Raw genomic sequence first — 55,130 nt, forward strand, 5'->3', positions numbered from 1 at the left:
AAGGAGGTGGAGGCATGAGCCCGTACCTCGCCGCTGAAGACCTCTCGATGTTCGGCCGCGACCCGTGGTGGCTGGTCGTCGTCAAGGCGGTCTTCTGCTTCGCCTTCCTGATGGTGACCGTGCTGATCTCCATCGTGATGGAGCGCAAGGTCGTCGCCTGGATGCAGCTGCGCATCGGCCCCAACCGGCACGGCCCCTGGGGCCTGCTCCAGTCGCTCGCCGACGGCATCAAGCTGATGCTGAAGGAGGACATCGTCGTCAAGCGCGCGGACAAGGTGGTCTACGTCCTCGCGCCGATCGTCGCCGCCATCCCGGCGTTCATGGCGATCGCGGTGATCCCCTTCGGCCCGGCCGGCAACGAGGTCTCGATCTTCGGCCAGCGGACCACGATGCAGCTCACCGACCTGCCGATCGCGATGCTCTACATCCTCGCGGTCGCCTCGGTCGGCATCTACGGCATCGTGCTGGCGGGCTGGAGCTCCGGATCGACGTATCCGCTGCTCGGCGGCCTGCGCTCGTGCGCGCAGATGATCTCGTACGAGATCGCCATGGGCGCCGCGTTCGCCTCGGTGTTCCTCTACTCCGGGTCGATGTCGACCTCGGCGATCGTCGAGGCCCAGCAGGACCGCTGGTTCGTGGTGCTGCTGCCGGTGTCCTTCCTGATCTACATCGTGACGATGGTCGGCGAGACCAACCGCGCCCCCTTCGACATGCCGGAGTCCGAGGGCGACCTGGTCGGCGGCTTCAACACCGAGTACTCGTCGATCAAGTTCGCGATGTTCATGCTCGCCGAGTACGTCAACATGGTGACCGTCTCGGCCGTGTCCGTGACGCTCTTCCTCGGCGGCTGGCGCGCCCCGTGGCCCGTCAGCACCTTCTGGGAGGGCGCCAACCACGGCTGGTGGCCGCTGCTCTGGTTCACGGTCAAGGTGCAGCTGCTGCTGTTCTTCTTCGTCTGGCTGCGCGGCACGCTCCCGCGGGTCCGCTACGACCAGCTGATGAAGCTCGGCTGGAAGGTCCTCATCCCGGTCTCGGTGGTCTGGCTGATGCTGGTCGCCACCGTGCGGACGCTGCGCAACGAGAACTACGACTTCGCCGACATCGCCCTGTACGTGGGCGGCGGCGTCCTCGCCCTGCTGCTGCTCTCCTTCGTCGCGGACTTCTTCCGCGAGCGCGGCAAACCGGCCCAGGCCCCGGCCGAGCCGGCCGCCTTCGACCCGATGGCGGGCGGATTCCCCGTGCCGCCGCTGCCGGGCCAGGAGCTGCCGCCGGTGCCCCGGCGCCGCTCGCGCCGCGAGCGAGAGCTGATTGTCAGTGGTGGGCCCGATACTCACAGTGACGGATCGCGTGACGGAAAGGAGGCGTCCGATGGCTGAGGAGCCCCAGGAGGGCGGGCACACGTCGCCCGGTTTCCAGAACCCCGTGGCCGGCTTCGGCGTGACCTTCAAGGCCATGTTCAAGAAGCGGCTCACGGAGCAGTACCCGGAGCAGAAGAAGACCACCGCTCCGCGTTTCCACGGACGGCACCAGCTCAACCGCCATCCGGACGGCCTGGAGAAGTGCGTCGGCTGCGAGCTGTGCGCCTGGGCCTGTCCCGCCGACGCGATCTACGTCGAGGGCGCGGACAACACCGACGAGGAGCGCTACTCACCGGGCGAGCGGTACGGGCGGGTGTACCAGATCAACTACGCCCGCTGCATCCTGTGCGGCCTGTGCATCGAGGCGTGCCCCACGCGGGCGCTGACGATGACCAACGAGTTCGAACTGGCCGACTCCAGCCGCGCCAACCTCATCTACACCAAGGAACAGCTGCTGGCCGGTCTCGACGAGGGCATGGTCGACACCCCGCACGCCATCTACCCGGGCATGGACGAGCAGGATTACTACCGGGGCCTGGTGACGGAGGCCGCGCCCGGCACCGAGCGCCAGGTCGCCCACTCCAAGGGCGAGGTCGTGCAGGAGGCCGACTCCACCTTCGGCGGGACCGAACCGGCGTCGGAGAAGGTGATCGGCCGATGACCGCGCAGCTCGCCGCCTACACCACCTCCACCGGAGAGGCCGTCCAGTTCTGGATCCTCGGCACGGTCGCGGTGATCGGCGCCCTGTGCACCGTCTTCATGAAGAGGGCCGTGCACAGCGCGCTCTGCCTGGCCGGCACCATGATCGTCCTGGCGGTGTTCTACCTCGCCAACGGCGCCTACTTCCTGGGCGTCGTGCAGATCGTCGTCTACACCGGCGCGATCATGATGCTGTTCCTGTTCGTGGTGATGCTCGTCGGCGTCACCGCCGCGGACTCCCTGAAGGAGACCATCAAGGGCCAGCGCTGGCTGGCCCTGCTGTGCGGGCTCGGCTTCGGCATCCTGCTCGTCGCCGGCATCGGCAACGCCTCGCTGAACGAGTGGGGCGGCATCGGCACGGCCAACGCGGGCGGCAACGTCGAGGGCCTGGCGGCCCTGATCTTCACCAAGTACGTCTTCGCCTTCGAACTCACCGGCGCCCTGCTGATCACGGCCGCCGTCGGCGCCATGGTGCTCACCCACCGCGAGCGCACCGAGCGCGCCAAGACCCAGCGGGAGCTGGCCGAGCAGCGCGTCCGCGAGGGCAAGCACCTCCCGCCGCTGCCCGCACCGGGTGTCTACGCCCGGCACAACGCCGTGGACATCGCGGGCCTGCTGCCCGACGGCACCCCGTCGGAGCTGACCGTCAACAAGACGCTGCGCGCACGCGGCCAGATCAGGGACGTCTCCGCGCAGGCGCTGAACGACCTGCGGGCGCTGGAACAGCGCGCCGAGGAGCGCCTGGAGCGGACCGGGACCGTGCCGGCGACCTTCAAGCGGACCGAGGAGGCGTCGAAGTGAACCCCGTCTACTACCTGTATCTCGCGGCGCTGCTGTTCGCGATCGGCGCCACCGGCGTGCTGATCCGGCGGAACGCGATCGTGCTGTTCATGTGCGTCGAGCTGATGCTCAACGCCTGCAACCTCGCGTTCGTCGCCTTCTCCCGGATGCACGGCAACCTCGACGGCCAGATCATCGCCTTCTTCACGATGGTCGTCGCCGCCGCGGAGGTCGTGGTCGGGCTCGCGATCATCGTGTCGCTGTTCCGCGCCCGCCACTCGGCCTCGGTCGACGACGCCAGCCTGATGAAGCTCTAAGGGGTCGCTGAAGTGGAGAACCTGATTGCGCTGCTGATCGCGGCGCCCCTGCTCGGAGCGGCCGTCCAGCTGTGCGGCGGCCGGCGGCTGGACGCCGTCGGCCACTGGCTCGGCACCCTGCTGGCGTTCGTCTCCTTCGCCCTCGGCGTCGTGCTCTTCGCCGACCTGCTGGGCAAGGACGCCGAGCACCGCACGCTCACCTCGCACCTGTTCAGCTGGATCCCGGTCGAGGGCTTCCAGGCGGACATCGCCTTCCGGCTCGACCAGCTGTCGATGACGTTCGTCCTGCTGATCACCGGCGTCGGCTCGCTGATCCACCTCTACTCGGTCGGGTACATGGAGCACGACGAGCGGCGCCGCCGCTTCTTCGGCTACCTGAACCTGTTCCTCGCGGCGATGCTGCTGCTCGTCCTCGCCGACAACTACCTGCTGCTGTACGTCGGCTGGGAGGGCGTCGGTCTCGCCTCCTACCTGCTGATCGGCTTCTGGCAGCACAAGCCCAGCGCCGCCACGGCCGCCAAGAAGGCCTTCCTGGTGAACCGGGTCGGCGACATGGGCCTGTCGATCGCGATCATGCTGATGTTCACCACGTTCGGCACCTTCGCCTTCGGTCCGGTGCTCGGCAGTGTGGGGGACACCTCCGAGGGCACCCTCACCGCGATCGGCCTGATGCTGCTGCTCGCCGCCTGCGGCAAGTCCGCCCAGGTGCCGCTCCAGTCCTGGCTCGGGGACGCGATGGAGGGCCCGACCCCGGTCTCCGCCCTCATCCACGCCGCGACCATGGTCACCGCGGGCGTCTACCTGATCGTCCGCTCCGGAGCGATTTTCAACGCCGCTCCCGACGCCCAGCTCGTCGTCACCATCGTCGGCGCGGTCACGCTCCTGTTCGGTGCGATCGTCGGTTGCGCCAAGGACGACATCAAGAAGGCGCTGGCCGGCTCGACCATGTCGCAGATCGGCTACATGGTGCTGGCGGCCGGCCTCGGCCCGATCGGCTACGTCTTCGCGATCATGCACCTGGTCACGCACGGCTTCTTCAAGGCCGGGCTGTTCCTGGGGGCCGGCTCCGTCATGCACGGCATGAACGACGAGGTCGACATGCGCCGCTACGGCGGCCTCAGGAAGTACATGCCGGTCACCTTCGTCACCTTCGGCCTCGGCTACCTCGCGATCATCGGCTTCCCCGGCCTGTCCGGCTTCTTCTCCAAGGACAAGATCATCGAGGCGGCGTTCGCCAAGGGCGGCACCGAGGGCTGGATCCTCGGCGGCTGCGCCCTGCTCGGCGCGGCCATCACCGCCTTCTACATGACGCGCGTGATGCTGATGACGTTCTTCGGCGAGGAGCGCTGGCGCAACGCGCCGACGCCGTCCCCGGCCGAGCCGGACGTGGAGCCCGCCGCCGAGACCCGCGGCGACCACACCGAGCCGCACCCGCACGAGTCGCCGAAGATCATGACGATCCCGATGATCGTGCTGGCCGTCGGATCGGTCGCGGGCGGCGCGTTCTTCAGCATCGGCGACCGGTTCATCCACTGGCTGGAGCCCGTCACCGGGCACGCCCACGGCCACCCGCCGATCAGCGCCGGTACGGTCACGGCGGCGACCGTGGCGTGCATGGTGATCGGCGTCGCCCTCGCCTGGGCGCAGTACGGCCGCCGCCCGGTCCCGGCGGTCGCCCCGCGCGGGTCCCTGCTCACCCGGGCCGCCCGCCGCGACCTGCTCCAGGACGACTTCAACCACGTCGTCCTGGTCCGCGGCGGCGAGCACCTGACCCGGTCCCTGGTGTACGTCGACCACACCCTGGTCGACGGAGTCGTCAACGGCACGGCGGCCTCGGTCGGCGGCCTCTCCGGACGGCTGCGCCGCCTCCAGAACGGCTTCGCGCGGTCGTACGCGGTCTCGATGTTCGGCGGTGCGGCGGTCCTGGTCGCCGCCACCCTGCTGATGAGGGCGGTCTGATACCGATGTCCTTTCCCCTGCTGACAGCGACGGCGGCGCTCCCGGCGCTCGGGGCGGTCGCCACGGCCGCCGTCCCGGCCGCGCGGCGCACCGCCGCCAAGTGGCTGGCGCTGCTCGTCTCGCTCGCCACCCTCGCCCTCGCGATCGCCGTCGTGGTCCGCTTCGACCCGGGCGGCGACCGCTACCAGCTCACCGAGTCCCACTCCTGGATCAAGGACTTCGGAGTTCGCTACGAGCTGGGCGTGGACGGCATCGCGGTCGCGCTGATCGCGCTGACCGCCCTGCTGATCCCGTTCATCATCCTCGCGGGCTGGCACGACGCCGACCCGCTGGAGACCGGCAGCAAGCGGTGGCGGCCCACCCAGGGCTTCTTCGCCCTGATCCTGGCCGTCGAGGCGATGGTGATCCTCTCCTTCGAGGCCACCGACGTCTTCCTCTTCTACATCTTCTTCGAAGCCATGCTCATCCCGATGTACTTCCTCATCGGCGGCTTCGGGGACCGTGCCCACGAGCACGGTGAGCAGGCGGCGGCGACCCAGCGGTCGTACGCGGCGGTGAAGTTCCTGCTCTACAACCTGGTCGGCGGCCTGATCATGCTGGCCGCGGTGATCGGGCTGTACGTGGTCGCCGGGAACTTCTCGCTCACGGAGATCGCCGAGGCCCGCGCCAACGGCACGCTCGACATGGCGACGAGCACCGAACGCTGGCTGTTCCTCGGCTTCTTCTTCGCCTTCGCGGTGAAGGCGCCGCTGTGGCCGCTGCACACCTGGCTGCCGAACGCGATGCAGGAGTCCACCGCCCCGGTCGCGGTCCTCATCACCGCGGTCGTCGACAAGGTGGGCACCTTCGCGATGCTCCGCTTCTGCCTCCAGCTGTTCCCGGAGGCCAGCAAGTGGGCCACGCCCGCGATCCTGGTGCTGGCGCTGATCAGCATCATCTACGGGGCGCTGCTCGCGGTCGGCCAGCGCGACATCAAGCGGCTGATCGCCTACGCGTCGATCTCCCACTTCGGCTTCATCATCATGGGCATCTTCGCGATGACCAGCCAGGGCCAGTCCGGCGCGACCCTCTACATGGTCAACCACGGCATCTCGACGGCCGCGCTGATGCTGGTCGCCGGCTTCCTGATCTCCCGGCGCGGCTCGCGGCTCATCGCCGACTACGGCGGGGTGCAGAAGGTCGCCCCGGTGCTCGCCGGCACCTTCCTGATTGGTGGCCTCGCGACCCTGTCGCTGCCCGGACTCGCCCCGTTCGTCAGCGAGTTCCTGGTCCTGGTCGGCACCTTCGCCCGCTACCCGGTGATCGGGATCATCGCCACCTTCGGCATCGTGCTCGCCGCGCTCTACACCCTCGTCCTCTACCAGCGGACGATGACGGGCCCGGTGAAGCCGGAGGTCTCCGCGATGCCGGACCTCAGGGTGCGTGAGCTGGTGGTCGTGGCGCCGCTGGTCGCGCTGCTGATCGTGCTCGGCGTCTACCCGAAGCCGGTCACGGACATCGTCAACCCGGCGGTCGAGCAGACCATGTCGGACGTACAGAAGAAGGACCCCCGGCCCGAGGTGGAGGCGGCCAAGTGAGCGCATCAGCCGTCCACAGCCTGTGGACAACGGCGGCAACCGCGGCCGAACCGATCTCGAAGATCGACGCGCCGAAGATCGAGTACGGGCAGCTGGCGCCCACCCTGATCGTCGTGGGCGCGGCGATCGTCGGGGTGCTCGTCGAGGCGTTCGTCCCGCGCAAGTCGCGGTACTACGTCCAGCTGTTCGTGTCCGTCGTGGGCCTGGCCGCCGCCTTCGCCGCGGTCGTCGCGCTCGCCGCCGACGGATACGGCACCACCAAGGCACGGATCGCGGCCATGGGAGCCGTCGCCGTCGACGGTCCGGCCCTGTTCCTGCAGGGCACCATCCTGCTGACCGCGCTGGTCGGCCTGTTCACCTTCGCCGAGCGGCGCCTGGACCCGGCGGCGCACGGCAAACCGGTCGACTCCTTCGCCGCGCAGGCCGCCTCCGTGCCCGGCAGCGACAGCGAGAAGGCCGCGGTCAGGGCCGGGTTCACCACCACCGAGGTGTTCCCGCTGCTGCTGTTCGCGGTCACCGGCATGCTGCTGTTCCCGGCGGCCAACGACCTGCTGACGCTGTTCGTCGCGCTGGAGGTGTTCTCGCTCCCGCTGTACCTGCTGTGCGCGTTGGCCCGCCGCAAGCGGCTGATGTCGCAGGAGGCCGCGGTGAAGTACTTCCTGCTCGGCGCGTTCGCCTCCGCGTTCACCCTGTTCGGCATCGCGCTGCTGTACGGCTACGCCGGCTCGATGTCGTACGCCACGATCGCGCAGGTCGTCGAGGGCACGGTCACCGATGTCACCCCCGCCCTGGCGAACACCATGGGCAATGACGCGCTGCTGCTGATCGGCGCCGCGCTGATCGTGATGGGCCTGCTGTTCAAGGTGGGCGCGGTTCCGTTCCACATGTGGACGCCGGACGTCTACCAGGGCGCGCCGACCCCCGTGACCGGCTTCATGGCGGCGGCGACGAAGGTGGCCGCGTTCGGCGCGCTGCTGCGCATCCTGTACGTCGTCCTGCCGGGCCTGCGCTGGGACTGGCGGCCGGTGATGTGGGGCGTGGCGATCGTCACCATGCTGGGCGGCGCGATCGTCGCGATCACGCAGACCGACATCAAGCGGCTGCTGGCGTACTCGTCGATCGCGCACGCGGGATTCATCCTCGCGGGTGTCATCGCGACCACGCCGGACGGTGTCTCGTCGGTCCTCTTCTACCTGGGCGCCTACTCGTTCGTGACCCTCGGCGCGTTCGCGGTGGTCACGCTGGTGAGGGACGCGGGCGGCGAGGCGACGCACCTGTCCAAGTGGGCCGGGCTGGGACGGCGCTCCCCGCTGGTCGCGGCCGTGTTCGCGGTGTTCCTGCTGGCCTTCGCGGGCATCCCGCTGACCAGCGGTTTCGCGGGCAAGTTCGCCGTGTTCAAGGCGGCGGCGGAGGGCGGCGCGGTCCCGCTGGTGGTGGTCGGCGTGATCTCGTCGGCGATCGCGGCGTTCTTCTACATCCGGGTGATCGTGCTGATGTTCTTCAGCGAGCCCAGGCCGGAGGGCCCGACGGTCGCCGTGCCGTCGCCGCTGACGATCACAGCGATCACGGTGGGCGTCGCGGTGACGCTGGTGCTCGGCGTGGCGCCGCAGTACTTCCTGGACCTGGCGGGGCAGGCGGGCGTCTTCGTGCGCTGACCCCGCTCACCGGTACGGCCGCGGCCCGGCATCCCTCACGGGGGATGCCGGGCCGCCGTGCGCCGACCGTGCCTGTGGATAACTTCCGGGACTGTCGGTGCCGCCCCCTATCGTGGAGGCAGTGGTCGAGGGACGACGTACGGGGGGCACGACGATGGGCGGGACGGGCGGTATCGCCGAGATGACAATGACGCCGAGTGAGGCGCTGGACACCCTGCGGAGGGTTTTCGGCTACGAGGCCTTCCGCGGCGAGCAGGAAGCCGTCATCGAGCATGTGGTGGCCGGCGGGGACGCCGTGGTGCTCATGCCGACCGGCGGCGGCAAGTCGCTGTGCTACCAGATCCCGGCCCTGGTCAGACCCGGCACGGGCATCGTCGTCTCCCCGCTCATCGCGCTGATGCAGGACCAGGTGGACGCGCTGCGCGCGGCCGGCGTGCGCGCCGGGTTCATCAACTCCACGCAGGACTTCGACGAGCGGCGCGTCATGGAGGCCGAGTTCCTCGCGGGCGAGCTGGACCTGCTCTATCTCGCGCCGGAGCGGCTGCGGCTGGACGCCACGCTGGACCTGCTCGCGCGCGGGAAGATCTCCGTCTTCGCGATCGACGAGGCGCACTGCGTCGCCCAGTGGGGCCACGACTTCCGCCCCGACTACCTGACCCTGTCCGTGCTGGGCGAGCGCTGGCCGGACGTCCCCCGGATCGCGCTCACGGCGACCGCCACCCGCGCCACGCACCGGGAGATCACCGAGCGGCTGGACATGCCCCGGGCCCGGCACTTCGTGGCCAGCTTCGACCGGCCGAACATCCAGTACCGGATCGTGCCGAAGGCGGACCCGAAGAAGCAGCTGCTGAGCTTCCTGCGCGAGGAGCACGCGGGCGACGCCGGCATCGTGTACTGCCTGTCGCGCAACTCGGTCGAGAAGACCGCCGAGTTCCTCACCCGCAACGGCATCGAGGCGGTGCCGTACCACGCGGGCCTGGACGCGGGCACCCGCGCCGCCCACCAGTCCCGCTTCCTGCGCGAGGACGGCCTGGTCGTGGTGGCGACCATCGCCTTCGGCATGGGCATCGACAAGCCCGACGTACGGTTCGTCGCCCACCTGGACCTGCCCAAGTCGGTGGAGGGGTACTACCAGGAGACGGGCCGCGCCGGCCGTGACGGACTGCCGTCCACGGCCTGGATGGCGTACGGCCTGAACGACGTCATCCAGCAGCGCAAGCTCATCCAGTCCGGCGAGGGCGACGAGGCCTTCCGGCGCAGGGCCCAGGCGCACCTGGACGCGATGCTCGCGCTGTGCGAGACCGTCCAGTGCCGGCGCGGTCAGCTGCTCGCCTACTTCGGCCAGGAGCCGGACCCGGCGGGCTGCGGCAACTGCGACACCTGCCTGACCCCGCCGGAGACCTGGGACGGCACGGTCGCCGCGCAGAAGGTGCTGTCCACGGTGGTGCGGCTGCAGCGGGAGCGGGGGCAGAAGTTCGGCGCGGTGCAGATCGTCGACATCCTGCTGGGCAAGCGCACCGGCAAGGTGATCCAGTTCGACCACGACCAGCTGTCCGTCTTCGGCATCGGCCAGGAGCTGACCGAGGGCGAATGGCGGGGCGTCATCCGCCAGTTGCTCGCCCAGGGCCTGCTCGCCGTCGAGGGGGAGTACGGCACGCTGGTGCTCACCGAGGCCAGCGGGGCGGTGCTGCGGCGGGAGCGGGAGGTGCCGCTGCGCAAGGAGCCGAAGCGGCCCACCACCGCCAAGCCGGCGTCGGCCACGGCACGGGGTGAGCGCAAGCCCAGAGCCGCGGCCGCCGAGCTGCCCGAGGAACTGGTGCCGGCCTTCGAGGCGCTGCGCGCCTGGCGGGCCGAGCAGGCGCGGGAACAGGGCGTCCCCGCCTATGTGATCTTCCACGACGCGACCCTGCGGGAGATCGCCACGGTGTGGCCGTCCTCGCTGCGGGAGCTGGGCGGGATCGGCGGAGTGGGCGAGAAGAAGCTGGCGACGTACGGGGAGGGCGTGCTGGGGGTCCTCGCCGGACTGGGCGACCGGCCCGGGGCGGGTGCGGCGCCCGAGCCGGCGGGTGCGGGTGCGGGGGGCTCCGCCGCGGGTGCGGGTGCGGGTGCTTCCGCCGGTCCTGACGGCGACGACGCCTTCGGCCCGCACGACTGGTCCGCGGAGGAGCCGGAGCCGGACTGGGCGTGAGGCCGGGCGCGGCGTGAGGGCCGGCGCGGGCGCGCGACGGGGCGTGGGCGTTGCGGCCGGGCGCGGGCGCGGGCGTGCGGCCGGACTGGGCGTTAGGCCCGGCGTGGGCGTGCGGCCGGACTGGGCGTTAGGCCCGGCGTGGGCGTGAGACCGGGCTGGGCGTGAGGCCCGGCGCGGGTGTGCCGCCGGGCGCGGGCGCGCGGCGAGGCGTGGGCGTGAGGCCGGACTCGGCGTACGGCCGGGCGCGGGCGCGGGCCCGGCGCGGGTGGGCGGCCGGGCCAGGGTGGGCGGCCGGACTGGGCATGCGGCCGGGCGTGGGCGTGAGGTCGGGCGTGGGCGAGGGCCGGCCCGGGTGGGCGGCTGGGTGTGGGGCGGTGGTCGGTTCAGCTCAGTGCCGTCAGGCCCGGTGCGAAGGTGATCAGCAGGGGGAGCAGTGGCACCAGTGCCGCCGCCGTCGTGGTCAGGGCCCGCCGGCGGCGGTCCAGCCGGGGCGGCGGCTCCAGCAGACGGTCGACGCGCTCGCCGAGCAGCCGGTGGCTGGAGGCGCAGGACAGCACGCCGCGGTGCTGGTTCAGCTCGATCAGGGCGAGCGCGGTGGTGAGGTGACCGCAGCGCCGGGAGGCGGTGTCGTCGGCGGCCAGTTCGACCAGGCGGTGGGTCTGGTCGCAGAAGTGCGCGAACAGCGGGATACGGGGGAATCCGGTGGCCAGCGCGGTGGACAGGTGCAGCAGCCAGTCGTGGCGGGCGCGGGCGTGGCCGCGCTCATGGGTGAGGACGGCGTCGAGCTGGTGGTCGGTGAGGCGGTGCAGGGCGCCGGTGGTGACCACCAGCTGCGCCGGGTGGCCCGGCAGCCACCAGGCGTCCGGGTACTCGTCCTCCAGGACCAGCAGCGGTCCGCGGGCGGCGGGCAGCCCGGTCGGCAGGTCGGGGGCGCGCTCGCGCAGATGGGCGCGGGCCTGGCCGCGCCTGCGCCGGGCCTCGACCAGCTCACGGACGAGCATGGCGGTGGTCCAGGCGGCCCCACAGGCCAGCAGCAGGGTCAGCGCGGTGGCCCAGGGCGGCGCGGCGGACAGGTCGTACGCGGCGGTGACGGCCGGCGGCGCCGGGGCGAAGACCTGGTCGCGGACGGTCTGGAAGACGGCCGCCGCGCCGAGCGTCAGCGCGGCCAGGCAGCACAGCAGCACGGTGGCGACCAGGCACTGCCACACCCACAGCCCGACCACCGGCTCCCGTTCGGGCCAGGCGGCACGGGTCAGCGCGCGGGGGACCGGCACGGCGGCCGTCACGGCGAGGACGCTCAGCAGGAGCAGGCAGACGGTCATGCCAAGGGCTCCGGATCCAGGAGACGGAAGGGCGGCTTCGGTCGTGCGGTGCGGGCGAGGGGCGCGCGCCGTCCGCATCCCGCACCGGCGTCGCGCACTGCGCCCGCCGCCAGTATGACGGCGGGCGGGGCCCGGAGTCAGCGCCCCGACCGGGGCGTTACCGCACGTCACCTCTCCACCGCGGGGCGTCGCCCAACAGCCAGGCCGCGCCGGGCGGTTCAGGCGGGCACGATCGTCCCGGTCACCTCGCCCAGACCCACCCGGGCGCCGCCCGGACCCGGTGCCCAGGCGGTCAGGGTGACCGTGTCGCCGTCCTCCAGGAACGTGCGCTTGCCGTCGGGCAGTTCGAGCGGGTCGCGGCCGTTCCAGGTCAGCTCCAGCAGGGAGCCGCGCTGGGCCGGCTCGGGGCCGCTGACCGTGCCGGAGCCGTAGAGGTCGCCGGTGCGCAGGGAGGCGCCGTTCACCGTCATGTGGGCGAGCTGCTGGGCCGCGGTCCAGTACATGGTGGAGAACGGCGGCTCGGAGACCACGTGGCCGTTGACCGCGACGGAGATGCGCAGGTCGTAGCCGCCGGGCTCCTCGCCGGAGTCGTCCAGGTAGGGCAGCAGTCCGTGGGTGCGCTCCGGGGGCGCCACGCGCGCCTCCTCCAGGGCGTCCAGCGGGGTGATCCACGCGGAGACGGAGGTGGCGAAGGACTTGCCGAGGAACGGCCCGAGGGGGACGTACTCCCAGGCCTGGATGTCCCGCGCGGACCAGTCGTTGAGCAGGCACAGCCCGAAGACGTGCTCCCGGAAGTCGCCCAGCGGGACGGGGCTGCCCATCCGGGACGGCGTTCCGACCACGAAGCCGACCTCGGCCTCGATGTCCAGCCGGACGGACGGTCCGAAGACCGGCGCCGGGTCGGCGGGCGCCTTGCGCTGGCCCGCCGGGCGGACGATGTCCGTGCCGGAGACCACGACCGTGCCGGAGCGGCCGTGGTAGCCGATCGGCAGATGCTTCCAGTTGGGGGTGAGCGAGTCGGGGGCGTCCGGGCGGAACATCCGGCCGACGTTGCGGGCGTGGTTCTCCGAGGCGTAGAAGTCGACGTAGTCGGCGACCTCGAAGGGCAGGTGCAGGGTCACCGACGACAGGGGGTGCATCAGCGGGGCGACGGTCTCCCGGTGGGACGGCACGGTCACCCAGGCGGTGAGCGCGCGCCGCACGTCCGACCAGGCGGTGCGGCCGGCCGCGAGCAGTGGGTTCAGCGTGGGCCGGTCGAGCAGCGTGGCGTACGGGGAGCCGAGCGCGCGGGCCGCCGCGCCCGCGTCGAGCACATGGTCGCCGAGCCGGACGCCGACGGTCCGCCGCTCGGACCCGGCGGGCGAGAACACGCCGTACGGAAGGTTGTGCGGACCGAAGGGGTCGCCCTCGGGGACATCGAAGGGGGGCATGGGGTGCTGCCTCACTTTCGTACGTGCGGTCCATGCGGTCGCAGCAACGTTACGGCGGTGATCCCGGTTTGGGCAGTGTCCCCCCTGCCGGTGATGCCGGGCGGCGTACCACCGCTCCGGGAGCGGCAGGGCACCCCCTGGGAGTGAAAACCGGACGGCGGAAAGGAAGTTGAGAATCAGCGGGGCGGGCGCCGGGTCCGTATTCTCTGATCATGGCCGCACCCACCGCATATGCCGCGCGCACCGCGTACTCCCTCATCGCCACCGACCTCGACGGCACTCTGCTGCGCGGCGACGACACGGTCTCCGACCGGTCGCGCGCCGCGCTCGCGCGGGTGGCGGCGGCCGGCGCCCGGCATCTGGTGGTGACCGGCCGGCCGGCCCCGCGGGTGCGCCCGCTGCTGGAGGACCTGGGCTGCACGGGCCTCGCGGTGTGCGGGCAGGGGGCACAGCTGTACGACATCGACGCCGACCGGCTGCTGTGGTCGGTGACCCTCGACCGGGAACTGGCGGAGACCGCGCTCGGCAAGATCGAGGCCGAGGCGGGGCAGGTGTACGCGGCGGTCGACCAGGACGGGGTCGACGGGCTGACGCTGATCGAGCCGGGCTACCGGATGCCGCACCCCACCCTGCCCGCGGTGCGGGTCGGGCGGCGCGAGGACCTGTGGGGCGAGCCCATCAGCAAGGTGCTGCTGCGCCACCCCACCCTGTCGGACGACGAGTTGGCGTCGGTGGCGCGTTCGGTGGTCGGCTCGCTGGCCACCGTGACGATGTCGGGGCCGGGCACGGTCGAGCTTCAGCCGTGCGGCATCACCAAGGCGACCGGCCTCGCGCTGGCGGCCGGTCATCTGGGACTGCGGCCCGAGGACACCCTGGCCTTCGGCGACATGCCGAACGACATTCCCATGTTCGACTGGGCGGCGTACGGCGTCGCCATGGGCAACGCCCATCCGGAACTCAAGGCGGTGGCCGACGAGGTCACCCTGTCGAACGAGGACGACGGCATCGCCGCCGTCCTCGAACGGCTCTTCGGTGAAACGGTGGGCGCCGGTCGCCTGGTGAGCCCGGCTCAGCCGGTGCGCGTGGCCCGGGACGCCCTCCGGTAAGCCCCTCGGTACGCCCCTCAGTACGCCCCGAAGACGTTGTCGATGGAGCCGTAGCGGTCGGCCGCGTAGTTGCAGGCCGCCACGATGTTCGCGACCGGGTCGTACGGGTCGTAGGCCGTGCCGGGCACGTGGTACGCGGCGAAGGTCGGGTCGATGACCTGGAGCAGGCCCTTGGACGGGGTGCCCTTGGCGGCGTTGGAGTCCCAGAGGTTGATGGCGTTCGGGTTGCCGGACGACTCGCGCATGATGTTGCGGTAGATGCCGTCGTAGCTGCCGGGGATCCCGTGCTGGGCCATGATCGACATGGCCTGGCGGATCCAGCCGTCGAGGTTGTCGGGGTACGCCGTGGCGGCGGTGGCCGCGGCCGGGGTGGCCGCTGCGGCGCCGGTCGCGCCGATCAGCGGCAGCGCGAGCACGGCCGCGCCGGTGCCGGCGGCGGCGAGAGCGCGGGCGAGACGGGTGCGGCGGCGGCTCCTGACCGGCTGGTCGGCGGTGGACAGGGCCTGAGCGGGCACACGTGCGGGCATGGTGAACGTCCTCTCCCACGCCTGCGAGGTGAGCTGTCGGGTTCGGGCGGGGAGCTGCCCGGCCGCGCGCTCCAGAGCGCGCGGCTTCACCCCAAGCCGCCCCGGGCGCTGCCCGGACCGGCGTGTTACCTGGGTCCCCCGCTCCTGCCGTACGAGTGAGTTCGTGGTGGGTGGCGCGGGCGGCGGCAGGATTCGGCGTTCCGCCCGACGGACCGGGAACGTATGCGAGAGCCCGTGTCCGGAACAAGTAGCGGATTCACTTATCGCGCCGGTTGACCATGATCAGCGCGTTTGACGTACTTGATCCTTTTTCCCGGTCGAGGGTCAACTGGCAAGAGGGAAGGGGAATCTGATGAGGGGTCTGTGAGGAGCCTGTGACGGGGCTGTCGTGAGTCAACTCACGTCGAGGAGCAAGTCCCCCAAATCGGGCAATAAGTTCAAGGTGTGCTATGTCTGCCACGAGGGCGGAACCCCTTATGGAGTGCGCGTCGTTGTCGAACCGGACGAGCGGGAGAAGGGGGGAGGGTCGATAGGCGTGCTCATGTCATCGTCGTAGATATGCCTTCTTATCAGCTGATCGAAAACATTCCGGGCGTGATCCGATACCGCCCGTGCTGTAACCGTGGGCGGCATCAGTGATCGAAACGTGACCGGATACGCTGACTTGAGTGAAGGCAGCGATGTATCGACAAACCGCGTAGTCGCCAGTAGACACCAGCAGACAGGAGACCCCTCGTGACCGTCGTCGGGCCGTTCGGGCTGAGCGTGCGGGACCAGGCTCTGGAAGCCGATGTCCAGGCCGGATTGGCGGCTGTCGAGGAAGGGCTGCTCGAGGCCACCAAGAGCGAGGTCCCGTTCATCACGGAAGCCGCGCAGCATCTGGTGCGGGCCGGCGGGAAGCGGTTCCGGCCGCTGCTCGTGATGCTCGCCGCGCAGTTCGGTGACCCCTACGCGCCGGGCGTGGTGCCCTCCGCGGTCGTCGTGGAGCTGACCCACCTGGCGACGCTGTACCACGACGACGTGATGGACGAGGCGGCCGTGCGGCGCGGCGTGCCCAGCGCCAACACCCGCTGGGGCAACTCCGTCGCGGTCCTCACCGGCGACTTCCTCTTCGCCCGCGCCTCCCACATCCTCGCCGACCTCGGGCCCGAGGCGGTCCGGGTGCAGGCGGAGGCCTTCGAGCGGCTGGTGACCGGGCAGATCCTGGAGACCGCGGGCCCGCAGGACGGGCGCGACCCGGTCGACCACTACCTGGACGTGCTCGGCGGCAAGACCGGCTCGCTGGTGGCGGTGTCCTGCCGGTTCGGGGCGATGATGTCCGGCGCGGACGAGTCCGTGGTGAGCGTCCTCACCCAGTACGGCGAGCGGCTCGGCGTCGCCTTCCAGCTCGCCGACGACGTGCTCGACATCGCCTCCGACTCCCACGAGTCCGGCAAGACCCCCGGCACCGACCTGCGCGAGGGCATCGCCACGCTGCCCGTGCTGCGGCTGCGGGAGCTGGCCGCGCGCGGCGGACGGGCCGAGGACGTCGCGCTGTGCGAGCTGCTGGAGTCCGACCTCAGCGACGACGACCGGCACGCCCGGGCGCTGGCCGCCCTGCGCGCGCACCCGGCGCTGGAGCAGGCCCGGCGGGACACCGTGCGCTACGCCGAGGAAGCGCGCGCCGCGCTGGCCCCCCTGCCGGAGTGCGACGCCAAGCGGGCCCTCCAGGAACTGTGCGACGCGGTGGTCCACCGGGCGGGATAAGGGCTGAGGGGGGCTTCACCGGCCCGCTGACCCTCACCGGCCGTCTGGCCTTCATCAGCCCGCCTGGCCTTCACCGGCCAGTCTGACCTTGACCGGCCAGTCTGACCTTGACCGGCCAGTCTGACCTTGACCGGCCAGTCTGACCTCCACCGGCCCGGCCCTCACCGGTCATGTCCGGCCGTCGCCTTCCCCGGCTTCTCCGGTCCGTGCTCCCCTTCCGGGACCCCCACCCCTACGGGACGGGGGATATCCCGGTGTGTCGTGTCATACCGCAGCAGTACGCGGAGTTGATCCCGCGGTCTGACGAAAACCGTGCCCGGTTTTGGTCAGATGGATGGCACGAAGGAAGCCACGGAACAGCCACCACTTCTCACCCGGTCGGGTGAGAATGGGCGGGCCGACGACGGAGGTAGGGCACACATGGCACCGTACGAATCCGACGAGAGTACGACCGTGCGGCGGCGCAAGGCCGGCCGGTACGTCGTTCCGGTCGCGGTGGTGGGGGTGGCGGCCGGGACCATCGGGCTCGTCCCCGCCCTCGCCGACTCCGGCAGCCCCGACCTGCCGAAGATCACCGCGCAGCAGCTCATACAGAAGATCGCCGAGTCGGACGTCGAGCGGCTGTCCGGCACCGTGAAGATCACCACGGACCTGGGGCTGCCCGACCTCGGCGGCCTCGAAGGCGCCCTGGGCGGCGCCGCGGCGACCGCGCCCGGCGGTGACGGGGACGGCTCCGCCGCCGACCCGTCGGCCAAGCTCACCGAGCTGGTGACCGGCACCCACACCCTGCGCGTCGCGGCCGACGGCCCCGACCGCCAGAAGCTGTCCGTGCTGGAGAACGCCGCCGAGTACAGCCTCATCCACAACGGCAAGGACGTCTGGGGCTACGACAGCGCGTCCAACGAGGTCTTCCACGGCACCGCGGACGAGGCCGGCGAGCGCGCCGGGGAACCCCCGGCCACGCCGAAGGACTTCGCCGAGCAGGCGCTGAAGGCGGTCGACGACACCACCTCGGTCACCGTCGACGGCACCGCGCAGGTCGCCGGACGGGACGCCTACAAGCTGGTCATCGAGCCGAAGCAGTCCGGCAGCACCGTCGGCGCGATCACCATCGCCGTGGACGCGAAGACCTGGATGCCGCTGAAGTTCACCCTCACCCCGGCGAGTGGCGGCGCCGCCGTCGTGGACGCCGGCTTCACCCAGCTCAGCTACGCCAGGCCCGCCGCCTCCACCTTCGACTTCACCCCGCCCAAGGGCGCGAAGGTCACCGAGGAGAGCGAGGAGGGCGAGGCCGGGCGGCAGCCCATCGCCCCGACGGACGAGGCGGATCTGGCCAAGGGTCTCGAAAAGGGCTTCGGTGAGGCCTTCGGCCAGGACTCCGAGGGCATGAAGGTGATCGGCGAGGGCTGGAACTCCGTCGCCGTGTTCGACACCGGCGGTCCGGGCGTGCCCAGCGGCGACGAGGTCGGCGGCGACCTGGGCGGCTTCCTCGACTCCCTCGGCGACCAGGTCAAGGGCGACTTCGGCTCGGGCACCGTCTTCAAGACCCGCCTGATCAACGCTCTGATCACCGACGACGGCAAGATCTACGCCGGTGCCGTCACCCAGGAGGCGCTGGTGAAGGCGGCCGACGCGGGGCAGTAGTCCGGCACGCACGACGGAGCAAGCGGCCAGAGTGAGGGAGCCCATGCGCGAACCGCCCGCCACGGCAGGGGCCGGCGAAGACGACCGTCCCGGCGAGGACGACCGTCCCGTTCCGGACGACCGTCCCGTTCCGGACGACCGTCCTGGTCAGGACGACCGTCCCGGCGAGGACGGCCGTTCCGGTCGTGACGAGCCGGACGGCGTCATCGTCACCCGTGCGCTCACCAAGCGTTACCGCGGCGGGCAGCTCGCCGTCGACGGTCTGGATCTGACCGTCCCGGCGGGCAGCGTCTTCGGCTTCCTCGGCCCGAACGGCAGCGGCAAGACCACCACCATCCGCATGCTGATGGGCCTGATCGAACCCACCTCCGGTACGGCGCGGGTGCTCGGCCGGCCCATGCCGCGCGCCGCCCGCGCCGTACTGCCGCAGGTCGGCGCCCTCATCGAGGGCCCGGCCCTGTACGGCTTCCTCTCCGGCCGCGACAACCTCCTGCGCTACGACGCCGCCGACCCGACCGCCGACCCGCGCACCCGGCGCGCCCGCGTCGCCGCCGCGCTGGACCGGGTGGGGCTCACGGCGGCGGCCGGGAAGAAGGCGAAGGCGTACTCCCTCGGCATGAAGCAGCGCCTCGGGCTGGCCGCGGCCCTGCTCCAGCCCCGCAGGCTGCTCGTCCTGGACGAGCCGACCAACGGCCTCGACCCGCAGGGCATGCGGGAGATCCGCACCCTCGTGCGGGAACTGGCCGACGACGGCACCACCGTCTTCCTCTCCTCCCACCTGCTCGACGAGATCGAGCAGGTCTGCACCCACGCCGCGGTGATGGCCAGGGGCCGTCTGATCACCCAGGGCACGGTCGCCGACCTCGCGGCCGGACTGCGCGGCCGGCTGGTCGTGACCACGCCGGACACCGGGGATGCGGCGCGGGTGCTGAAGGAGAGAGGTGTCGCGGACGTCGTCGTGGCGGAGGAACGGGTCAGCGGCGAGGTGCCCGAGGGGGAACTCGGTGACCTGAACGCCGCGTTGGTCGCAGCGGGGGTGCGGGTGCGCGGCTTCGGAATCGAACGGGCCTCGCTGGAGGACGCGTTCGTGGCGCTGACGGGGGAGGGGTTCGATGTCGCGGGCTGACGTCGCCGTGCCGGGCGGGCGCGCACCGAGCCCGCTGTGGTCCCTCGGCCTCTTCCGCAGCGAGCTGGTCACCACCTTCCGGCGCTGGCGCACCCTCGCGCTGCTCGGCGTGCTGGCGGCCGTGCCCGTGCTGGTCGGGGTGGCCGTGAAGATCGAGACCAGCGACGGCTCGTCGGTCTCCGGCGGGGGCGGCGAGGGCCCGGCGTTCATCGCCCAGATCACCAACAACGGGCTGTTCCTGGTCTTCACCGCGCTCGCCGCGACCCTGCCGTTCTTCCTGCCGATGGCGGTGGGCGTGGTGGCGGGCGACGCGCTGGCCGGCGAGGCGAGCGCGGGCACCCTGCGCTATCTGCTGGTCGCCCCGGCCGGCCGTACCCGGCTGCTGCTCACCAAGTACGCCGCCACGATGGCCTTCTGTCTGGCCGCCACCCTCGTGGTCGCGCTGTCCGCGCTGGCGGTCGGGGCGCTGCTCTTCCCGCTCGGCGACCTCACCACCATCTCCGGCACCCGGATCGGCTTCGCCGAAGGGCTGGGCCGTGCCCTGCTGATCGCGCTGGCCGTCGCCGCCTCGCTGACCGGGATAGCGGCGCTCGGCCTGTTCGTCTCGACGCTCACCAACAGCGGCATCGCGGCCATGGCGACGACCGTGGGTCTGCTCATCACCGTGCAGATCCTCGACCAGATCCCCCAGCTGGACGCCCTGCACCCGTACTTCTTCTCCCACTACTGGCTGTCCTTCGCCGACCTGATGCGCGAGCCGGTCCTCTGGGACGACCTGCTGCGCAACCTCGGCCTCCAGGCGCTGTACGCGGCGGTGTTCGGGTCGGCGGCGTGGGCCCGGTTCACGACGAAGGACATCACCGCCTGAGACGGAGACGAAGCCGGGGCGGTGGGCGGAGTGAAGCGGATCCGGGCGGGGGCGTACGGAGGCTCAGTCCCGTCCGGGGAAGCGGGCCGGCGGGGCCTCGCCCGCGAAGAAGGTCTTCGCGCGGGCCAGGGCCTCCGTGTCGTTCAGGACCTCGCCCGGCTTGTCGCCGTTGCCGAGCAGCACCCCGCCGAAGCGCATCCCCATGTACGCGGCCGTGTTGTTCAGGGTGCCGATCAGCGGCTCGGCGACCTCGGCCTCGGTGGCGAGGGCGGTGACGCCCCACAGGGTGCGCCCGGCCATCGTCGCGCGGAAGTCGACACCGGGAATGCGCAGCCAGGCCGCCCAGTGGTCCAGGTAGCGCTTGGTCTGCGCGGACACCGAGTACCAGTACAGCGGTGAGGCGATCACCAGGTCCGTCGCGGCGAGCGTGGCGTCACGCAGAAGGGTGATGTTCTCGTGTTCGGGGCGAGGGCCGTCACCGTCGATGTCCCCGTCGGCGTGCCGGCGGTCCTCGAAGTCCGGCAGCGGGTGCTCGGTGAGGTGGATCCACCGCTGCTCGACGTCGCCGGGCAGCTGCTCGGCGGCCCGGCGGGCCAGCAGTTCGGTGTTGCCGCCCCGGCGGCTGCTGCCGAGCACGAAAAGGAAGCGACGGGCCATGGGGTCCCCCTGGTCGACGAACTGACGCCCGGCATCATATGCATATGCATGTACCGGTCGTCCAGCCCCGCCGGACGGCTCTTGGGACGAGGCTGTGACGCCGCGGTGACCAGAGGACCGTGGGGGAGCGGCGAGACTCGACGGTAGGGTCCAGGGTCCGCCGACTCGCGGACGCGTTTCGATTGAGGGAACCGATGTCTCGACTCAGCCGCGAGCAGCAGCAGGACCAGCAGCACGACGGCGCGCTTCCGGCCGCCCCGGTCGACGTCCGTGTCCACGCCGGTGGCGGCGCCGGCGGCGGTCCGGGTGCGGGCGCGGTGACGGTCGACGGGGCACCGCTCGTCCCCGCCCCGGGCGAGGAACCCCAGCAGGCCGTCCTGAACCACCTCCACCGCATCGCGCGCGGTACCGGCCGCTCCGTCCTCGCCACCGTTCACGACGAGCGCATCGGCTACGTCGTCCCCCTCCAGGTCGACCCGGACGGCTCCAGCCACTTCACGAACCGCCCGACGCCGACACCCCCCGCCCCTGCTCCGGCTCCCGCCACTGCCCCCGCTCCCGCCCCCGGTCCGGGCACGGTCGCACCCCCCACGGGGGCCTTCGGCCCGCCCCCGGCCATGACCACCGAGCCGCCCCCGGCCCCGGTCACCGCCCGGGCGGTCACCGCCCCCACGATCACCGCCCCCACGATCACCGCCCCCACGATCACCGCCCCCACGATCACCGCCCCGGAGGGCATCGCCCCGGCGGCCACCGCCCCGGGCAGCGCGCCCCACCCCAGCCGCACCCCCCACCCCAGCCGCACCCCCGACCCCAAGCCCACCCCGCCCCGAGGCTTCGACGCCGTCGCCGAAGCCGTGCTCGGTGACGACACCCCCGCCCATGCCTCCGGCCACGCCCCCGGAGGAACCCCCGCGAACGCCGCCGCGCGGACGCCGCTGGCCGAGCCCCTGGCCTGGATCGGCGAGGCCGTGCGGGAGGGCCGCGTAGACACCGCGTCCGCCCTCGCCGACCAGGCGCTGCGCGACGGGACGGCGACGCTGGGGCCGGATCACCCGGAGGTCCTGCGGCTGGGCGAGCTGACCGCCTACGTGGCCTACCTGGCCGGTGACCCGGTGCGCGCCTTCCGGCTCTCCGTCGACCTGGTGCACGCGCGGCGCCGTACGGGCGACGCGGAGGCGGCGTACGGCAACGTGCAGAGCGCGGCGACGGCCTGGCGCGCCGTACGCGATCCCCGGTGCGGCCTGGATCTCGGGCACGAGCTGATCGCCCTGTGGTCGACGCTGGCCGCCGAGCCCGGCCCGGCCGCCGAGGACGCCGACGAACTGGAATCGGCCCGCACCCGCATGACCCGCCTCACGGACCGCGCCCGCAAGGCGGCGGCCCGGCCGGCGACGGGGTGACCGGGGGCCCGCCGCGCGCCGCCGGCGCCGCCGGCACCTAGTGCACGCAGAACTCGTTTCCCTCCGGATCCGCCATCACCACCCACTGACCGGCCGGTTCCCTCACCTCCCGCAGCACGCTCGCGCCCAGCGCTCCGAGCCGCTCCACCTCCGCCTCACGCCGGTCCCCGCCCGGATGCAGGTCCAGGTGGAGCCGGTTCTTGCCGGACTTCGGCTCGGGAACGCGCTGGAACAGCAGCCGGCGCCCGAGGCCCGTGCCGCTGTACGCGTCGTACGGGTCGTCGGGGTGCCGTACGGCGCTCAGGTCCCGGAAGGCGGGACGGCCGTGGAAGTCCACGGTGGCCTCGGCGGGCAGCGCACCGCCGTCCAGCAGCCGCCGGACCAGCGCGCTGTTGTCCTCGACCGCGTAGCCGAGCGCCGCGGCCCAGAAATCCGCCTGAGCGTGCGGATCCACGGCGTCGATGACGACCTTCCAGTGCACGGGTGCGGGCGCGAACGCCTCGGCTGACTCGTTCATGCCTCAGTTATAGAGCCGGGCACTGACAACGGCCCGGCGCGCCGGTTCGGGGTGCGAGCACGCTGCCCGGGCCGACCGCCCCTACGGCCGCGTGTCGACCGGCGGCACCTTCAGCTCGCCGGCGTTCGAAGGCGCACCATCACCCGCGCCACCCGCACCACCGGCGCCACCCGCAGCCGGAACGCCGGCCGCCGCGGCCGGAGCCGTGGCCGCGGCCGCACGCGCCTCCGCCATCGCCTCCGCCGCCGCTTCCGCCGTCGCCGCCGCCCGCAGGTTCCGTGCGGCCCGGTGGGCGGTGTGCAGGGCGTCCCAGGTGAGGAGGGCGAGGGCCAGCCAGACCAGGGCGAAGCCGGCCCAGCGCTCCGCGGGCATGGCCTCGTGGAAGTAGAGGACGCCGCACAGGAACTGGAAGACCGGGGCGAGGTACTGCAGCAGGCCGATGGTGGACAGCGGCACGCGGATCGCGGCGGCGCCGAAGCAGATCAGCGGGAGCGCGGTGACGATGCCGGTGGTGGCGAGCAGCGCCGCGTGGCCGGGGCCCTCGCTGGTGAAGGTGGAGTCGCCCCGCGCGCCCAGCCACAGCAGGAACCCGAGGGCGGGCAGGAACTGGATCGCGGTCTCGGCGGCCAGCGACTCCAGCCCGCCGAGGTTGACCTTCTTCTTGATCAGGCCGTAGGTGCCGAAGGAGAAGGCGAGGATCAGCGAGATCCACGGCGGACGGCCGTAGCCGACGGCCAGCACGACGACCGCCACGGCGCCGATCCCGACCGCCGCCCACTGCACGGGCCGCAGCCGCTCCTTCAGCAGCAGCACGCCCAGGGCGATGGTGACCAGCGGGTTGATGAAGTAGCCGAGGGACGCCTCGACGACCCGGTCGTTGTTCACGGCCCAGATGTAGACGCCCCAGTTGGTGGCGATGACGGCTGCGGCGGCCGCGATCAGCGCGAGGCGGCGGGGCTGCCGCAGCAGCTCACCGGCCCACTTCCAGCGCCGCAGCACGAGCAGTACCGCGGCGACCACGGCGAGGGACCACACCATCCGGTGGGCGAGCACCTCGGTCGCCCCGGCGGGCTTGAGGAGGGGGAAGAAGAGGGGGAACAGCCCCCACATCCCGTACGCCGCGAAGCCGTTCAGCAGACCTATGCGCTGCTCGCCCCTGGACTTCCCGGCCACGGCTCCTCCTTCGTACCGCACTCGACTGCACGAAGGTAACGCCGCGGACCCCCGCCTGTCATACCCGTATCGCCATACGGTCATGACAGGCGGGCTGGAGGGCCGGGCGCTCAGCCCTTCAGCGCGGCGGCGACGGCGTCCGCGAGCGATGTGGTCGGGCGGCCGGTGAGCCGGGAGAGGTCACCGGTGGTGATTTCCAGCTCGCCCTTCTCGATGGAGGCGTCCACGCCGGCGAAGACCGCGGCCACCGGCTCGGGCAGCCCGGCGCCGGTGAGGATCTCGGCGTACGCGTCGACGGAGACGGCGTGGTAGGCGATCTCCTCGCCGGTCTGCCGGCTCAGCTCCGCGGCGTAGTCCGCGAAGCCGAAGGAGGTGTCGCCGCCCAGCTCGTACGTGCGGTTCTCGTGGCCCTCGCCGGTCAGCACGGCCACCGCGGCGGCCGCGTAGTCGGCGCGGGACGCCGCCGAGACGCGGCCGTCGCCCGCGGCCTGGACCACGGCGCGGTGAGCCAGCACCGGGGCCAGGTTCGCGGTGTAGTTCTCGAAGTACCAGCCGTTGCGCAGCAGCGTGTACGGCACGCCCGAGGACAGCAGGATCTCCTCGGTGGCGCGGTGGTCGTCGGCGAGCGCGGCGGTCAGGCTGCCCGGGGCGCTGGTGTAGGCGAGCAGCGCGACACCGGCGGCGTCGGCGGCGTCGATGACCACCTTGTGCTGGGCGGGGCGGTCCTTGTCGACCTCGCTGCCGGAGATCAGCAGGACCTTGTCACCGGCGGCGAAGAGGCCGTCGAAGCTCTCGGGCGTGTTGTAGTCGGCGACCGCCAGGCGTACACCGCGCGCCGCGAGGTCGGCGGCCCTGGCCTCGTCCCGCACGACCGCGGTGATCTGCTCGGCGGGGACCTTCTCCAGCAACTGCCCGACGACGTGACGGCCGAGCTTTCCGGTGGCTCCGGTGACGACGATGCTCATGGTTCACAACTCCTTGGGGGTGGCTCTGTCCACTAACCCTAGGAGGTGCGCTAACTGTGGGAAAGTACCCACTTTGAAGTAAGCTACTGGCATGACGGTAAGCAACTGGCGGGTCGACGGCGAGGACATGTGCCCCTACCGGCTGGTGCTGGAGCACGTCACCAGCCGCTGGGGCGTCCTCGTCCTCATCCGGCTCCTGGAACGCCCGCACCGCTTCAGCGAGCTGCGCCGCGCGATCGGACGGGTCAGCGAGAAGATGCTCACGCAGACCCTCCAGACCCTGGAGCGCGACGGCCTGGTCCACCGCGACGCCAAGCCGGTGATCCCGCCCCGTGTCGACTACTCCCTCACCGGCCTGGGCCGCGAGGCCGCCGAGCAGGTGCGCGCCCTCGCCGCGTGGACCGAGCACCGGATGGACGCGGTGGAGAACGCCCGCCGGGCCTACGACGAGGCCCGGGCGCCGTAGCGGCCCGGGCCTCGGTGCGACAGGGGCGGTCAGCCGGCGGTCAGCCGACGACCGTCCAGGTGTCCCCGCCCGCCAGCAGCGCGGCCAGATCGCCCTTGCCCTTCCGCTCGACGGCCGTGTCCAGCTGGTCGGACATCTGCGCGTCGTACACCGGCCGCTCCACCGCGCGGAACACGCCGATCGGGGTGTTGTGCAGCGTGTCCGGGTCGGCGAGCCGGGACAGCGCGAACGCGGTGGTCGGAGAGGCCGCGTGGGCGTCGTGGACCAGGATGTCGGCCTCGTTGTCCGGCGTCACGGTCACGATCCGCAGATCGCCGGTGGCCCGGTCCCGGACGACGCCCTTGGACAGCCCGCCGCCGAAGCGGATCGGCTGTCCGTGCTCCAGCCGGATCACCGCCTCCTGCGCCGACTGCCTGTCCTTCAGAGCGTCGAAGGCGCCGTCGTTGAAGATGTTGCAGTTCTGGTAGATCTCGATCAGCGCGGTGCCCGGGTGGGCGGCGGCCTGGCGCAGCACCTCGGTGAGGTGCTTGCGGTCGGAGTCGACCGTGCGGGCCACGAAGGACGCCTCCGCGCCCAGCGCCAGCGACACCGGGTTGAAGGGCGCGTCCAGCGAGCCCATCGGCGTCGACTTGGTGATCTTCCCGACTTCGGAGGTGGGGGAGTACTGGCCCTTCGTCAGGCCGTAGATCCGGTTGTTGAACAGCAGGATCTTGAGGTTGACGTTGCGGCGCAGGGCGTGGATCAGGTGGTTGCCGCCGATGGACAGCGCGTCGCCGTCACCGGTGACGACCCACACGCTCAGGTCGCGCCGGCTCGCGGCGAGACCGGTGGCGATCGCCGGTGCGCGGCCGTGGATGGAGTGCATCCCGTAGGTGTTCATGTAGTACGGGAAGCGGGAGGAGCAGCCGATGCCGGAGACGAAGACGATGTTCTCGCGTGCCAGGCCCAGCTCCGGCATGAAGCCCTGCACGGCGGCGAGGATCGCGTAGTCACCGCATCCGGGGCACCAGCGCACTTCCTGGTCGGACTTGAAGTCCTTCATGGACTGCTTGGCCTCGGCCTTGGGGACCAGCTTCAGTGCCTCAGTCATCGATGGCCTCCTTCAGGGCCTCGGCCAGCTGCTCGGCCTTGAACGGCATCCCGTTGACCTGGTTGTAGGAGCGGGCGTCGACCAGGTACTTCGCCCGGACGAGGGTGGCGAGCTGGCCGAGGTTCATCTCGGGCACGACGACCTTGTCGTAGCCGCTCAGGACCGCGCCGAGGTTGCGCGGGAAGGGGTTGAGGTGGCGCAGGTGGGCCTGGGCGATCCGGCCGCCCTCCTTGCGGATGCGGCGTACGGCCGCGGTGATCGGCCCGTAGGTGGAACCCCAGCCGAGGACCAGGGTGCGGGCGCCGGCCGGGTCGTCGACCTCCACGTCCGGCACGTCGATCCCGTCGACCTTCGCCTGCCGGGTGCGGACCATGAAGTCGTGGTTGGCCGGGTCGTAGGAGATGTTGCCGGTGCCGTCCTGCTTCTCGATGCCGCCGATCCGGTGCTCCAGACCCGGGGTGCCGGGGACCGCCCACGGGCGGGCGAGCGTGCGCGGGTCGCGCTTGTAGGGCCAGAAGACCTCGGTGCCGTCGTCCAGGGTGTGGTTCGGGCCCTGCGCGAACCGCACCCGCAGGTCCGGCAGCTCCTCCGGCTCGGGGATGCGCCACGGCTCGGAGCCGTTGGCCAGATAGCCGTCGGAGAGCAGGAAGACGGGCGTGCGGTACGTCAGCGCGATCCGCGCCGCCTCCAGCGCCGCGTCGAAGCAGTCCGCCGGGGTGCGCGGCGCGACCACCGGGACCGGCGCCTCGCCGTTGCGGCCGTACATCGCCTGGAGCAGGTCCGCCTGCTCGGTCTTGGTCGGCAGACCGGTCGACGGCCCGCCGCGCTGGATGTCCACGATCAGCAGCGGCAGCTCCAGCGAGACGGCCAGGCCGATCGTCTCCGACTTCAGCGCCACGCCGGGACCGCTCGTCGTCGTCACCGCCAGCGACCCGCCGAACGCCGCGCCCAGCGCCGCGCCGATCCCGGCGATCTCGTCCTCCGCCTGGAAGGTGCGCACCCCGAAGTTCTTGTGCTTGCTCAGCTCGTGCAGGATGTCCGAGGCCGGGGTGATCGGGTACGAGCCCAGGAACAGCGGCAGATCGGCCTGGCGCGAGGCGGCGATCAGGCCGTACGACAGCGCCAGGTTGCCGGAGATGTTGCGGTAGGTGCCCACCGGGAAGGCCTTCGCCGCCGGCGCCACCTCGTAGGAGACCGCGAAGTCCTCCGTCGTCTCGCCGAAGTTCCAGCCCGCCCGGAACGCGGCGATGTTGGCCTCGGCGATGTCCGGCTTCTTCGCGAACTTCGACCGCAGGAACCTCTCCGTGCCCTCCGTCGGCCGGTGGTACATCCACGACAGCAGGCCGAGCGCGAACATGTTCTTGCTGCGCTCGGCCTCCTTGCGGGTGAGGTCAAAGTCCTTCAGCGCCTCCACGGTCAGCGTGGTCAGCGGCACCGGGTGCACGCTGTAGCCGTCCAGCGACCCGTCCTCCAGCGGACTGGTCCCGTACCCGACCTTCTGCATGGCCCGCTTCGTGAACTCGTCCGTGTTCACGATGATCTCCGCACCGCGCGGCAGATCGCCCACGTTGGCCTTCAGCGCGGCCGGGTTCATCGCGACCAGCACGTTCGGCGCGTCGCCCGGGGTCAGGATGTCGTGGTCGGCGAAGTGCAGCTGGAAGGACGACACACCCGGCAGGGTGCCGGCGGGCGCGCGGATCTCGGCCGGGAAGTTGGGCAGCGTCGACAGGTCGTTGCCGAAGGACGCGGTCTCCGAGGTGAAGCGGTCACCGGTGAGCTGCATACCGTCACCCGAGTCTCCCGCGAACCTGATGATCACTCGGTCGAGGCGGCGGACGTCCTTCGTCCCCGCCGGTCTGCGCTGCCCTCCCACGACGGCTCCGTCGCCCTGCTCCGCTGGGCTACTGACCTGGCTCGTCACTGAACTGGACCTCCCTCGAGGCGGCTGTCGGGGAGCGGCCTGCCCGCAGGCGTTCCCAGGATCAACCCTACGACCGTGAAGGCGGCGTGCCCTCGGTCATTCGCAGGAAGACCACGCGCGCCCGGCGCCGCCCGCCCCGTGCGGCACATGCCTGCCATCTGACTGTCACCGCCCCCCACCAGGCGTTTCGTCGACTGCCTTCAGAAATCAGGAATTCAGATACGTCAACACGGCGAGGACCCTGCGGTGATCGCCCTCGCTCGGGGACAGCCCGAGCTTGAGGAAAATGTTGCTGACGTGCTTCTCCACGGCGCCGTCGCTGACCACCAGCTGCCGCGCGATGGCCGAGTTCGTCCGCCCCTCCGCCATCAGCCCCAGCACCTCGCGCTCCCTCGGGGTGAGCCCCGCCAGCACGTCCTGCTTACGGCTGCGGCCCAGCAGCTGGGCGACGACCTCCGGGTCCAGCGCGGTGCCGCCCCGCGCGACCCGCACCACCGCGTCCACGAACTCGCGCACCTCGGCGACCCGGTCCTTCAGCAGATACCCGACCCCGCGGCTGGAGCCGGCCAGCAGCTCGGTGGCGTAGCGCTCCTCCACGTACTGCGACAGCACCAGCACCCCGAGCCCCGGATGCGCCTTGCGCAGCTGCACCGCCGCACGCACCCCCTCGTCCGTGTGCGTCGGCGGCATCCGCACATCGGCGACCACGACGTCGGGCAGCGCGTCCTCCGCCGCCAGATCGGCCATCGTCTTGATCAACGCGTCGGCGTCCGCCACCCCGGCGACGACCTCGTGCCCACGGTCGGTGAGCAACCGGGTCAGCCCCTCTCTGAGCAGCACCGAATCCTCGGCGATGACCACCCGCACCCTGTCCTCCACGCCCTTGGCCCCCAGCCGACCGTCGCGATTGCGTACGAGTCCAGCATTCCAGCTTCGGGCGCCGCTTGAAGGCGGGTGGGATCAACAGGGTGCGCGGCGGCCTGCCGCCCCTGACCTCGCGGCCCTCAGGTGCGCCAGGGCAGCTCCGCCGTCACCCGGGTGGGCCCGCCGGGCGGGGAGTCGACGACGAGGACGCCGTCGACGGCGTCGAGACGCTCGGTGAGGCCGGCCAGGCCGGAGCCGGCCGCCGGGTCCGCGCCGCCCACGCCGTCGTCGGTGACCTGGAGCATCAGCCGGTCCCCGGACCGCCAGACGTCCACCGACGCCGACCGCGCCCCGCTGTGCCGCTCGACGTTGCGGAGCAGTTCGGAGACGGTGAAGTAGGCGATGCCCTCGATCGCGGGCGCCGGCCGGGAGGCCAGGTCGACCTCCACCCGCACCGGCACCGGGCAGCGCGAGGCGACCGCGGAGAGCGCCGCGTCGAGGCCGCGGTCGGTGAGGACCGCCGGGTGGATGCCGCGCGCCAGGTCCCGCAGCTCCCGCAGGGCCGTCTTCACCTCGCCGTGCGCCTCGTCCACCAGCCGCGCCGCCGCCCGCGGGTCCTGCGCCAGCTTCTCCCGCGCCAGCCCCAGGTCCCGCTCCAGCGCCGCCAGCCGGGCCTGCGCCCCGTCGCGCAGCTGACGCTCGATGCGCCGCAGGTCGGCCGCCGCGCCGTCCACCACCACCCCGCGGTCGGACTCCAGCTCCACCACCCGCGACCCCAGCCGCGACGGCCCGAGCAGCCCGCTCACCAGCAGCCGGTCGACCGTGGTCAGCGCCCGCACGATCCACGGCGCGGCCAGCGTGAACAGCAGCCCTACCAGCGCGGTCACGGTGATCTCGAACGGGTTGTCGAGGTAGATGTGGTGGCTCTCGTCGCCGTAGAGCTGGAGCCCGCCCTGCCCGCCGTACATCGGGAAGAGCCAGAACCACAGCGGATACGTCAGCAGCGCCACGCCGTACGTCCAGAAGGACACCGCCACGGCGAACGAGAACACCGCCCACGGGAAGTGCAGCACCGCGTACAGCAGATGCCGCCACGACGTGCCGCTCTTGAGGACCGCCCCCATCCACGCCCACAGGCCGCTCTTGCGGGCCCGCAGCGGCTCCGGGTCGGCCACCCGCATCCCGAGCAGCGCCCGCGCCCGGGTCCGCTCCAGCGCGCCCAGGCCCCGGCACCCGGCCAGCCCGGCCGCCAGGACCGGAACGCCCAGGAAGGTCACCAGCAGCCCGGCGCCGAGGGAGAGCATCGTGACGGCGTACACGAAGAGCAGCACGCCGATCGGCAGCCCGAGCAGCACGTACGCGAACTCCCGCCAGGCGCGCGGCTCGAACGGCGCCCGCAGCCCGGCCGGCAGCCGCGTCCCGCCGCCGCGCCGGTCCTCGTGCCCGTACGCGTATCCGTACCCGTACCCCTGTCCGGGGCCGTTCCCGTTCCCGTACTCCCGGCCGTACTCGGTGGCCATCGGCTCGCCCCGTCCTTCTCGTCTCGTCCGTCTCGCTGTCTCGGCTGTCCCGTCTGTCTCGTCCGGTCCCGGACCGCCGCGGGGGGTGCGTGTCGTCCGCGCCCTGCCGGTCTCCAGCCTGCTGGGCCCAGGGCGCGGGAACCATGGAGGCCGTCGGCGTCCCGGAAGGGGGGTTTTCCCTACCCCCGCGGCCGGTCCCGCCACGGCAGCTCGGCCGTGATCAGCGTCGGCCCGCCCTCGGGGGAGTCGACGACGAACAGCCCGTCCACCGCGTCCAGCCGCTCCGCGAGCCCCCGCAGCCCGCTCCCGCCGTCGAGCCCCGCACCCCCGCGGCCGTTGTCCCCGACCTGGATCAGCAGCCGGTCCCCGGACCGCCACACCTCGACCGACGCGGAGGTCGCCGCGCTGTGCTTGCTGACGTTCTGCAGCAGCTCCGAGACGGTGAAGTAGGCGATGCCCTCGATGGCCTCGGCGGGCCGCTCGGCCAGATCGACGGCCACCTTCACGGGAACGGTGCAGCGGGAGGCGACCGCGGAGAGCGCCGCGTCGAGGCCGCGGTCGGTGAGGACCGCCGGGTGGATGCCGCGCGCCAGGTCGCGCAGCTCCTGCAGCGCCAGCTTCACCTCGCCGTGCGCCTCCTCGACCATCGCCGCCGCCGCGTCCGGGTCCTCCAGCAGCTTCTCCTTCGCCAGGCCCAGCCCCATGGCCAGCGCGACCAGCCGGGCCTGGGCGCCGTCGTGCAGATCGCGTTCGATGCGCCGCAGATCGGCCGCGGCGGTGTCCACCACGACCCCCCGGTCGGACTCCAGTTCGGCGATACGCCGCTCCAGCTCGTCGGAGGGCGACAGCAGCCCGCGCACCATCGCCCGGTCGGCGTTGGTGAGGCCCCGCGCTATGAACGGCAGCACCGGCCACAGCACGAACAGCGAGGTCAGCGTGACGGTGAAGGTGAGGACACCCCACGGCAGCCGGATGAAGTCGTACAGCACCGTCCGCCAGCCGACCGGGTCCTTCAGCGCCATCCACAGCTGACCGAAGATCCCGCCGCCCCGGTCCCCGCCGCGGGCCCGCAGCGGCAGCGGGCTCGGCTCGTCGATCCGCACCCCGAGCAGCGCGCGGGCCCGCGCCCGCTCCGCCTTGCCGATCTGCCGCGCGCCCATCAGCCCGGCCGCCAGCAGCGGGAACCCGATCACCGTGATGGTCAGGAAGGCGCTGGTGAACAGCACCGTGGCGACGTACACGAAGCCCACCAGGGACATCGGCAGATTGGCCAGGAGATGCGCGATCTCCTTCCAGGTGTGCGCGTCGTAGGCGAACCGGACGGGCGGCGGGCGGCCGTCGCCGTCGCCGTCGTCGCGGCGGGACGCGGTGGCCGCGGCGGCCCCGGCGGTCCCGGCGGTCGCGGTGGCCGCGGAGGCCACGGTGGCCGCGGCGGTGGCGGAGGCCGCGGAGGTGGCGGAGGCCGCGGAGGTCGCCGGGCTCGGCGGCGGGAAGTGTTCGGTCATATCGGCTAGCGTGCCGGGCGGCGCCCGGTCGCGCCATGAGGTGCGCCGCCGAGCCCGGCCGGGGGAAAACCCCACCCCCGCATCTCAACGTGCGACGGGCTGCTTACGGCCTCTTTAACAGGCCCTAGACTCGCCTGCGTACAGATCGTTCGAGATCGAACATCGTTCGAACAAAGCGCAGAGTTGTTCTAGGTTGTTCGGAGAACGTCGAGGTCAGGGAGCGAGGAGACGGACGTGCGGGAACCGACCGTCGAACCGGCTGTGGTCGTCGCGGCGGACTACTTCCAGTCCTATTCCGTGGTCGGACTGCTCGCCGCCATCGGTGTGCTCTTCGTCGCCGTGGCCTTCGCGGCCGGCCGGCTGCTGCGCCCCGTCGTGCCCACGCACGAGAAGCTGCTGACGTACGAGTGCGGCGTCGACCCCGTCGGCGAGGGCTGGGCCCACACCCAGGTCCGCTACTACGTCTACGCCTTCCTGTACGTGATCTTCGCCGTCGACTCGATCTTCCTCTTCCCCTGGGCGACCGTCTTCGCCGACCCCGGCTACGGCGCCGCCACCCTGGTGGAGATGTTCCTCTTCCTCGGCTTCCTCGCCGTCGGCCTGCTGTACGCGTACAAGAAGGGCGTCCTGACATGGACGTGACCCGAGAACCCGCTCAGACCCCGCGGTCCGCTCCCGCCCCGGAGCCGCAGTCCGCTCCCGCGCCCGCTCCCGCCCCGGAGCCCGTTCCGCTGCCCGAGCCCAAGCGGCTGGGCGCGCTGGCCCGCCTCGCCCCGGAGCCGATGAAGGTGGTCCTCAACTGGGGCCGCCGCTACTCGCTGTGGGTCTTCAACTTCGGCCTCGCCTGCTGCGCGATCGAGTTCATCGCCGCGTCGATGGCCCGCCACGACTTCATCCGGCTCGGTGTGATCCCCTTCGCGCCCGGCCCCCGCCAGGCCGACCTCATGGTCGTGTCCGGCACGGTCACCGACAAGATGGCCCCGGCCGTCAAACGCCTGTACGAGCAGATGCCCGAGCCGAAGTACGTCATCTCCTTCGGCGCGTGCAGCAACTGCGGCGGCCCCTACTGGGACTCCTACTCGGTGACGAAGGGCGTCGACCAGATCATCCCCGTCGACGTCTACGTCCCCGGCTGCCCGCCCCGCCCCGAGGCGCTGCTCCAGAGCATCCTCAAGCTCCAGGAGAAGATCGCCCGCGAGTCGCTCGGCGAGCGCTACGCCACCGGACCGGCGCGCCCCTCCACCGCCGCCCTGACGAGCGGGCTGGTCCGGCCCCCGGCCCCGGAGGGGGACGCGCGATGAGTGCGGTCGGCTGGCTGCCCGCCCCCGCCGAGGACCTGTTCGGCCCCGACGCCACGGCCGAGGAGTCCTACGAGGTCCTGACCGTCGACGTCCCGCCGGCCTCCTGGACCGACGCCCTGCGCGCCGCCCGCGACGAGCTGGGCTGCACCTACTTCGACTGGCTGAGCGCCGTCGACGAACCGGGCACCGGCTTCCGGGTCTCGGCGCACGTCGTCGCGCTCTCCCCGGTACGCCGCCTGCTGCTGCGGACCACCGTGCCGCACGAGGCGCCCCGGCTCGCCTCCGCCGTCGACGTCTACGCGGGCGCCGCCTGGCACGAGCGCGAGACCCACGAGATGTTCGGCGTCTCCTTCGAGGGCCACCCCGCCCTCGACCACCTCCTCCTCCCCGAGAACTTCGAGGGCCACCCCCTGCGCAAGGACTTCGTCCTCGCCGCCCGCGTCGCCAAGGCGTGGCCGGGCGCCAAGGAGCCGGGGGAGTCCGAGCACGGCGGCCCCAAGCGCCGCCAGATGCTGCCTCCGGGCGTCCCGGACCCCAACGAGTGGGGCCCGCTGAAGGGCCAGCTGCCCCCGGCCCCCGCCCGCCCGGCCCGCGCCGCCGGCCGCGCCACCGCCGCGGGCGACCGCCCCGTACGGCGGACCCGTACGGCGGGGGAGGGTTCGGCGAGCCAGACGGCGGCCGCAGCGGGGGGTACGGCTGGTGCCCCTGGTGCGGCTGGTGCCGCTGGTGCCGGTGGCGCGGGCGCGGCAGCCGGTGCCGCCGCCGGGACGCCCGCCACCGCCACCCCGCGCCGCGCCCGCAGCGTGTCCGAGGGTTCGGCGTCGCAGCGCCCGGCGGCCGGTGAAGCGGCCGAGCCGCAGACCCCGCCGGCTCCCGCCGCCACCCCGCGCCGCGCTCGCAGCGCGTCCGAGGGTTCGGCGTCGCAGCGTCCGGCGGCCGGTGAAGCGGGCGAGCCGCAGACCCCGCCGGCTCCCGCCGCCACCCCGCGCCGCGCCCGCAGCGCGTCCGAGGGTTCGGCGTCGCAGCGTCCGGCGGGCACGCCCCGGCGCGCCCGCAGCGCGTCCGAGGGCTCCGCGTCCCAGCGCGCCGAGGCGGCGGAGGCCCCGCCGGCCCGTCCCGCCGTAGCACCCCGCAGCCCGGACGCCCCCTGGCACCACGCCCGCCCGGCGTTCGAGGAGACCGAGCCGGAGCCGGAGCCGAAGCCGGAGGCCAGGCGGCCCGAGCCGGGTGCCGAGCAGCCGGAGCGGCCGGAGCCGGAGCAGCCGCAGCCGGACGCGAAGCAGCCGGAGCAGGAGCAGCCGCAGCCGGACGCGAAGCAGTCGGAGTCGGAACCCGGCAGCACCCCGGCCGACACCACTGGCAACACCACCGGCGACACCACCACCGACCACACCCCAGACCACACCCCCGAAGACCCCACAGGAGGCCCGCGGTGAACGACGTGCTCGACGTCGCCCTGCGACTCCTCGTCGTCTTCGGCGTCTTCCTCACCTTCCCGCTGATCATCGGCCAGACCGAGCACAAGGTGATGGCCCACATGCAGGGCCGCCTCGGCCCCATGTACGCCGGCGGCTTCCACGGCTGGGCCCAGCTCGTCGCGGACGGCGTGAAGTTCGCGCAGAAGGAGGACGTGGTCCCCGCGGGCGCGGACCGCCGTATCTTCCAGCTCGCCCCCGCCGTCGCCCTCCTGCCGTACCTGCTCGTCCTGCTCGCCATCCCGATCGGTCCCGGTGAGGGCGCCGTCGGCGAGGTGATCGACGCGGGCGTCTTCTTCGTACTCGCCGTCATGGGCGTCGGCGTCCTCGGCTCCCTCATGGCCGGCTGGGCCAGCGCCAACAAGTTCTCCCTCCTCGGCGGTCTGCGCACCGCCGCCCAGCTGCTCGCCTACGAACTGCCGATGCTGCTGACCGCCGCCTCGGTGGCCATGGCGGCCGGCACCGTCTCGATCCCCGGCATCCTCGACGCCTTCGAGTGGTGGTGGCTGCCCTGGCAGATCACCGGCGCGCTCGTGTTCTTCGTGGCGGGCCTCGCGGAACTCCAGCGCCCGCCCTTCGACATGCCGGTCGCCGACTCGGAGATCATCTTCGGCGCGTACACCGAGTACACCGGCCTGCGCTTCGCCCTCTTCCTCCTCGCCGAGTACGCCGGGATCGTCGTCCTGTGCGGCCTGACCACCGTCCTCTTCCTGGGCGGCTGGCACGGCCCCTGGGGCGCCGACGGCCTCGGCTGGGTCTGGACCCTGCTGAAGACAGCCGTCCTCGCGTTCCTCGTGATCTGGCTCCGCGTCACGTACCCCCGGCTGCGCGAGGACCAGCTGCAGAAGCTGTCCTGGACCCTCCTCGTCCCCCTCTCCCTCGCCCAGATCGCCCTCACCGGCATCGTGAAGGTGGTGATCCAGTAACCATGGCCCGCATTCCCGGCAGTGGCCTCGCCAAGGGCCTGGCCGTCACCCTCCGCACGATGACGAAGAAGACCGTCACCGAGCAGTACCCCGACGTCCAGCCCGACCTCCCGCCCCGCACCCGCGGCGTGATCGGCCTGTTCGAGGAGAACTGCACGGTCTGCATGCTCTGCGCCCGCGAGTGCCCGGACTGGTGCATCTACATCGACTCCCACAAGGAGACGATCCCGGCGGCGACGCCCGGCGGCCGCGAGCGCAGCCGCAACGTCCTCGACCGCTTCGCCATCGACTTCTCGCTGTGCATGTACTGCGGTATCTGCATCGAGGTCTGTCCGTTCGACGCCCTGTTCTGGTCCCCGGAGTTCGAGTACGCCGAGACCGACATCCGCGACCTCACCCACGAGCGCGACAAGCTCCGCGAGTGGATGTGGACCGTCCCGGCCCCGCCCGCCCTCGACCCGGGCGCGGAGGAACCGAAGGAGCTGGCCGCCGCCCGCAAGACGGCGGAGAAGCTGGCCGCCCAGCAGCAGCCCCCGGCCACCGGGCCGACGCACGCCGACGAGCAGGTGCGCGCCGCCGAGTCCGCCACCCGCCCGCAGGGCGCCTCCGCGCAGCAGACCGACCAGCCGAGGCCGAAGCGGGAGGGCACGGCATGACCCTCGCAGCCGAGACCCACGGCTTCCTCTCCCCGACCGGCGTCGAGATCGCCTTCCTCCTCGTCGGCCTGGTCACCTTCGGCGCCGCCCTCGTCACCGTCACCACCCGGCAGCTGGTGCACGCCGCGCTGTGGCTCGTGGTGACCCTCGGCGGCCTCGCCGTCGAGTACCTCCTGCTCACCGCCGAGTTCATCGCCTGGGTGCAGGTCCTCATCTACGTCGGCTCCGTCGTCGTCCTCCTGCTGTTCGGGCTGATGCTCACCAAGGCCCCCATCGGCCGCTCCCCGGACGCCGACTCCCACAACCGCTGGGCCGCCCTCACCGTGGCCGTCGCCTCGGCCGCCGCCCTGGTCTGGGTCGTCGTCGACGCCTTCCGCACCACTTGGATCGACCTCGACGGCCCGGCCGCCGGAACCACGAAGGTCACCGGCGAGAGCCTGTTCCAGAACTGGGTCCTCCCCTTCGAGGCCCTGTCCGTCCTCCTCCTCGCCGCCCTGGTCGGCGCGATCGTCCTGTCCCGCAAGGCCAAGGCCGGCGCCGCCGCGGCCGACGGGAAGGAAGGCGTCCGCTGATGCACCTCGCCTATCCCGCCGTCCTCTCCGCCCTCCTGTTCTGTACCGGCCTGTACGGCGTCCTCGCCCGCCGCAACGCGATCCTGGTGCTGATGTCGGTCGAGCTGATGCTCAACGCCGTCAACCTCAACCTGGTCGCCTTCGACGTCTGGCTCAGCCGGGCCGCCGAGGAGACCCTGCACTCCGGGCAGGCGCTGACCCTGTTCACCATCGCCATCGCCGCCGCCGAGATCGGCATCGGCCTGGCGATCGTCCTCGCCGTGTACCGCAACCGCGGCACCTCCGACATCGACAAGCTCCGCGACACCGCCGAGGGACACGAACCGGAGGGGCACGAGCCGGAGGGCCACGAGACCGGCACGCCCGCGACCGGGACGGGCGCCGAGAAGGCTGAGGCCACCGCGTGACCACGACCACCCTCGCCGTACTCGTCCCCCTCCTGCCGTTCCTCGGCGCCGCCGCCGGCCTGGCGCTCGGCCGCACCGCCCCCGGCTTCGTCCGCCCCCTCGCGGTCCTGCCGGTCCTCACCGCGCTCGCCCTCGCCGTGGTCGTCGCCGTGCACCAGGGCGGCGACGACGCCATCGACGCCGCCACGGAACTGACCCCCACCGGGTCGGTCCCCATCGAGCTGGCCCTGCACATCGACGGCTTCGCCGCGCTCGTCGCCGTCCTGGTCGCCTTCGTGGCGACCTGCGTGCAGATCTACTCCACGGGCTACCTGCGCGAGGACCCGCGCTACCCCTCCTACGCCGCGCTCCTCTCCCTGTTCACCTCCGCGATGCTCCTCGTCGTCTACTCGGGCGACCTGATGGTGCTGCTCGTCGGCTGGGAAGTCATGGGCATCTGCTCCTACTTCCTGGTCGGCCACTACTGGGAGACCCCGGAGGCCCGCGCCGCCTCCCTCAAGGCCTTCCTGGTGACCAAGCTCGGTGACGTCCCCTTCCTCATCGGCCTGTTCGCGCTCGCCGGCGACGCCGGATCGTTCCGCATCACCCGCATCCTCGGCGCCGTCGCGGGCGGCGGGCTCGACCACCCGACGCTGATCGCCCTGCTGCTCCTCGCCGGGGTCGCCGGCAAGTCCGCGCAGTTCCCGCTGCACACCTGGCTCCCCGACGCGATGGCGGGCCCCACACCCGTCTCCGCGCTGATCCACGCCGCGACGATGGTCGCCGCCGGTGTCTACTTCATCGCCCGGCTCCTCCCGGTCTTCGAGGCCTCGCAGGCCGCGATGGTCGTCCTCGCCGTGATGGCCGCCGTCACCATGGCGGGCTCGGCGCTCGCCGCCCTCGCCCAGGACGACATCAAACGCGTCCTCGCCTACTCGACGATCGGCCAGCTCGGCTACATGACCGGCGCCCTCGCCGTCGCCGACCGCGGCGCCGCCGTCTTCCACCTCCTGTCCCACGGCGCCTTCAAGGCGCTGCTGTTCCTCGCCGCCGGCGTGATCATCCACGCCACCGGCACCAACTCGCTGGCCGCCATGTCCCGCATGAGCCACCTGCGCGACCGCGTCCCCGACGCCTACTGGACGATGACCGTGGCGCTCCTCGCGCTCGCCGCGATCCCGCCGTTCAGCGGCTTCTTCTCCAAGGAGGCCGTCCTCGGCGCCGCCGAGCACGTCACCACCGGCCACACCGAGCACGCGCCCGCCGCCGCGGGCTGGATCGTCCTCGTCGCGGGCCTGCTCACCGCGCTGCTCACCGCCGCGTACGCCACCCGCCTGTGGCTGCTCGCCTTCCGCGGCCACGGCACCGAGGCCCCCGACCACGGCCGCCAGCCCGTCACCATGACCGTCGTGCTGTGGGTGCTCGCCGCCCCCTCCCTCGCCCTCGGCGGGTTCGCCTACCAGTCCTTCCCCGGCTGGTTCGACGGCGGCGACCTCGGCCCCACCCTGGTCACCTCCGTGCTGGGCACGGGCCTCGCCCTGACCGGCGGGCTGATCACCTACGCCGCCTGGCGCCACACCGGCGCCCGTACCGCCCGCGTCCCGCTCGGCGCGGTCGCCGCCCACCCCGAGGGCGACGCCGGACAGGTCGAGGCCGAGGCCATCGCCGCCCACACGCCCGCCTACGGCGACATCGCGCAGGCCCCCGACCCGGGCGACCCCGGACGGCTGCTGCTCGGCCCGCTGCACCGCCACGCGGCCGCCGGCTTCCACCTCGACGCCGTCTACTCGGCGCTGTTCGTCCGCCCCGTCCGGGCCGGCGCGAGCCTCGTCAGGTTCCTCGACCGCGAGGTCGTCGACACCTACGTACGCGGCGCGGGCGCCCTACCCCGCTGGCTCGGCGCCGCCGTACGGCGCGCCCAGACCGGCAATGTGCAGACCTATGTGAGCGCGCTGCTCGCCGGCACCGTCGTCCTGGTGGTCGCCGCCGTCCTCGTCGCCACGGGAGCGTGAGCAGGCGTGATCGATATCAGCGAGTCCGTGATGCAGTTCCTTCTGGCGTTCGTCGTGGTCGGCCCGCTCCTCGGTGCCGCCGCCGCTCTGCTGCCCGCCCCGCCCGGACTGAAGGGGAAGTCGCCCGAGCAGGCCGTGCTGCGGCACGGCGTCACGGTGACCGGCGCCGTGCTCATCGCCGCGATCGTCCTGGCGCTCGGCTTCGACCACGACCAGCCGTCGAAGATGCAGGCCACGACGGACATCAGCTGGATCCCCGCACTCGACGTGCGCATCCACCTCGGCATCGACGGCATCTCCCTCCCCCTTCTGGTGCTGACCGCGCTGCTGACCTTCCTCTGCGCGCTCCACAGCTACTTCAAGCTGCCCGCGGGCCCGTCCCCGAAGGCCTTCGTCGCCCTGCTGCTCGTCCTGGAGTCCGGCACCCTCGCCACCTTCGCCGTCCTCGACCTGCTGCTGTTCTTCCTCGCCTTCGAGATGGTCCTGATCCCGATGTACTTCCTCATCGCCCGCTGGGGCGGCGAGGGCCGGGCCGAGGCCGCCTGGAAGTTCATCCTCTACACGCTGCTCGGCTCCGTGGTCATGCTGCTCGGCCTGCTCCTGATCGGCCTGCGAGCGGGCACCTTCGACATGGTGGCACTCGCCACTGACAACGGCCGGTCGCTGAGCACGTCCGTGCAGGTCATCGCCGTTCTGGCGATCGGGATCGGGCTCGCCGTGAAGACCCCGATGTGGCCGCTGCACAGCTGGCTGCCCGACGCCCACACCGCCGCCCCGACCGTCGGCTCGGTGCTGCTGGCCGGCGTGCTGCTGAAGATGGGCACGTACGGGTTCGTCCGGATCCTGCTGCCCGTCGCGCCGGAGGGCCTGCGCACCTTCGCGCCGTACCTCGCCGCCTTCGCCGTCGTCGGGATCATCTACGGCTCGCTCGCCTGCCTCGCCCTCGCCCGGCGCGGCGCGAAGGGCGACCTGAAGCGGCTGATCGCCTACTCCTCCGTCGGCCACATGGGCTTCGTCCTGCTCGGCATCGCGACCATGACCCCGACCGGCGTGAACGGCGCCCTGTTCGCCAACGTCGCCCACGGCCTCATCACCGGCCTGCTGTTCTTCCTCGTCGGCGCGCTGAAGGAGCGCACCGGCAGCACCGACCTCGACACCCTCGCCGAGGAGACCGGCGCCGCCCTGTACGGCCGGGCGCCGCGCCTGGGCGGCCTGCTCGCCTTCGGCGCCGTCGCCTCGCTCGGGCTGCCGGGCCTGGCCGGGTTCTGGGGCGAGATGCTCGCGCTGTTCGGCGCGTTCGACCCTGCCGACGGGCTCAGCCGCCCCGCCTTCCTCACCTTCATGGCGGTCGGCGCGTTCGGCACCCTGCTCACCGCCGCCTACCTGCTGGTCGTGGTCCGCCGGGTCTGCATGGGCGCCCTCCCGCAGGACACGCCGAAGCTCACCGACGTACGGGGCTACGAGTTCGCGGCATGGACGCCGCTCGTCGCCCTCACCGTCGTCGCCGGACTCTGGCCCAAGACCCTCCTCGGCCTGACGGACCCGGCCGTGCAGCAGCTCCTCGCAGGAGGCACCCGATGAGCTCCCTGGCCCAGCCGGCCGCCGAGTCGCTGATCCAGTCCGTCGACTGGCTCGCCGTCGCGCCGCCCACCATCGCGGCCGTGATCGCCCTCGTCGTCCTGGTCGCCGACCTGTTCGTGGCCGAGCGGCGCAAGCCGCTCCTCGGCTGGATCTCCGTCGCCGGCCTGGCCGCCGCCACGCTCATGCTGCTGCCCCTCCTGGACGGCGACCGCGCCACCTTCTGCGTGCCCGCCGACCCCGCCGCGTGCAGCTACGTCGCCGACCGCTTCACCCTCGTCCTCCAGCTCCTCGTCCTCGGCGGCGCCCTGGTGGCCGCCCTGCTGTCCGTCACCGGTCTCAAGGACGCGCGCGGGGGGCTGCCCGAGGGGGAGTTCTGGTTCCTGCTGCTGTCCTCCGCGGCCGGCGCCGCCCTGCTGCCCGCCTCCCGCGACCTCGCGACCCTGATCGTCGCCCTGGAGGTCGCCTCGCTGCCCGCCTTCGCCCTCGTCGGCCTCAAGCACGGCGACCGCAGGTCCTCCGAGGCGGCGCTGAAGTTCTTCCTGTCCTCGGTCACCGCCACCGCGGTCAGTCTGATGGGCGTCAGCTTCCTCTACGCCACCACCGGCAGCCTCTACCTGACCCGGATCGCCGAGCGGATCCAGGGCGTCGACGGACAGCTCCACACCCTCGCCCAGACCGGCGTGGTCCTCACCCTCATCGGCTTCGCCTTCAAGACGGCCGCCGTGCCCTTCCACTTCTGGGTGCCCGACACCTACGTGGGCGCGCCCCTGCCGGTCGCCGCCTACCTGTCCGTCGTCGGCAAGGCGGTCGGCTTCTCCGGCCTCGTCCTCGTCACCGTCATCGCCCTCCCGTCGTACGCCGACGTCTGGGGCCCCGCCCTCGCCGTGCTCGCCGCCCTCACCATGACCGTCGGCAACGTCGGCGCCCTCCGGCAGCTGCCCACGCGCGCGTACAGCGCGGTAAGGCTGCTCGCCTGGTCCTCCGTCGGCCAGGCCGGCTACCTCCTGGTCCCGATCGCCGCCGCCGCGTACTCCGACGACGCCGAGCGCTCGATCGGCTCCACGATCGCCTACGCCCTCATGTACGGCGTGGTCAACCTCGGCGCCTTCGCGGTGGCCGCCCTGATCGGCCGTACGAGGACCCTGAACCGCGTCGCCGACTACCGCGGCCTGTACGCCGCCAACCCGGTCACCGCCCTCCTGCTGGCCTTCTTCCTGCTCTGCCTGGCCGGGCTGCCGCCGGGCATCATCGGCCTGTTCGCCAAGGTCACCGTCTTCTCGGCGGCCGTCGACGGGGGCCTGGGCTGGCTGGCCGTGGTCATGGCCGTGAACGTCGTGATCGCGCTCTTCTACTACCTCCAGTGGACCGCCCTGCTGTTCCGCGCGCCCGAAGGGGAGCCCGCGCGGCACCGCGTCCCGGCCCCCGTCACGGCCGCGATCGCCGTCACCGCCGTCCTCGGCATCGCCCTGTCCGGGGCGCCCCAGCTGGTGCTGCGCTTCACCGACACCGGCCTCTTCTGAGGCCTTCTCGGCCGAGCCGTCCGGGCAGCCTCACCCGGACGGCTCAGCCGCGCCCCCGCAGGCACAAGGGAACTAGTGCTCGCCGCCTGGCGTTGACCAGAGCGGGAGGGTCCACTGGACGTGACACCACGACTCCGGTGCGACAAGAGATCACAGCAAGCAAAGGGTTCCCCTGCTGCACCACTTGGAGGGCGTACCGTGCACCGCCGGCACAACGGGCTCAGGACCGCAGTACTCCTCGGGGGACTGTCCGCACTCATCATCGTCATCGGCGGCTTCTTCGGCCGTACGGGGCTCGTCGTCGCCGTCCTGATCGCCCTGGGCACGAACGCGTACGCGTACTGGAACAGCGACAAGCTCGCCCTCCGCGCGATGCGCGCCCGCCCGGTCAGCGAGTTCGAGGCCCCGGGGCTGTACCGGATGGTCCGCGAGCTCTCCACGCAGGCCCGCCAGCCCATGCCCCGGCTGTACATCTCCCCGACGGAGGCACCCAACGCCTTCGCGACCGGCCGCAACCCGCGCAACGCCGCCGTGTGCTGCACGGAGGGCATCCTCCGCCTCCTCGACGAGCGCGAACTGCGCGGCGTCATCGGCCACGAGCTGAGCCACGTCTACAACCGCGACATCCTCATCTCGTCGGTCGCCGGCGCCCTCGCCTCCGTGATCATGTTCCTGGTCAACTTCGCCTGGCTGATCCCGATCGGCCGCTCGGACGACGACGACGGCCCCGGCCTGTTCGGCATGCTGCTGATCATGCTCCTGGGACCGCTCGCGGCCTCCCTCATCCAGCTGGCCATCAGCCGCTCGCGGGAGTACGAGGCCGACGCCTCCGGCGCCCAGCTCACCGGTGACCCACAGGCCCTGGCCAGCGCCCTGAGAAAGCTGGAGGCGGGCACCAAGCAGCTCCCGCTGCCCCCCGAGCCGCGGATCGAGACCGCGAGCCACATGATGATCGCGAACCCGTTCCGCCCCGGCCAGGGCCTCTCCAAGATGTTCTCCACCCACCCGCCGATGGCGGAGCGCATCCGCCGCCTGGAACAGATGGCAGGTCCCCCACGGTGAAGACGATCCTGAACATCATCTGGCTGGTGCTGAGCGGCCTGTGGCTGTGCCTCGGCTACTTCGCCGCCGGCCTGCTCCTGTGCGCCACGATCATCGGCATCCCCTTCGGGATAGCCGCCTTCCGCATCGGCGTCTACGCGCTGTGGCCCTTCGGGTACACCACGACCGAGCGCCGCGACGCCGGCGCCCCGTCCCTCGTCGGCAACGTCCTGTGGCTGGTCCTCGCGGGCTGGTGGCTGGCGCTCGCCCACATCGCGACCGGCATCGCGCTCTGCCTCACGATCATCGGCATCCCGTTCGGCATCGCCAACTTCAAGCTGATACCCGTCTCGCTGGTGCCGCTGGGCCGCGAGATCGTCCCCTCGGACCGCCCGTTCGCCACGAAGACCTGGTGACGGCCGCCGCCGGACCACACGGCCGCCCCCAGACCACCCAGCCCCCAGACCACCCAGCCCTCGGATCACCTGGCCGCCCCCGGACCACCCGGCCGCCGCCGGGCCGGGATCACCACGCGGACGCCCACCACCGCCGTACCCCGTACGCCACCACGCCCGCCGCCAGCACCCCCGCACCCACCGCGACCGACACGCCGGGCAGCGAGAACGCCAGCACCACACAGCCGAACAGCCCCACGGCCGGCACCACGCGGGCCCGCGCGGAGGCGTCCAGCGTCCACGCCGAGGCGTTGGCCACGGCGTAGTACGCGAGCACCCCGAACGACGAGAAGCCGATCGCGCCCCGCACGTCCACCGTGGCGGCCAGGACGGCGACCACCGCGCCCACCGCCAGCTCGGCCCGGTGCGGCACTCGGAAGCGCGGATGCACGGCGGCCAGGACGCCCGGCAGATGGCCATCACGTGCCATGGCGAGCGTGGTCCGGGAGACGCCCAGGATCAGCGCCAGCAGCGAGCCCAGCGCCGCCACCGCGGCCCCGACGCCCACGACCGACACCAGACCCGGCAGCCCGGCCGCACGCACGGCGTCGGCCAGCGGAGCGGTCGCCCGGGCGAGCCCGCCGGACCCGAGTACGGACAGCACGGCGAGCGCCACGCACACATAGACCGCGAGGGCGATGCCCAGCGCCAGGGGGATCGCGCGGGGGATCGTCCGGGCGGGATCGCGCACCTCTTCGCCGAGCGTGGCGATCCGCGCGTACCCGGCGAAGGCGAAGAACAGCAGACCGGCCGCCTGGAGCACCCCGCCGAAGCCCTCCGAGGCGCCGATGTCGAGCCGCCCGGCGTCGGCCGCGGCCGACCCCAGGCACCCGGCCACCACGGCGGCGAGCACGGCCAGTACCACCGCCACGATCGCCCGCGTCAGCCAGGCGGACTTCCGCACACCGCCGTAGTTCACGGCGGTCAGCGCCACGACCGCCGCCACCGCTACCGCGTGCGCCTGACCGGGCCACACGTACGCGCCGACGGTGAGCGCCATGGCCGCGCAGGAGGCCGTCTTGCCGACGACGAACGCCCAGCCGGCCAGATAGCCCCAGAAGGGCCCCAGCCGCTCCCTGCCGTACACGTACGTGCCGCCGGAGGCCGGATAGCGGGCCGCGAGCCGGGCCGAGGACATGGCGTTGCAGTAGGCGACCACGGCCGCCACGGCGAGCCCGGGCAGCAGCCCGGAGCCGGCCGCGCGGGCCGCCGGGGCGAGCGCGGCGAAGATCCCGGCTCCCACCATCGAGCCCAGACCGATGACCACGGCATCGGTCACCCCGAGGGTGCGTCGCAGTCCGGCAGGGGACGTCGTCATGGCGGCACCCTACTGAGCGGGCCGGCCGGCCCCGCACACGGAGGGAGGGCGGGCACGAAACGCCCGCCCTCCCTCCCGCCTGCCTCCGCCGGCCCGCGCGGCCTAGCGGTAGTTCACGAACTGCAGCGCGAAGTCGAAGTCCTTGCCCTTCAGCAGGGCGATGACGGCCTGAAGGTCGTCCCGGCTCTTCGAGCTGACCCGCAGCTCGTCACCCTGGACCTGCGCCTTCACGCCCTTGGGACCCTCGTCGCGGATGATCTTCGCGACCTTCTTCGCGTTCTCCTGCGAGATGCCCTCCTGGATCGACGCGAAGATCTTGTACTCCTTGCCGGACAGCTGCGGCTCGCCCGCGTCCAGCGCCTTCAGCGAGATCCCGCGCTTGATCAGCTTGGACTGGAAGACGTCGAGGACAGCCTTCACCCGGTCCTCGGAGTTCGCCTCCATCAGGATCTTGTCACCGGACCACGAGATCGAGGCGCCCACGCCCTTGAAGTCGTAGCGCTGCGAGATCTCCTTGGCGGCCTGGTTGAGGGCGTTGTCGACCTCCTGCCGCTCGACCTTCGAGACGATGTCGAAACTGGAGTCGGCCATGTCCTGTGGCTCCTTGCATCGGGTGCGAATCGGGGTGCGTAGCGGCGTACGCGGGTCGACGGCCGGCCCCGCGCGGTGCCGGGCCGCATCCGGACAAGCCTAGCCACCCCCCGTCCCCCGGGTGCCGATCAATCGGGTGGCGAAGCACCCCTCCGCATCGGGTATTGTTTACGTCGTTGCCAGGGAGCACCGCCGAAAAGCGGTTCGAACGGCAGCGACCCCGGCGGTGTGCCCGAGCGGCCAAAGGGAGCAGACTGTAAATCTGCCGGCTCAGCCTTCCCAGGTTCGAATCCTGGCGCCGCCACTTCGGGAAAGACCCTCTCCTCTGCGAAACGCAGGGAGGGGGTCTTTTCGTTTCCGCATCCCGCATCCCGCATCCCGCATCCCCGATCCGTATCCGCATCCGCGTGGCGGGGCCAGGCGGGGTGTGGTGTGGTGACCCTCACGGTGCCGGGAGCCGCGCGGGCACACTGGGGGCATGTCGTCCCGTCGCAGAACGTGTCCCGAGTGCCGTCGTGAGATCGCCGTCGTCGCCGGGCGGTTCGCCCGGCACGATCCGCCCGGCGCCCGGGAGGACGGGCGGCTGGTCTCCTGTCCCGGGTCGCGCCGGCCGGCGCAACTGGGCGCCGTGCAGCCGTCGTTGGACGGCTATGTGGTGCCCGAGTTCCCGGGGCAGCTGCCGCTGTTCTGACTCCCCGTCCGCCCCGCGCGGCGGTCACTCACCGGCGACCGACTTCACCGCCACGGACACCGGCGTCGACCCGCCGACCAGCTCCAGGGTCAGACCGGCCGTCGCCGGGGTCTCCAGCAACTCGACCAGGACGGCGGCCACATCGTCGCGCGGGACCGCGCCCCGGCCCGTGTGCGCCTCCAGGCGGACCAGTCCGGTGCCGGGGTCGTTCGTCAGCGAACCGGGGCGCAGGATCGTCCAGTCGAGCGCGTCCAGGCCCCGTACGTACGCGTCCGCCTCGCCCTTGGCGCGCAGGTAGACGTCGAAGATCTCGTCGCCCTCGTGCCGCGGGTCCGCGCCCATCGACGACACGACCAGGAAACGCCGTACCCCCGCGCGGACCGCGGCGTCCGCGAACAGCACCGCCGCGCCCTTGTCCACGGTGTCCTTGCGCGCCGCCCCGCTGCCGGGCCCGGCGCCCGCCGCGAACACCGCCGCGTCCGCGCCCTGAAGATGCGCCGCGACCTCCTCGACCGTGGCCGACTCCAGGTCCAGCAGCACCGGTTCGGCGCCCGCTTCCCGCAGGTCGTCGCCCTGTTCCTCGCGGCGGATGAGCCCCGCCGGCTCGTAGCCGCGCAGGGCGAGCAGCCGCTCGAGCCGCAGCGCGATCTGACCATGTCCACCAGCGATGACAATGCGCATGTCTTCGACCGTACGCCCCCGCGACCACTCGCGCCGCCGTACGCCCCCACCCCCCGCCGACCGGGCCCTGCCGCGCCCCCCGCACACCCCTCAGGAAGGCCCGCCCCGTCCCTGTCGCGGCAGTCCCGGCTCCACCGCCGAGTCGCAGTACTCCCGCACCGCGCTCGTCCGGGTCACCACGCGCCCCTGGTGCACCACGATCCGGCTCTGGGCCAGGGAGAGCGCGCCGGACAGCCGGTCGGCGCGCAGGGCGAGGAGTTCGGCCGGGAAACCGGCCTCCACGCGGACCGGGGGCAGGCCCAGGGCCGCCCGCGCGGAGGCGCTGACGGTGTCGTAGGCGTCCTCGGGGGAGAGGCCGTGGCCCGAGGCGAGGAGGTAGGCGGCCTCCAGCGGGTCCCCGCGCCCCACGGGGTTGGACACGTCGCGCAGCGCGCCGCTCCCGGCCGCGACCCGGACGCCGGCGGCGCGCAGCAGCCGTACGGGCGCCGTCCCGCGTCCCTCCACGCCCCCGCAGCCGCCCTGCAGCAGGCACACCACCGTCACGCCGGCCGCGGCGAGCTGGTCCGCCGTCCGGGCGGCGACAGCGGCGGGCAGGCGCGCGAGAGAGGCGCACGGCCCGATCGTCACGCCGGGACGCAGGCCGCCCGCCATGGCGGCGAGCCGGGCCAGCCGCGCCGGGTCGGCGGCGTCGGTGTGCAGGTCGACGGGGCAGCCGTGCTCCGAGGCGACCTCCAGCACGGCCTCGACGTAGCCCGCCGGGTCCGGGTCCGCGTCGGGACAGCCGCCCACCACACAGGCGCCCATCTTCACCGCGTCCCGCAGCATCGCCAGGCCGTCCGCACCGGCCGCCCCGGTCAGCACCCGCGGCATCGCCACCGTCGTCAGCTCCACGAGCCCGCGCAGCGCGCGCCGCGCCCGCAGGACGGCCCGCAGTGCGCCGAGCCCCTGGACGTCGCCCACGCGCACGTGCGCCCGCACCGCGGTGGCCCCGTGGCCGAGCTGGAGCAGGGCGGCCTCCGTGGCCCGGCGCTGGACGTCCCGCGGGTCGTGGGAGACCGGCCCGTCCGCGTCGGCGGACAGCGCGGTGTCCGCGTGGGCGTGCGGTTCGGCGGGGGCCGGGAGGAGCAGATAGCCGGTCAGGTCGACTCGGGCGCCGTCCGCGCGGGTACCGCCGCCCAGGCTGCCGGCCGTGCCGACCGCCTCGATCCGCCCGCCGCCGAGCCGTACGTCCACGGTGCGGCCGTCCGTCAGCCGCGCCCCGCACAGCAGCAGGCCCCCGTCGGACCGTCCCGGCGAGCCCGACGGGGACGAGGACGAGCGGGGCGGCTGCGGCTGGCTGTCGGGCATCGCGCTCCAGTGGCTCGGGGGCTGTGCCGGGGGCACAAGATCACAGAGAGTGAGTCGAGCGTAGGACGACGGCCCTGCTGGGGCGGGGAGGAGCGCAATAGTCGTACCGGTGTGGTTCCGCGGACCGGAGCGCCGCGCGGGGCTCGGGTGAGGCCTGTGGCAAGGGCCGGGGCGGGGGTCCCGGGAACGGATTTGGGCGAACGGCGGGCAACCGTGTAATGTCTTCCTCGCTCGCCCCAATAGCTCAGTCGGCAGAGCGTCTCCATGGTAAGGAGAAGGTCAACGGTTCGATTCCGTTTTGGGGCTCTGATGTGAGAGGTTCCCGCCGCGAGGCGGGGCCCGATCGCATCGCAGCGGTGTAGCTCAGTCGGTAGAGCAAGCGGCTCATAATCGCTGTGTCACCGGTTCAAGTCCGGTCACCGCTACTCAAAGTAGCCGATTGCCGGGTCGGTCCGACGATCGGCTACTCTTCATGTGCGTTCATTTCTAGTCCCCGTTCGTCAAGGAGCACTCACGTGGCTGCCACCGACGTCCGCCCGAAGATCACGCTGGCCTGCGTGGAGTGCAAGGAGCGGAACTACATCACCAAGAAGAACCGGCGTAACAACCCGGACCGTCTTGAGATGAAGAAGCACTGCCCGCGTTGCAACGCGCACACCGCGCACCGCGAAACGCGATAAAAAGGCTCGTTCACGAGGCCGCCCCCGCAGTACCGGGGGGCGGCCTCGTGGCGTTTGCGGCCGCTGGGCCGGACCGTTCGCCGGTCGTCCCCAGCCGTCCGTCCGGTCATCCACAGCAAGACATCAGGAGGTGCCGAGCCATGGCGCTCGACCAGTCCTTCGTGGGGCGGACCTACCCGCCCACCGAGCCCTACGAGGTGGGCCGGGAGAAGATCCGGGAGTTCGCGGAGGCGGTGGGAGACGCCAACCCGGCCTACACCGACCCGGAGGCCGCCAAGGCGCTCGGCCACCCCGATGTGATCGCCCCGCCGACCTTTGTGTTCGCCATCACGTTCAAGGCCGCGGGTGAGGTCGTCGCCGACCCGCAGCTGGGCCTGGACTACAGCCGCGTGGTGCACGGCGACCAGAAGTTCGCCTACCGGCGCCCGGTGCGCGCGGGCGACCGGCTGAGGGTCACCTCGACCATCGAGGCGATCAAGTCGATGGCCGGCAACGACGTCCTGGACATCCGCGGCGAGGTGCACGACGAGGCCGGTGAGCACGTCGTGACCGCCTGGACCAAGCTCGTGGCCCGCGCGGCCGAGGAGGCGTGAGCAAGATGACCGCCAGCATCGCGTACGCCGACGTCGAGGTCGGCACCGAACTGCCCGCACAGACCTTCCCCGTGACCCGCGCCACGCTCGTGCGGTACGCGGGCGCCTCGGGCGACTTCAACCCGATCCACTGGAACGAGAAGTTCGCCAAGGAGGTCGGACTGCCGGACGTCATCGCGCACGGCATGTTCACCATGGCCGAGGCGATCCGCGTGGTCACCGACTGGGTCGGCGACCCGGGCGCGGTCGTCGAGTACGGCGTCCGCTTCACCCGGCCCGTCGTCGTCCCGAACGACGACCAGGGGGCGACCATCGAGGTCAGCGGCAAGGTCGCCGCCAAGCTCGACGACAACACGGTCCGCGTGGACCTCACCGCGACCAGCGGCGGCCAGAAGGTGCTGGGCATGTCCCGCGCGGTCGTCCGCCTCGCCTGACCCCCCAGGTCACCGGAGCAAGGGGCGCCTGTCCATGACGGGTGCCCCTCATGCATGGCTGCCTTCATGCGCGGCCGCCCTTCACGCATGGCTGCCCTCATGTTCGGCCGCCCTCATGCATGGGCTGCTCCTGACACACGAAAGCCCTGCCCACAGACCCCCTTGACGAAGTTAGTGATTGGGCACTAACTTAGTCGCATGGTCAGGATGAGCGCAGAAGAGCGACGCGAAAGCGTCATCCGCGCGGCGATCGCCGAGTTCGCGCAGAACGGCTACCACGGCACGTCCACCGACGCGATCGCCAAGCGCGTGGGTGTCTCGCAGCCGTACCTCTTCCGCCTCTTCCCCGGCAAGAAGGCGATCTTCCTCGCGGCCGCCGAGCGCTGCCTGGAGGACATGCGCCGGACGTTCGAGGAGGCGGCGGGCGACCTCAAGGGAGAGGAGGCCCTGCATGCCATGGCCGAGGCGTACAACGTGCTGCTCGCCAAGGAGCCGGAGCGGCTCCAGATGCAGCTCCAGACGTACGTCGCGGTGGCCGCCGCCGAGGCGGACGGGGATCACGAGTTCGGCGAGATGGTCCGCCGCGGCTGGATGGAGCTGTGGGACACCGTCCACCTGCCCCTCGGGGCGGACATCGCCGAGACGACGACCTTCATGGCGTTCGGCATGCTCGTCAACACCCTGACGGCGATGGGTTTCCCGCCGGAGCACCGGGTGTGGAGCGGGCTCTACGACTCGGCGAAGACCAAGAGGGTGGCGCACCACTAGACCACCGGGATCACCAGGGGCGGCACGGCTCTGTGCGCCTTTTCACGCCCGTAGAAGTTAGTCATCAATAACTAACCAACGTTCGTTCGATACTTGCTCACGCTCTGGGGGAGCGATGTCACAGCAGACCGCACCGCGCGGAGGAGTCCTCTGGGCCCTCCTGATCACCAGCGTCGCCGGATTCATGGCGGCCCTCGACAACCTCGTCGTCACCACCGCACTGCCCTCCATCCGCGAGGACCTCGGCGGCGCGCTGCACGACCTGGAGTGGACCGTGAGCGCCTACACGCTCACCTTCGCCGTCCTGCTGATGACCGGCGCGGCACTAGGCGACCGATTCGGCCGCCGCCGGCTGTTCGTCATCGGACTGGTCATCTTCACCGGCGCGTCCGCCGCCGCGGCCCTGGCACCGGGCATCGACTTCCTGATCGCCGCCCGCGCGGTGCAGGGCGTCGGAGCGGCCGTCATGACACCGCTCACCCTGACCCTCCTCACGGCAGCCGTCCCGGCTGAGAAGCGCGGCATGGCGTACGGCATCTGGGGAGCCGTCAACGGGCTCGCGGTCGCCTCCGGACCGCTCATCGGCGGCACCCTCACCGAGCACATCTCCTGGCAGTGGATCTTCTGGCTGAACGTGCCGCTCGGTCTCGCCCTGATCCCGCTGGCCCGCCTGCGGCTGAAGGAGTCCCACGGCGCCGACACCCCGCTCGACATCCGCGGCACCGTACTCGCCAGCGGCGGCCTCTTCGGCATCGTCTACGGCCTGGTGCGCGGCCCCGTCGACGGCTGGAACGGCGCGACCGTACTGACCGCCCTGATCACCGGCACCGTCCTGCTCGGCGCGTTCATCGGGCACGGCATCCGCGCCCGCAACCCCATGCTGCCGATGCGCCTGTTCCGCTCCCGCGCCTTCGCCGGCATCAACGCGGCCGGACTGATGATGTTCCTGGGCATGTTCGGCTCGATCTTCCTGCTCAGCCAGTACATGCAGGGCGTGCTCGGCTACTCGCCCACCGAGGCCGGACTGCGCATGCTGCCGTGGACCGCCATGCCCATGGTGATCGCCCCGATCGCCGGCATCCTGTCCGACCGCGTCGGCGGCCGTCCGATCGTCGCCGCGGGCCTCTTCCTCCAGGCAGCCGGCCTCGGCTACCTCGCCTTCGCCGCCACGGCCGACGCCTCCTACGCCTCCCAGCTGCCCGGACTGATCCTCGGCGGCTTCGGCATGGCCCTGTACTTCGCCCCGTCCTCCGCGCTCGTCATGTCCAGCGTGGCCGTCAGCGAGCAGGGCATCGCCTCCGGTGCCAACAACGCGCTTCGCGAGGTGGGCGGCGCGCTCGGCATCGCGATCATGTCCTCCGTCTTCACGGCCCAGGGCGGCTACGAGTCCGCCCAGACCTTCGTCGACGGCCTGCGGCCCGCCCTCGTGGTCGGCGCCGCGGTGGTCGCCCTGGCGGCAGCGGCGGCCCTCGCCATCCCGCGCTCCCGCCCCGCCCAGGCGGCCCCCGGCGCCCCGGCGGCCAGCGGGGAACCGGTCCTGGAGACCGCCGGCCGCTGAGCCCCGCCGCGTACGGCCCCGCCCTCTCCCGGGCGGGGCCGTACCCGTGCGTACCGGGACTGTCGGTGCCGTCTCGTAGTCTTGGCCCCGTGCAGGAACTCCACGACGCCCCCCTCGCCCCGCTGACCACCTTCCGGCTGGGCGGCCCCGCCACTCGCCTGGTCACCGCCGAGACCGACGCCGAGGTGATCGCCGCGGTCCGCGAGGCCGACGCCGGCGGGACGCCCCTGCTGCTCATCGGCGGCGGCTCCAACCTCGTCATCGGCGACAAGGGCTTCGACGGCACCGCCCTGCGCATCGCCACGCGCGGCCTCACCCTCGACGGCACCACCCTGGAGCTGGCCGCCGGCGAGGTGTGGACCGACGCCGTCGCCCGCACCGTCGAGGCCGGCCTCGCCGGCATCGAGTGCCTCGCCGGCATCCCCGGCTCCGCGGGCGCCACCCCGATCCAGAACGTCGGCGCGTACGGCCAGGAGGTCTCCTCCACCATCACCGAGGTGATCGCCTACGACCGCCGCGCCGGCGAGACGGTGACCCTCTCCAACGAGGACTGCGCCTTCGGCTACCGCCACAGCCGCTTCAAGTCCGACCCCGAGCGGTACGTCGTCCTGCGCGTCCGCTTCCGCCTGGAGGACGCCGGCGGCCTCTCCGCGCCGGTCAAGTACGCCGAGACGGCCCGCGCCCTCGGCGTCGAGCCCGGCGACCGCGTGCCGCTCGCCGACGCCCGCGAGACCGTCCTGAAACTGCGCGCCGGCAAGGGCATGGTCCTCGACCCGGAGGACCACGACACCTGGTCCGCCGGCTCCTTCTTCACCAACCCCATCCTCACCGACGCCCAGTTCGCCGCCTTCCGGGCGCGCGTCCGCGAGCGCCTGGGCGCCGACGCCGAACCCCCCGCCTACCCGGCCGGACCGGGCCACACCAAGACCTCCGCGGCCTGGCTGATCGACAAGGCGGGCTTCACCAAGGGCTACGGCACCGGCCCCGCCCGCATCTCCACCAAGCACACCCTCGCCCTCACCAACCGCGGGAACGCCACCACGGAGGACCTGCTCGCCCTCGCCCGCGAGGTGGTCGCCGGGGTCCACGAGGCCTTCGGGATCACGCTGGTCAACGAGCCGGTGACGGTGGGCGTCAGCCTCTGACGGCCCCCGGCCCGGGGCCCCCGGCCTCTCACACCGGCGTGGTCAGCCACCGGTCCACCCCCGCCAGCAGCTCCGCCTTCACTCCCTCCGGCGCCACCGACGCCCGGATCGACTGCCGGGCCAGCTCCGCCAGCTCCGCGTCCGTGAAGCCGTGATGCTCCCGGGCGAGCTCGTACTGCGCGGCCAGCCGCGAACCGAACAGCAGCGGATCGTCCGCGCCCAGCGCCATCGGCACCCCCGCCTCGAACAAGGTCCGCAGCGGCACGTCCTCCGGCTTCTCGTACACCCCCAGCGCCACGTTCGAGGCCGGACACACCTCGCAGGTCACCTGCCGGTCCGCGAGCCGCTTCAGCAGCCGGGGGTCCTGCGCGGCCTGCACCCCGTGACCGATGCGGTTCGCGCCCAGATCGTCGAGACAGTCCCGTACCGACGACGGCCCGGCCAGTTCCCCGCCGTGCGGCACCGACAGCAGCCCGCCCTCCCGCGCGATCGCGAACGCCCGGTCGAAGTCCCGGGCCATACCGCGCCGCTCGTCGTTGGAGAGCCCGAACCCGACGACGCCCCGGTCCGCGTACCGCACCGCCAGCCGCGCCAGCGTCCGCGCGTCCAGCGGATGCTTCATCCGGTTCGCGGCGACCAGCACCCGCATCCCCAGGCCGGTCTCCCGCACGGCCGTGTCCACCGCGTCCAGGATCACCTCCATCGCGGGGATCAGCCCGCCCAGCCGGGGGGCGTACGACGTCGGATCCACCTGGATCTCCAGCCACCGGGAGCCGTCCTTCAGATCCTCCTCCGCGGCCTCCCGCACCAGCCGCTGGATGTCCTCCGGCGACCGCAGGCACGAGCGCGCCGCGTCGTACAGCCGCTGGAACCGGAACCAGCCCCGCTCGTCCGTCGCGCGCAGACTCGGCGGCTCGCCGCTGACCAACGCCTCGCTCAGCGCGTCCGGCAGTCGTACGCCGTACTTGTCGGCCAGCTCCAGCAGGGTGCCCGGCCGCATGGACCCGGTGAAGTGC

52 protein-coding genes, 3 tRNA genes and 1 riboswitch (2 of these 56 only partly in view) are annotated in these 55,130 nt (G+C 72.3%); of the genes, 38 read left to right on the forward strand and 17 right to left on the reverse strand.

All coding sequences use genetic code 11. The annotated features are described in order from the left end of the window. The 9 genes from AB0K92_RS00590 to recQ form a co-directional block, all read left to right on the forward strand. Positions 1 to 18, forward strand: partial view of an NADH-quinone oxidoreductase subunit G gene (locus AB0K92_RS00590; RefSeq protein WP_365918056.1) — the 3' end only. 2,487 nt of this gene lie to the left of the window's left edge; 18 of the gene's 2,505 nt are visible here — the last part of the coding sequence; the start codon falls outside the window, past its left edge; its stop codon occupies positions 16 to 18. After that, on the forward strand, positions 15 to 1,376 hold the full coding sequence (nuoH, locus tag AB0K92_RS00595) for an NADH-quinone oxidoreductase subunit NuoH (RefSeq protein WP_365918058.1): 1,362 nt from the start codon (positions 15 to 17) through the stop codon (positions 1,374 to 1,376). The genes AB0K92_RS00590 and nuoH overlap by 4 nt, the downstream gene beginning before the upstream one ends. After that, complete coding sequence (gene nuoI, locus AB0K92_RS00600) at positions 1,369 to 2,019, forward strand: NADH-quinone oxidoreductase subunit NuoI (RefSeq protein ID WP_365918060.1); 651 nt, start codon at positions 1,369 to 1,371, stop codon at positions 2,017 to 2,019. Before nuoH ends, nuoI begins: the two co-directional genes overlap by 8 nt. Then, positions 2,016 to 2,858, forward strand: a complete 843-nt coding sequence (locus tag AB0K92_RS00605; protein WP_365918062.1) for an NADH-quinone oxidoreductase subunit J — start codon at positions 2,016 to 2,018, stop codon at positions 2,856 to 2,858. Before nuoI ends, AB0K92_RS00605 begins: the two co-directional genes overlap by 4 nt. Further along, positions 2,855 to 3,154, forward strand: a complete 300-nt coding sequence (nuoK, locus tag AB0K92_RS00610) for an NADH-quinone oxidoreductase subunit NuoK (RefSeq protein WP_166001391.1) — start codon at positions 2,855 to 2,857, stop codon at positions 3,152 to 3,154. Before AB0K92_RS00605 ends, nuoK (AB0K92_RS00610) begins: the two co-directional genes overlap by 4 nt. Before the next feature lie 12 nt (positions 3,155 to 3,166). Further along, complete coding sequence (gene nuoL / locus AB0K92_RS00615; protein WP_365918064.1) at positions 3,167 to 5,113, forward strand: NADH-quinone oxidoreductase subunit L; 1,947 nt, start codon at positions 3,167 to 3,169, stop codon at positions 5,111 to 5,113. 5 nt (positions 5,114 to 5,118) lie between these two features. Continuing rightward, a complete protein-coding gene (locus AB0K92_RS00620) occupies positions 5,119 to 6,690 on the forward strand; it encodes an NADH-quinone oxidoreductase subunit M (RefSeq protein WP_365918066.1) in 1,572 nt (523 codons plus the stop codon). Further along, positions 6,687 to 8,345: an NADH-quinone oxidoreductase subunit NuoN gene (gene nuoN, locus AB0K92_RS00625; protein WP_365918068.1), complete on the forward strand. Its 1,659-nt coding sequence runs from the start codon at positions 6,687 to 6,689 to the stop codon at positions 8,343 to 8,345. The genes AB0K92_RS00620 and nuoN overlap by 4 nt, the downstream gene beginning before the upstream one ends. Positions 8,346 to 8,499: 154 nt before the next feature. Then, complete coding sequence (gene recQ / locus AB0K92_RS00630; protein ID WP_365918734.1) at positions 8,500 to 10,533, forward strand: DNA helicase RecQ; 2,034 nt, start codon at positions 8,500 to 8,502, stop codon at positions 10,531 to 10,533. Positions 10,534 to 10,916: 383 nt separating this feature from the next. On the opposite strand, the gene AB0K92_RS00635 is transcribed toward recQ, so the two are convergent. Together AB0K92_RS00635 and fahA are read right to left on the reverse strand one after the other, a co-directional pair. Further along, the gene (locus AB0K92_RS00635; RefSeq protein WP_365918070.1) at positions 10,917 to 11,855 is read right to left on the reverse strand and encodes a M56 family metallopeptidase; all 939 of its coding nucleotides are present in this window, start codon (positions 11,853 to 11,855) and stop codon (positions 10,917 to 10,919) included. A 218-nt stretch (positions 11,856 to 12,073) separates the two neighbouring features. Next, positions 12,074 to 13,285, reverse strand: coding sequence for a fumarylacetoacetase (fahA, locus tag AB0K92_RS00640; protein WP_365918072.1), 1,212 nt, complete (start codon positions 13,283 to 13,285; stop codon positions 12,074 to 12,076). 212 nt (positions 13,286 to 13,497) lie between these two features. Between fahA and AB0K92_RS00645 the strand changes: the two genes are divergently transcribed. Beyond that, a complete protein-coding gene (locus AB0K92_RS00645) occupies positions 13,498 to 14,391 on the forward strand; it encodes an HAD family hydrolase (protein ID WP_365918074.1) in 894 nt (297 codons plus the stop codon). 17 nt (positions 14,392 to 14,408) lie between these two features. On the opposite strand, the gene AB0K92_RS00650 is transcribed toward AB0K92_RS00645, so the two are convergent. Beyond that, the gene (locus AB0K92_RS00650) at positions 14,409 to 14,918 is read right to left on the reverse strand and encodes a transglycosylase SLT domain-containing protein (RefSeq protein ID WP_166001406.1); all 510 of its coding nucleotides are present in this window, start codon (positions 14,916 to 14,918) and stop codon (positions 14,409 to 14,411) included. A 5-nt stretch (positions 14,919 to 14,923) separates the two neighbouring features. Further along, positions 14,924 to 15,090: riboswitch (cyclic di-AMP (ydaO/yuaA leader) on the reverse strand. 563 nt (positions 15,091 to 15,653) lie between these two features. Here AB0K92_RS00650 and AB0K92_RS00655 point away from each other — a divergent pair. The 4 genes from AB0K92_RS00655 (at position 15,654) to AB0K92_RS00670 (ending at position 20,302) form a co-directional block, all read left to right on the forward strand. After that, on the forward strand, positions 15,654 to 16,664 hold the full coding sequence (locus tag AB0K92_RS00655) for a polyprenyl synthetase family protein (protein ID WP_166001408.1): 1,011 nt from the start codon (positions 15,654 to 15,656) through the stop codon (positions 16,662 to 16,664). A 420-nt stretch (positions 16,665 to 17,084) separates the two neighbouring features. Next, entirely contained in the window at positions 17,085 to 18,308 is a 1,224-nt protein-coding gene (locus AB0K92_RS00660; protein WP_365918077.1) for a DUF2092 domain-containing protein, read from the forward strand. Between the two features lie 43 nt (positions 18,309 to 18,351). Further along, positions 18,352 to 19,434, forward strand: coding sequence for an ABC transporter ATP-binding protein (locus AB0K92_RS00665; protein ID WP_365918079.1), 1,083 nt, complete (start codon positions 18,352 to 18,354; stop codon positions 19,432 to 19,434). Beyond that, a complete protein-coding gene (locus tag AB0K92_RS00670) occupies positions 19,421 to 20,302 on the forward strand; it encodes an ABC transporter permease (RefSeq protein WP_365918081.1) in 882 nt (293 codons plus the stop codon). Before AB0K92_RS00665 ends, AB0K92_RS00670 begins: the two co-directional genes overlap by 14 nt. A gap of 63 nt (positions 20,303 to 20,365) precedes the next feature. On the opposite strand, the gene AB0K92_RS00675 is transcribed toward AB0K92_RS00670, so the two are convergent. Then, positions 20,366 to 20,959 (reverse strand): NAD(P)H-dependent oxidoreductase, encoded by a 594-nt coding sequence (locus AB0K92_RS00675; RefSeq protein WP_365918083.1) that lies wholly within the window; start codon positions 20,957 to 20,959, stop codon positions 20,366 to 20,368. A gap of 194 nt (positions 20,960 to 21,153) precedes the next feature. Between AB0K92_RS00675 and AB0K92_RS00680 the strand changes: the two genes are divergently transcribed. Continuing rightward, positions 21,154 to 22,362, forward strand: coding sequence for a tetratricopeptide repeat protein (locus AB0K92_RS00680; protein WP_365918085.1), 1,209 nt, complete (start codon positions 21,154 to 21,156; stop codon positions 22,360 to 22,362). A 37-nt stretch (positions 22,363 to 22,399) separates the two neighbouring features. Here the strand turns inward: AB0K92_RS00680 and AB0K92_RS00685 are convergent, their stop codons facing one another. The 3 genes from AB0K92_RS00685 to AB0K92_RS00695 form a co-directional block, all read right to left on the reverse strand. Then, a complete protein-coding gene (locus tag AB0K92_RS00685; protein WP_365918087.1) occupies positions 22,400 to 22,879 on the reverse strand; it encodes a VOC family protein in 480 nt (159 codons plus the stop codon). 81 nt (positions 22,880 to 22,960) lie between these two features. Further along, complete coding sequence (rarD, locus tag AB0K92_RS00690) at positions 22,961 to 24,052, reverse strand: EamA family transporter RarD (protein ID WP_365918089.1); 1,092 nt, start codon at positions 24,050 to 24,052, stop codon at positions 22,961 to 22,963. Between the two features lie 110 nt (positions 24,053 to 24,162). Further along, a complete protein-coding gene (locus AB0K92_RS00695) occupies positions 24,163 to 25,017 on the reverse strand; it encodes an SDR family oxidoreductase (RefSeq protein WP_365918091.1) in 855 nt (284 codons plus the stop codon). Between the two features lie 91 nt (positions 25,018 to 25,108). On the opposite strand from AB0K92_RS00695, the gene AB0K92_RS00700 reads away from it, so the two are divergent. After that, positions 25,109 to 25,483, forward strand: coding sequence for a helix-turn-helix domain-containing protein (locus AB0K92_RS00700; protein WP_365918093.1), 375 nt, complete (start codon positions 25,109 to 25,111; stop codon positions 25,481 to 25,483). Positions 25,484 to 25,523: 40 nt separating this feature from the next. On the opposite strand, the gene AB0K92_RS00705 is transcribed toward AB0K92_RS00700, so the two are convergent. The 5 genes from AB0K92_RS00705 to AB0K92_RS00725 form a co-directional block, all read right to left on the reverse strand. Next, a complete protein-coding gene (locus AB0K92_RS00705; RefSeq protein WP_365918095.1) occupies positions 25,524 to 26,573 on the reverse strand; it encodes a 2-oxoacid:ferredoxin oxidoreductase subunit beta in 1,050 nt (349 codons plus the stop codon). Next, positions 26,566 to 28,494 (reverse strand): 2-oxoacid:acceptor oxidoreductase subunit alpha, encoded by a 1,929-nt coding sequence (locus AB0K92_RS00710; protein ID WP_365918097.1) that lies wholly within the window; start codon positions 28,492 to 28,494, stop codon positions 26,566 to 26,568. The genes AB0K92_RS00705 and AB0K92_RS00710 overlap by 8 nt, the downstream gene beginning before the upstream one ends. Positions 28,495 to 28,701: 207 nt before the next feature. Next, a complete protein-coding gene (locus AB0K92_RS00715; protein WP_166001431.1) occupies positions 28,702 to 29,373 on the reverse strand; it encodes a response regulator transcription factor in 672 nt (223 codons plus the stop codon). 125 nt (positions 29,374 to 29,498) lie between these two features. Beyond that, on the reverse strand, positions 29,499 to 30,878 hold the full coding sequence (locus tag AB0K92_RS00720; RefSeq protein ID WP_365918099.1) for a sensor domain-containing protein: 1,380 nt from the start codon (positions 30,876 to 30,878) through the stop codon (positions 29,499 to 29,501). Between the two features lie 179 nt (positions 30,879 to 31,057). Then, on the reverse strand, positions 31,058 to 32,383 hold the full coding sequence (locus tag AB0K92_RS00725) for a sensor domain-containing protein (RefSeq protein ID WP_365918101.1): 1,326 nt from the start codon (positions 32,381 to 32,383) through the stop codon (positions 31,058 to 31,060). 234 nt (positions 32,384 to 32,617) lie between these two features. Here AB0K92_RS00725 and AB0K92_RS00730 point away from each other — a divergent pair, with 234 nt between their 5' ends. The 12 genes from AB0K92_RS00730 to AB0K92_RS00785 all read left to right on the forward strand — a co-directional run bounded on the left by AB0K92_RS00730 (position 32,618) and on the right by AB0K92_RS00785 (position 44,269). Then, a complete protein-coding gene (locus tag AB0K92_RS00730) occupies positions 32,618 to 33,025 on the forward strand; it encodes an NADH-quinone oxidoreductase subunit A (protein ID WP_166001437.1) in 408 nt (135 codons plus the stop codon). Then, positions 33,016 to 33,684 (forward strand): NADH-quinone oxidoreductase subunit B family protein, encoded by a 669-nt coding sequence (locus AB0K92_RS00735; RefSeq protein WP_365918104.1) that lies wholly within the window; start codon positions 33,016 to 33,018, stop codon positions 33,682 to 33,684. Before AB0K92_RS00730 ends, AB0K92_RS00735 begins: the two co-directional genes overlap by 10 nt. Then, positions 33,681 to 35,120: an NADH-quinone oxidoreductase subunit C gene (locus AB0K92_RS00740; protein ID WP_365918106.1), complete on the forward strand. Its 1,440-nt coding sequence runs from the start codon at positions 33,681 to 33,683 to the stop codon at positions 35,118 to 35,120. Before AB0K92_RS00735 ends, AB0K92_RS00740 begins: the two co-directional genes overlap by 4 nt. Then, positions 35,117 to 36,085, forward strand: a complete 969-nt coding sequence (locus AB0K92_RS00745) for a complex I subunit 1 family protein (RefSeq protein ID WP_166001441.1) — start codon at positions 35,117 to 35,119, stop codon at positions 36,083 to 36,085. Before AB0K92_RS00740 ends, AB0K92_RS00745 begins: the two co-directional genes overlap by 4 nt. A 2-nt stretch (positions 36,086 to 36,087) precedes the next feature. Further along, positions 36,088 to 36,741: an NADH-quinone oxidoreductase subunit I gene (locus tag AB0K92_RS00750; RefSeq protein ID WP_365918108.1), complete on the forward strand. Its 654-nt coding sequence runs from the start codon at positions 36,088 to 36,090 to the stop codon at positions 36,739 to 36,741. Then, a complete protein-coding gene (locus AB0K92_RS00755; RefSeq protein WP_365918110.1) occupies positions 36,738 to 37,313 on the forward strand; it encodes an NADH-quinone oxidoreductase subunit J in 576 nt (191 codons plus the stop codon). Before AB0K92_RS00750 ends, AB0K92_RS00755 begins: the two co-directional genes overlap by 4 nt. After that, positions 37,313 to 37,720 carry an NADH-quinone oxidoreductase subunit NuoK gene (gene nuoK, locus AB0K92_RS00760; protein ID WP_365918112.1) on the forward strand — a complete coding sequence of 136 codons (408 nt, stop codon included), beginning with the start codon at positions 37,313 to 37,315 and terminating at the stop codon, positions 37,718 to 37,720. Before AB0K92_RS00755 ends, nuoK (AB0K92_RS00760) begins: the two co-directional genes overlap by 1 nt. Next, positions 37,717 to 39,711 (forward strand): NADH-quinone oxidoreductase subunit L, encoded by a 1,995-nt coding sequence (locus tag AB0K92_RS00765; RefSeq protein WP_365918115.1) that lies wholly within the window; start codon positions 37,717 to 37,719, stop codon positions 39,709 to 39,711. The genes nuoK (AB0K92_RS00760) and AB0K92_RS00765 overlap by 4 nt, the downstream gene beginning before the upstream one ends. 6 nt (positions 39,712 to 39,717) lie before the next feature. Further along, positions 39,718 to 41,292, forward strand: coding sequence for an NADH-quinone oxidoreductase subunit M (locus AB0K92_RS00770; RefSeq protein WP_365918117.1), 1,575 nt, complete (start codon positions 39,718 to 39,720; stop codon positions 41,290 to 41,292). After that, positions 41,289 to 42,812, forward strand: a complete 1,524-nt coding sequence (locus AB0K92_RS00775) for an NADH-quinone oxidoreductase subunit N (RefSeq protein ID WP_365918119.1) — start codon at positions 41,289 to 41,291, stop codon at positions 42,810 to 42,812. The genes AB0K92_RS00770 and AB0K92_RS00775 overlap by 4 nt, the downstream gene beginning before the upstream one ends. Positions 42,813 to 43,010: 198 nt before the next feature. Then, positions 43,011 to 43,874, forward strand: coding sequence for a zinc metalloprotease HtpX (gene htpX, locus AB0K92_RS00780; protein ID WP_365918121.1), 864 nt, complete (start codon positions 43,011 to 43,013; stop codon positions 43,872 to 43,874). Beyond that, on the forward strand, positions 43,871 to 44,269 hold the full coding sequence (locus tag AB0K92_RS00785; protein WP_365918122.1) for a YccF domain-containing protein: 399 nt from the start codon (positions 43,871 to 43,873) through the stop codon (positions 44,267 to 44,269). The genes htpX and AB0K92_RS00785 overlap by 4 nt, the downstream gene beginning before the upstream one ends. Before the next feature lie 109 nt (positions 44,270 to 44,378). On the opposite strand, the gene AB0K92_RS00790 is transcribed toward AB0K92_RS00785, so the two are convergent. Both AB0K92_RS00790 and AB0K92_RS00795 read right to left on the reverse strand, forming a co-directional pair. Further along, entirely contained in the window at positions 44,379 to 45,626 is a 1,248-nt protein-coding gene (locus AB0K92_RS00790) for an amino acid permease (RefSeq protein ID WP_365918124.1), read from the reverse strand. 102 nt (positions 45,627 to 45,728) lie between these two features. Further along, on the reverse strand, positions 45,729 to 46,217 hold the full coding sequence (locus AB0K92_RS00795; RefSeq protein WP_166001462.1) for a YajQ family cyclic di-GMP-binding protein: 489 nt from the start codon (positions 46,215 to 46,217) through the stop codon (positions 45,729 to 45,731). A 222-nt stretch (positions 46,218 to 46,439) separates the two neighbouring features. On the opposite strand from AB0K92_RS00795, the gene AB0K92_RS00800 reads away from it, so the two are divergent. After that, positions 46,440 to 46,521: transfer RNA gene (locus AB0K92_RS00800), tRNA-Tyr, on the forward strand. A 174-nt stretch (positions 46,522 to 46,695) separates the two neighbouring features. Then, positions 46,696 to 46,908 (forward strand): hypothetical protein, encoded by a 213-nt coding sequence (locus tag AB0K92_RS00805; RefSeq protein WP_166001464.1) that lies wholly within the window; start codon positions 46,696 to 46,698, stop codon positions 46,906 to 46,908. 24 nt (positions 46,909 to 46,932) lie between these two features. Here AB0K92_RS00805 and AB0K92_RS00810 read toward each other — a convergent pair whose 3' ends face one another. Both AB0K92_RS00810 and AB0K92_RS00815 read right to left on the reverse strand, forming a co-directional pair. Beyond that, the gene (locus tag AB0K92_RS00810; RefSeq protein WP_365918126.1) at positions 46,933 to 47,589 is read right to left on the reverse strand and encodes an NAD(P)H-binding protein; all 657 of its coding nucleotides are present in this window, start codon (positions 47,587 to 47,589) and stop codon (positions 46,933 to 46,935) included. Between the two features lie 90 nt (positions 47,590 to 47,679). Further along, positions 47,680 to 48,936, reverse strand: a complete 1,257-nt coding sequence (locus tag AB0K92_RS00815; RefSeq protein ID WP_365918128.1) for an amidohydrolase family protein — start codon at positions 48,934 to 48,936, stop codon at positions 47,680 to 47,682. Positions 48,937 to 49,169: 233 nt separating this feature from the next. Between AB0K92_RS00815 and AB0K92_RS00820 the strand changes: the two genes are divergently transcribed. The 8 genes from AB0K92_RS00820 (at position 49,170) to AB0K92_RS00855 (ending at position 54,114) form a co-directional block, all read left to right on the forward strand. Further along, positions 49,170 to 49,242 (forward strand) — tRNA-Thr (locus AB0K92_RS00820). Positions 49,243 to 49,288: 46 nt separating this feature from the next. Next, a tRNA-Met gene (locus tag AB0K92_RS00825) sits at positions 49,289 to 49,361 on the forward strand. Positions 49,362 to 49,451: 90 nt separating this feature from the next. Next, on the forward strand, positions 49,452 to 49,616 hold the full coding sequence (gene rpmG / locus AB0K92_RS00830; RefSeq protein ID WP_003948671.1) for a 50S ribosomal protein L33: 165 nt from the start codon (positions 49,452 to 49,454) through the stop codon (positions 49,614 to 49,616). 140 nt (positions 49,617 to 49,756) lie between these two features. Next, positions 49,757 to 50,209: a MaoC family dehydratase N-terminal domain-containing protein gene (locus AB0K92_RS00835; RefSeq protein ID WP_365918130.1), complete on the forward strand. Its 453-nt coding sequence runs from the start codon at positions 49,757 to 49,759 to the stop codon at positions 50,207 to 50,209. Positions 50,210 to 50,214: 5 nt separating this feature from the next. Then, the gene (locus AB0K92_RS00840) at positions 50,215 to 50,643 is read left to right on the forward strand and encodes a MaoC family dehydratase (protein ID WP_166001473.1); all 429 of its coding nucleotides are present in this window, start codon (positions 50,215 to 50,217) and stop codon (positions 50,641 to 50,643) included. Positions 50,644 to 50,841: 198 nt separating this feature from the next. After that, entirely contained in the window at positions 50,842 to 51,411 is a 570-nt protein-coding gene (locus AB0K92_RS00845; RefSeq protein WP_365918133.1) for a TetR/AcrR family transcriptional regulator, read from the forward strand. A gap of 115 nt (positions 51,412 to 51,526) precedes the next feature. Continuing rightward, positions 51,527 to 52,969 carry a DHA2 family efflux MFS transporter permease subunit gene (locus AB0K92_RS00850; RefSeq protein ID WP_365918135.1) on the forward strand — a complete coding sequence of 481 codons (1,443 nt, stop codon included), beginning with the start codon at positions 51,527 to 51,529 and terminating at the stop codon, positions 52,967 to 52,969. An 89-nt stretch (positions 52,970 to 53,058) separates the two neighbouring features. Then, positions 53,059 to 54,114, forward strand: a complete 1,056-nt coding sequence (locus AB0K92_RS00855; RefSeq protein ID WP_365918137.1) for a UDP-N-acetylmuramate dehydrogenase — start codon at positions 53,059 to 53,061, stop codon at positions 54,112 to 54,114. Positions 54,115 to 54,142: 28 nt separating this feature from the next. On the opposite strand, the gene AB0K92_RS00860 is transcribed toward AB0K92_RS00855, so the two are convergent. Next, on the reverse strand, positions 54,143 to 55,130 hold the 3' portion of the coding sequence (locus AB0K92_RS00860; RefSeq protein ID WP_365918139.1) for an adenosine deaminase. 50 nt of this gene lie beyond the right edge of the window; only the last 988 of its 1,038 coding nucleotides appear in the window; its start codon lies off the right edge, out of view — the gene reads right to left on this strand; its stop codon occupies positions 54,143 to 54,145.

The organism is Streptomyces sp. NPDC052687 (genome assembly GCF_040678395.1).
Taxonomy (GTDB): Bacteria; Actinomycetota; Actinomycetes; order Streptomycetales; family Streptomycetaceae; genus Streptomyces.

Excerpts from the sequence above, each read along its gene's own strand:
- nuoH (WP_365918058.1), top strand. The coding sequence starts at position 15 with ATGAGCCCGTACCTCGCCGCTGAAGACCTCTCGATGTTCGGCCGCGAC.
- nuoI (WP_365918060.1), top strand. The coding sequence starts at position 1,369 with ATGGCTGAGGAGCCCCAGGAGGGCGGGCACACGTCGCCCGGTTTCCAG.
- AB0K92_RS00605 (WP_365918062.1), top strand. The coding sequence starts at position 2,016 with ATGACCGCGCAGCTCGCCGCCTACACCACCTCCACCGGAGAGGCCGTC.
- AB0K92_RS00620 (WP_365918066.1), top strand. The coding sequence starts at position 5,119 with ATGTCCTTTCCCCTGCTGACAGCGACGGCGGCGCTCCCGGCGCTCGGG.
- recQ (WP_365918734.1), top strand. The coding sequence starts at position 8,500 with ATGGGCGGGACGGGCGGTATCGCCGAGATGACAATGACGCCGAGTGAG.
- AB0K92_RS00635 (WP_365918070.1), bottom strand. The coding sequence starts at position 11,855 with ATGACCGTCTGCCTGCTCCTGCTGAGCGTCCTCGCCGTGACGGCCGCC.
- fahA (WP_365918072.1), bottom strand. The coding sequence starts at position 13,285 with ATGCCCCCCTTCGATGTCCCCGAGGGCGACCCCTTCGGTCCGCACAAC.
- AB0K92_RS00645 (WP_365918074.1), top strand. The coding sequence starts at position 13,498 with ATGGCCGCACCCACCGCATATGCCGCGCGCACCGCGTACTCCCTCATC.
- AB0K92_RS00650 (WP_166001406.1), bottom strand. The coding sequence starts at position 14,918 with ATGCCCGCACGTGTGCCCGCTCAGGCCCTGTCCACCGCCGACCAGCCG.
- AB0K92_RS00660 (WP_365918077.1), top strand. The coding sequence starts at position 17,085 with ATGGCACCGTACGAATCCGACGAGAGTACGACCGTGCGGCGGCGCAAG.
- AB0K92_RS00665 (WP_365918079.1), top strand. The coding sequence starts at position 18,352 with ATGCGCGAACCGCCCGCCACGGCAGGGGCCGGCGAAGACGACCGTCCC.
- AB0K92_RS00670 (WP_365918081.1), top strand. The coding sequence starts at position 19,421 with ATGTCGCGGGCTGACGTCGCCGTGCCGGGCGGGCGCGCACCGAGCCCG.
- AB0K92_RS00675 (WP_365918083.1), bottom strand. The coding sequence starts at position 20,959 with ATGGCCCGTCGCTTCCTTTTCGTGCTCGGCAGCAGCCGCCGGGGCGGC.
- AB0K92_RS00680 (WP_365918085.1), top strand. The coding sequence starts at position 21,154 with ATGTCTCGACTCAGCCGCGAGCAGCAGCAGGACCAGCAGCACGACGGC.
- AB0K92_RS00685 (WP_365918087.1), bottom strand. The coding sequence starts at position 22,879 with ATGAACGAGTCAGCCGAGGCGTTCGCGCCCGCACCCGTGCACTGGAAG.
- AB0K92_RS00695 (WP_365918091.1), bottom strand. The coding sequence starts at position 25,017 with ATGAGCATCGTCGTCACCGGAGCCACCGGAAAGCTCGGCCGTCACGTC.
- AB0K92_RS00700 (WP_365918093.1), top strand. The coding sequence starts at position 25,109 with ATGACGGTAAGCAACTGGCGGGTCGACGGCGAGGACATGTGCCCCTAC.
- AB0K92_RS00705 (WP_365918095.1), bottom strand. The coding sequence starts at position 26,573 with ATGACTGAGGCACTGAAGCTGGTCCCCAAGGCCGAGGCCAAGCAGTCC.
- AB0K92_RS00720 (WP_365918099.1), bottom strand. The coding sequence starts at position 30,878 with ATGGCCACCGAGTACGGCCGGGAGTACGGGAACGGGAACGGCCCCGGA.
- AB0K92_RS00725 (WP_365918101.1), bottom strand. The coding sequence starts at position 32,383 with ATGACCGAACACTTCCCGCCGCCGAGCCCGGCGACCTCCGCGGCCTCC.
- AB0K92_RS00735 (WP_365918104.1), top strand. The coding sequence starts at position 33,016 with ATGGACGTGACCCGAGAACCCGCTCAGACCCCGCGGTCCGCTCCCGCC.
- AB0K92_RS00740 (WP_365918106.1), top strand. The coding sequence starts at position 33,681 with ATGAGTGCGGTCGGCTGGCTGCCCGCCCCCGCCGAGGACCTGTTCGGC.
- AB0K92_RS00750 (WP_365918108.1), top strand. The coding sequence starts at position 36,088 with ATGGCCCGCATTCCCGGCAGTGGCCTCGCCAAGGGCCTGGCCGTCACC.
- AB0K92_RS00755 (WP_365918110.1), top strand. The coding sequence starts at position 36,738 with ATGACCCTCGCAGCCGAGACCCACGGCTTCCTCTCCCCGACCGGCGTC.
- nuoK (WP_365918112.1), top strand. The coding sequence starts at position 37,313 with ATGCACCTCGCCTATCCCGCCGTCCTCTCCGCCCTCCTGTTCTGTACC.
- AB0K92_RS00775 (WP_365918119.1), top strand. The coding sequence starts at position 41,289 with ATGAGCTCCCTGGCCCAGCCGGCCGCCGAGTCGCTGATCCAGTCCGTC.
- AB0K92_RS00790 (WP_365918124.1), bottom strand. The coding sequence starts at position 45,626 with ATGACGACGTCCCCTGCCGGACTGCGACGCACCCTCGGGGTGACCGAT.
- AB0K92_RS00795 (WP_166001462.1), bottom strand. The coding sequence starts at position 46,217 with ATGGCCGACTCCAGTTTCGACATCGTCTCGAAGGTCGAGCGGCAGGAG.
- AB0K92_RS00805 (WP_166001464.1), top strand. The coding sequence starts at position 46,696 with ATGTCGTCCCGTCGCAGAACGTGTCCCGAGTGCCGTCGTGAGATCGCC.
- AB0K92_RS00810 (WP_365918126.1), bottom strand. The coding sequence starts at position 47,589 with ATGCGCATTGTCATCGCTGGTGGACATGGTCAGATCGCGCTGCGGCTC.
- AB0K92_RS00815 (WP_365918128.1), bottom strand. The coding sequence starts at position 48,936 with ATGCCCGACAGCCAGCCGCAGCCGCCCCGCTCGTCCTCGTCCCCGTCG.
- AB0K92_RS00835 (WP_365918130.1), top strand. The coding sequence starts at position 49,757 with ATGGCGCTCGACCAGTCCTTCGTGGGGCGGACCTACCCGCCCACCGAG.
- AB0K92_RS00840 (WP_166001473.1), top strand. The coding sequence starts at position 50,215 with ATGACCGCCAGCATCGCGTACGCCGACGTCGAGGTCGGCACCGAACTG.
- AB0K92_RS00845 (WP_365918133.1), top strand. The coding sequence starts at position 50,842 with ATGGTCAGGATGAGCGCAGAAGAGCGACGCGAAAGCGTCATCCGCGCG.
- AB0K92_RS00850 (WP_365918135.1), top strand. The coding sequence starts at position 51,527 with ATGTCACAGCAGACCGCACCGCGCGGAGGAGTCCTCTGGGCCCTCCTG.